Origin of the sequence: Sulfurimonas sp. (assembly GCF_019429335.1) — a bacterium.
Classification (GTDB): Bacteria; Campylobacterota; Campylobacteria; order Campylobacterales; family Sulfurimonadaceae; genus Sulfurimonas.
Genome location: NZ_JAHYJB010000006.1, coordinates 57,381 through 98,797, shown reverse-complemented (window position 1 = coordinate 98,797; position 41,417 = coordinate 57,381). Strand labels below are relative to the sequence as shown.

Annotated in this window: 37 protein-coding genes; 25 read left to right on the top strand and 12 right to left on the bottom strand. The window is 38.9% G+C overall.

Features of this window, described 5'->3' with window-relative positions; genetic code table 11:
* The first annotated feature begins 307 nt into the window (after window positions 1-307).
* The 16 genes from K0A91_RS04175 to K0A91_RS04105 all read left to right on the top strand — a co-directional run bounded on the left by K0A91_RS04175 (window position 308) and on the right by K0A91_RS04105 (window position 17,451).
* The gene (locus tag K0A91_RS04175; protein ID WP_295008453.1) at window positions 308-769 is read left to right on the top strand and encodes an Rrf2 family transcriptional regulator; all 462 of its coding nucleotides are present in this window, start codon (window positions 308-310) and stop codon (window positions 767-769) included.
* 175 nt (window positions 770-944) lie between these two features.
* Window positions 945-2,000 carry a sulfate ABC transporter substrate-binding protein gene (locus K0A91_RS04170; protein ID WP_295008451.1) on the top strand — a complete coding sequence of 352 codons (1,056 nt, stop codon included), beginning with the start codon at window positions 945-947 and terminating at the stop codon, window positions 1,998-2,000.
* Window positions 2,001-2,024: 24 nt separating this feature from the next.
* Window positions 2,025-3,485, top strand: a complete 1,461-nt coding sequence (locus tag K0A91_RS04165) for an OprD family outer membrane porin (protein ID WP_295008449.1) — start codon at window positions 2,025-2,027, stop codon at window positions 3,483-3,485.
* 235 nt (window positions 3,486-3,720) lie between these two features.
* Window positions 3,721-4,575: a sulfate ABC transporter permease subunit CysT gene (gene cysT, locus K0A91_RS04160; RefSeq protein WP_295008448.1), complete on the top strand. Its 855-nt coding sequence runs from the start codon at window positions 3,721-3,723 to the stop codon at window positions 4,573-4,575.
* Entirely contained in the window at window positions 4,572-5,432 is an 861-nt protein-coding gene (cysW, locus tag K0A91_RS04155) for a sulfate ABC transporter permease subunit CysW (protein ID WP_295008446.1), read from the top strand. Before cysT ends, cysW begins: the two co-directional genes overlap by 4 nt.
* Window positions 5,433-5,447: 15 nt before the next feature.
* Window positions 5,448-6,509: a sulfate ABC transporter ATP-binding protein gene (locus K0A91_RS04150; RefSeq protein WP_295008444.1), complete on the top strand. Its 1,062-nt coding sequence runs from the start codon at window positions 5,448-5,450 to the stop codon at window positions 6,507-6,509.
* A gap of 190 nt (window positions 6,510-6,699) precedes the next feature.
* Complete coding sequence (locus K0A91_RS11000) at window positions 6,700-7,128, top strand: HipA domain-containing protein (RefSeq protein ID WP_366511621.1); 429 nt, start codon at window positions 6,700-6,702, stop codon at window positions 7,126-7,128.
* Window positions 7,013-7,264 carry a hypothetical protein gene (locus K0A91_RS04145; protein ID WP_295008442.1) on the top strand — a complete coding sequence of 84 codons (252 nt, stop codon included), beginning with the start codon at window positions 7,013-7,015 and terminating at the stop codon, window positions 7,262-7,264. Before K0A91_RS11000 ends, K0A91_RS04145 begins: the two co-directional genes overlap by 116 nt.
* Window positions 7,200-7,487, top strand: coding sequence for a helix-turn-helix transcriptional regulator (locus K0A91_RS04140; RefSeq protein WP_295008440.1), 288 nt, complete (start codon window positions 7,200-7,202; stop codon window positions 7,485-7,487). The genes K0A91_RS04145 and K0A91_RS04140 overlap by 65 nt, the downstream gene beginning before the upstream one ends.
* 31 nt (window positions 7,488-7,518) lie before the next feature.
* Window positions 7,519-9,087, top strand: coding sequence for an autoinducer-2 kinase (gene lsrK, locus K0A91_RS04135; RefSeq protein ID WP_295008438.1), 1,569 nt, complete (start codon window positions 7,519-7,521; stop codon window positions 9,085-9,087).
* A gap of 93 nt (window positions 9,088-9,180) precedes the next feature.
* A complete protein-coding gene (gene metK / locus K0A91_RS04130) occupies window positions 9,181-10,380 on the top strand; it encodes a methionine adenosyltransferase (protein WP_295008436.1) in 1,200 nt (399 codons plus the stop codon).
* Window positions 10,381-10,383: 3 nt separating this feature from the next.
* Complete coding sequence (gene mqnE / locus K0A91_RS04125) at window positions 10,384-11,436, top strand: aminofutalosine synthase MqnE (protein ID WP_295008461.1); 1,053 nt, start codon at window positions 10,384-10,386, stop codon at window positions 11,434-11,436.
* Between the two features lie 13 nt (window positions 11,437-11,449).
* The gene (locus tag K0A91_RS04120) at window positions 11,450-13,579 is read left to right on the top strand and encodes an STT3 domain-containing protein (protein ID WP_295008434.1); all 2,130 of its coding nucleotides are present in this window, start codon (window positions 11,450-11,452) and stop codon (window positions 13,577-13,579) included.
* Window positions 13,580-13,639: 60 nt separating this feature from the next.
* Window positions 13,640-14,479, top strand: a complete 840-nt coding sequence (galU, locus tag K0A91_RS04115; RefSeq protein WP_295008433.1) for a UTP--glucose-1-phosphate uridylyltransferase GalU — start codon at window positions 13,640-13,642, stop codon at window positions 14,477-14,479.
* Window position 14,480: 1 nt separating this feature from the next.
* Window positions 14,481-15,692, top strand: coding sequence for a glucose-6-phosphate isomerase (locus K0A91_RS04110; protein WP_295008431.1), 1,212 nt, complete (start codon window positions 14,481-14,483; stop codon window positions 15,690-15,692).
* A 25-nt stretch (window positions 15,693-15,717) separates the two neighbouring features.
* Complete coding sequence (locus K0A91_RS04105) at window positions 15,718-17,451, top strand: nucleoside-diphosphate sugar epimerase/dehydratase (RefSeq protein WP_295008429.1); 1,734 nt, start codon at window positions 15,718-15,720, stop codon at window positions 17,449-17,451.
* Between the two features lie 12 nt (window positions 17,452-17,463).
* Here K0A91_RS04105 and K0A91_RS04100 read toward each other — a convergent pair whose 3' ends face one another.
* The 12 genes from K0A91_RS04100 to K0A91_RS04045 all read right to left on the bottom strand — a co-directional run bounded on the left by K0A91_RS04100 (window position 17,464) and on the right by K0A91_RS04045 (window position 29,605).
* Entirely contained in the window at window positions 17,464-18,639 is a 1,176-nt protein-coding gene (locus K0A91_RS04100) for a glutathionylspermidine synthase family protein (RefSeq protein WP_295008427.1), read from the bottom strand.
* A gap of 5 nt (window positions 18,640-18,644) precedes the next feature.
* Window positions 18,645-19,217 carry a hypothetical protein gene (locus K0A91_RS04095; RefSeq protein ID WP_295008425.1) on the bottom strand — a complete coding sequence of 191 codons (573 nt, stop codon included), beginning with the start codon at window positions 19,215-19,217 and terminating at the stop codon, window positions 18,645-18,647.
* Window positions 19,214-19,657, bottom strand: a complete 444-nt coding sequence (locus tag K0A91_RS04090; protein WP_295008423.1) for a hypothetical protein — start codon at window positions 19,655-19,657, stop codon at window positions 19,214-19,216. Before K0A91_RS04090 ends, K0A91_RS04095 begins: the two co-directional genes overlap by 4 nt.
* Window positions 19,654-20,127: a Sua5/YciO/YrdC/YwlC family protein gene (locus K0A91_RS04085; protein WP_295008421.1), complete on the bottom strand. Its 474-nt coding sequence runs from the start codon at window positions 20,125-20,127 to the stop codon at window positions 19,654-19,656. The genes K0A91_RS04090 and K0A91_RS04085 overlap by 4 nt, the downstream gene beginning before the upstream one ends.
* The gene (gene carB / locus K0A91_RS04080; RefSeq protein WP_295008419.1) at window positions 20,088-23,363 is read right to left on the bottom strand and encodes a carbamoyl-phosphate synthase large subunit; all 3,276 of its coding nucleotides are present in this window, start codon (window positions 23,361-23,363) and stop codon (window positions 20,088-20,090) included. The genes K0A91_RS04085 and carB overlap by 40 nt, the downstream gene beginning before the upstream one ends.
* 71 nt (window positions 23,364-23,434) lie before the next feature.
* Entirely contained in the window at window positions 23,435-24,196 is a 762-nt protein-coding gene (gene mreC, locus K0A91_RS04075) for a rod shape-determining protein MreC (RefSeq protein ID WP_295008417.1), read from the bottom strand.
* Entirely contained in the window at window positions 24,189-25,226 is a 1,038-nt protein-coding gene (locus tag K0A91_RS04070; protein WP_295008415.1) for a rod shape-determining protein, read from the bottom strand. The genes mreC and K0A91_RS04070 overlap by 8 nt, the downstream gene beginning before the upstream one ends.
* A 9-nt stretch (window positions 25,227-25,235) precedes the next feature.
* A complete protein-coding gene (gene clpX, locus K0A91_RS04065) occupies window positions 25,236-26,480 on the bottom strand; it encodes an ATP-dependent Clp protease ATP-binding subunit ClpX (protein WP_295008413.1) in 1,245 nt (414 codons plus the stop codon).
* A gap of 102 nt (window positions 26,481-26,582) precedes the next feature.
* Window positions 26,583-27,404 (bottom strand): acyl-ACP--UDP-N-acetylglucosamine O-acyltransferase, encoded by an 822-nt coding sequence (lpxA, locus tag K0A91_RS04060; RefSeq protein WP_295008411.1) that lies wholly within the window; start codon window positions 27,402-27,404, stop codon window positions 26,583-26,585.
* Entirely contained in the window at window positions 27,401-27,847 is a 447-nt protein-coding gene (gene fabZ, locus K0A91_RS04055; protein WP_295008459.1) for a 3-hydroxyacyl-ACP dehydratase FabZ, read from the bottom strand. Before fabZ ends, lpxA begins: the two co-directional genes overlap by 4 nt.
* A gap of 54 nt (window positions 27,848-27,901) precedes the next feature.
* Window positions 27,902-28,984, bottom strand: a complete 1,083-nt coding sequence (locus K0A91_RS04050; RefSeq protein WP_295008409.1) for an epoxyqueuosine reductase QueH — start codon at window positions 28,982-28,984, stop codon at window positions 27,902-27,904.
* Between the two features lie 120 nt (window positions 28,985-29,104).
* On the bottom strand, window positions 29,105-29,605 hold the full coding sequence (locus tag K0A91_RS04045) for a peptidylprolyl isomerase (protein ID WP_295008407.1): 501 nt from the start codon (window positions 29,603-29,605) through the stop codon (window positions 29,105-29,107).
* A gap of 95 nt (window positions 29,606-29,700) precedes the next feature.
* On the opposite strand from K0A91_RS04045, the gene K0A91_RS04040 reads away from it, so the two are divergent.
* The 9 genes from K0A91_RS04040 to pyrF all read left to right on the top strand — a co-directional run bounded on the left by K0A91_RS04040 (window position 29,701) and on the right by pyrF (window position 41,195).
* A complete protein-coding gene (locus K0A91_RS04040) occupies window positions 29,701-30,918 on the top strand; it encodes a HAMP domain-containing sensor histidine kinase (RefSeq protein ID WP_295008405.1) in 1,218 nt (405 codons plus the stop codon).
* On the top strand, window positions 30,918-31,574 hold the full coding sequence (locus K0A91_RS04035) for a response regulator transcription factor (RefSeq protein WP_295008403.1): 657 nt from the start codon (window positions 30,918-30,920) through the stop codon (window positions 31,572-31,574). Before K0A91_RS04040 ends, K0A91_RS04035 begins: the two co-directional genes overlap by 1 nt.
* 864 nt (window positions 31,575-32,438) lie before the next feature.
* Window positions 32,439-33,791, top strand: coding sequence for an OprD family outer membrane porin (locus tag K0A91_RS04030; protein WP_295008401.1), 1,353 nt, complete (start codon window positions 32,439-32,441; stop codon window positions 33,789-33,791).
* Between the two features lie 10 nt (window positions 33,792-33,801).
* Window positions 33,802-34,116 carry a DUF485 domain-containing protein gene (locus K0A91_RS04025; RefSeq protein WP_295008399.1) on the top strand — a complete coding sequence of 105 codons (315 nt, stop codon included), beginning with the start codon at window positions 33,802-33,804 and terminating at the stop codon, window positions 34,114-34,116.
* Window positions 34,117-35,781, top strand: a complete 1,665-nt coding sequence (locus K0A91_RS04020; protein ID WP_295008397.1) for a cation acetate symporter — start codon at window positions 34,117-34,119, stop codon at window positions 35,779-35,781.
* 259 nt (window positions 35,782-36,040) lie between these two features.
* Window positions 36,041-37,855, top strand: a complete 1,815-nt coding sequence (locus K0A91_RS04015; protein ID WP_295008395.1) for a putative nucleotidyltransferase substrate binding domain-containing protein — start codon at window positions 36,041-36,043, stop codon at window positions 37,853-37,855.
* A gap of 2 nt (window positions 37,856-37,857) precedes the next feature.
* The gene (locus K0A91_RS04010) at window positions 37,858-38,472 is read left to right on the top strand and encodes a 3'-5' exonuclease (protein ID WP_295008393.1); all 615 of its coding nucleotides are present in this window, start codon (window positions 37,858-37,860) and stop codon (window positions 38,470-38,472) included.
* Entirely contained in the window at window positions 38,473-40,425 is a 1,953-nt protein-coding gene (gene acs, locus K0A91_RS04005) for an acetate--CoA ligase (protein WP_295008392.1), read from the top strand.
* An 86-nt stretch (window positions 40,426-40,511) separates the two neighbouring features.
* Window positions 40,512-41,195, top strand: a complete 684-nt coding sequence (pyrF, locus tag K0A91_RS04000) for an orotidine-5'-phosphate decarboxylase (RefSeq protein WP_295008390.1) — start codon at window positions 40,512-40,514, stop codon at window positions 41,193-41,195.
* Window positions 41,196-41,417 lie beyond the last annotated feature (222 nt).

Sequence of the window (41,417 nt, the reverse complement as noted above, 5' to 3'; positions counted from 1 at the left end):
CGTCTGTTAGTCCTGCTTGCTGTAGACACAAACGCAAAATGGCTTGATAGAAAATATGTATCTTGGGAAGATTTGGAACAGTTAAATGAAGTTGATGATGAATTTACAGAAAATTTTTGACGCTATCAAAATGGCAGATTGGCTCATAGAATATAACACTGAAATACCACACCATAGTTTACAAATGAAAACTCCTATACAATATCTAATCGAAACTAATCCTCAGTGCCAAATGTTATGGACTAATACAAATCCTTGACAAAAAAATATTTTTCCAGTATTATTTCACCAATCAAGTAGGTGTTAAATGAAAGTATCTAAAAAAACAGATTATGCGTTAAGAGCATTGTTTGCAATTGCACAGTTAAAAGGTGAGTCAATCTCTACAAAAAATCTTTCTGAATGCACAGATGTTCCAAGAAGATTTTTAGAAAACATTATGCTTGAGATGAATAATGCAGGTTGGGTTAAAAGCACTTCTGGCAGATATGGTGGATATACATTAGCAAAAGATGCAAATGATATTACTTTAGGTGAAGTTATAAGACATTTTGAGAGTATGCTTGCCATGATTTCTTGTGTAAGTGTATCAAACTATGAGCCATGTAGCCAAGAGAGTAAATGTTATTTTAGAAGAGTGTTTTTAAATATTAGAAATTTAACTGCTCAGATTTTAGATAAGATGAGTATTGCAGCTTGTTTAAACCAAGTTCCAATTAAAAAAGATGATATTTATAGTGAAAAATTTATTGGTGGTTTAGGAATATAAACCACCAATTTTTTTTACTATTTTAATATTCACCTAGTTAGTGTAGTTTATATAAAAAGGATACAAATTGATGTACTACATGTGTAAAAAATTAGCAAAATCAAAGTAGTTGGTGAGATTTTTTTAAATCTTTAATATTCACACATTTAGTGTATTTTAAATTAAAAGAGAAGAAATGAAAAATATAATTAAAAAAACAAAATTGGTTTTATTGGGTGGTTTAGTTGCAACAACTTTAAATCTTTATGCAAAAGATAAAGTTGAAATTTTAAATGTATCTTATGATCCTACAAGAGAGCTATACTCTGATTACAATAAAGAGTTCGCAAAATATTGGGAAGAAAAAACAGGACAAAAAGTTGTTATAAAACAGTCCCATGGAGGGGCTGGAAAACAGGCGCGTGCCGTAATTGATGGACTGAAAGCAGATGTTGTTACTTTAGCACTTGCTTATGATATTGATGTAATAAGTCAAAAAAGAAAACTTTTCCCAAGTGACTGGCAAAAAAGATTAGAGAATAACTCATCTCCTTATACTTCTACTATTGTATTTTTAGTGCGAAAAGGAAATCCAAAAGGTGTTAAAGACTGGAATGATTTAGTAAAAGAGGGAATTGAAGTTATTACTCCAAACCCTAAAACTTCAGGAGGTGCAAGATGGAACTATTTAGCGGCTTATGCTTATGCAATTAAACAAGAATTAGGTAATTTAACAAACATAGATAGAAATTCAGAGGTATTTAAGATAGCAGATGCAAAAGCACTTGATTTTGTAAAAAAAGTATATAAAAATGTTCCCGTTCTTGACTCAGGTGCAAGAGGTTCAACAAATACTTTTGTACAAAGAAAAATTGGTGATGTTTTGCTTGCTTGGGAAAATGAAGCATTTTTAGCAATAAATGAGTTGGGTGTAGGTGAGTTTGAAATTGTTGTTCCAACAGTATCAATTTTAGCAGAACCACCTGTAACTGTTGTAGATAAAAATGCAAAAAAACATGGAACTTACGAAGTTTCTAAAGCATATTTAGATTATTTATATTCACCAGTTGGTCAAAAATTAGCAGCTAAACATTACTATAGACCATATAAACCAGAGTTAGCTGATAAAGAAGATTTAGAAAGATTCCCAAAGCTTGATTTAGTAAAAATTAATGATCTGTTTGTTGACTGGAAAACAGCTCAAAAAACACACTTTGATGATGCTGGAACATTTGACGCAATTTACAAATAGTAGATTAAATTAAAAGGAAAATTTATGAAAATTAACACAAAATTCAGCACTGCGGCAGTTGTTGTATTGCTCGCTGCATCTGCACTGAACGCGGATGAGAGTCTCTCAAAGCATACTCTAAAATCGAACTATCAAGTGAACTACAATATAAAACCAAAATCCGTAGATAATTTAGCGGATATGTTTCAAGAAGGGATATTGTACGGCAGACTTCGTTCAAACACTTTTCTTTACGACTGGGAAAAAGAGACAGCTTCTCAAAATTCTCATATTATAACGGCTATAGGTGGCTCTCTTATCTACAGAACAGCGACTCTGGGCGGCGTGGATTTTACTGCAGGTCTTTACTACTCAAAAGCCTTTTTTGATGAGGATGATGATCCAGTAGCTAGATTAAAACCGGGCAGAGATCTGCTTAGCCGATACGATTTTGCTACAAGCGGCGATAAGTCCATGACACTCTTAGGTCAAGCTTTCATAAGTTATAAAGGTCTAAGTAAAACAGATATCCGCTTAGGTCGTCAGCTTGTAGAGACTTTTTATACTAAATCTAGTGATACCAAGATGATTCCGAACACTTTTGAGGGTATAGTAATTGACAATAAAACTCTTTCTCAGACAAGCTTAAAGATTGCCTACTTGACAAAGCAGAAGCAAAGAGACCACACCTCTTCACACTCCGTTTTGATGTATGATGACTCAGATACGGCTAACCAATCTATATGGAACGCTAACGATGATTCGGCTATGCACAAAGGGTTGTTATATACGGCTCTAAAGGCTGCAGGTAAAGATACCGACGCACCTCTAATAACAGGAGATATTCAAAACAAATCCGTAGAGAACCTCACTATAAATGCCTCTTTTTATAATGTACCGGAACTTTTAAGCCAAGCAATGGGAGAGCTTAACTACAAAATGAAATTTGACGGCTTTACGCTTACGCCAGGCGTGCGCTACATTCAGCAGTTTGACGACAAAGCAGGTGAAATCGGAGGGGCTTCTCTTAGGGGGAAGGTTGCTTCAAACACAGGCTACAAAGAGATTGATTCACTTGACTCAAAGATGATTGCTGCGCGTTTGGTCGGGAATTATGAGAATTTTAAACTTAATCTGGGCTATTCGCAAGTCTTTGACGAAGCTGACCTTGTCACCCCTTGGCAAGGTTTCCCAACGGCAGGCTATACACGTTCCATGGCAAGACTTAACTGGATAGCAAACACAAAAAGCTACCGCGCAGAGCTGATGATTAACGGCAATCAAGCGGGAGCCTATAAAGATATAGTTACTCAGCTTTCCATTCTTCATGCGGATGCGGATGAATCAAAAGGAGAGTTTGATGAAAACTTCTATTACGTGGGATTTATTCAAAACATTCCCTCTTTTATTGATCTGCAATGGCGTATAAGACTAGGATATACGGATACAAAAAAAGTCGATAGCGACAGTGTTGATGGTCGTTTTGAAGTAAACTATCTATTTTAAAAAAAAATGTTATTTTACCTAAAGTCATAAACTGTGACAGTTATAGGATTTGAAGTTAGTACTTCAATTTTAAAAGAGTAATACTTCTTTGATTTAAAGTCAAAAAAAACTTTAAAAAAGAGGTGTTACTCATAAAAGAAATTATATGAGGAAATAATGTGAGTAATAATTCAGTTTTAGATTTAGTCGGAAATACGCCTTTAATTAAATGTAGATTATATGGAGAATTTCTAAAATGAGATTAAATTTCGGAATATTAAAAAGACAAAAATCCCCAATACCAGGATTTGGTCTTACGATGGGATATACTATTTTTTATCTTAGTATCATAGTTATGATTCCTTTGATTGCCCTTTTTACTGAAGCTTTTAGCATGGGATGGCAAGCTTTCGTTGATGCTTCAACAAATGATAGAGTAATCGCAAGTTATAAACTAACATTTTTAACTTCTTTGATTGCTGCACTTGTGAATACTTTTTTTGGGCTAATAGTTGCTTGGTGTTTGGTTAGATATGAGTTTTTTGGAAAAAGAGTTTTTGATGCAATCGTTGATTTGCCTTTTGCTTTGCCAACGGCAGTTTCTGGAATTGCACTTACTACACTTTATTCATCGCAAGGTTGGTTTGGACAATACTTAGAACCACTTGGAATAAAAGTTGTGTTTACTCCTATTGGAATTACTATCGCTTTGATTTTTATAGGACTTCCGTTTGTAGTGCGAACAATTCAGCCAGCACTTGAAGAGATACAAATAGAACAAGAAGAAGCTAGTACCTCTTTGGGAGCTTCAAGATGGCAAACATTTTATAAAGTGATACTTCCTACAATTTTTCCAGCACTTTTAACTGGATTTGCACTTTCATTTGCAAGAGCTTTGGGTGAATATGGTTCGGTTGTTTTTATTGCTGGAAATATGCCTTTTAAAACTGAGATTAGTACACTTTTGATTATTACAAAGCTTGAACAGTATGATTTTGCAGGTGCAACTGCAATTGCTGTTGTAATGCTTGTAATCTCATTTGTAATGTTGTTATTAATCAATATACTTCAAAGATGGAGTTCAAGAAGAAGAGGAATGGAGGCTATATGAAAACACGAAGTAATTCACAAACATCGCTAGATGAATCAAAAGCGGTTCAATATCTATTAATTACAACAGCGGTTTTATTTTTAGGAATAATGTTGGTTGTGCCTTTAATTACGATTTTTGTTGAGGCTTTTAGAAAAGGCGCAGAAGCATATTTTACAAGTTTTAATGATGAATATGTTTTACAAGCTATAAAACTTACATTTATAACAGCTGCAATAGCAGTTCCTTTAAATCTAGTTTTCGGGGTATGTGCATCTTGGGCAATAGCAAAATACTCTTTTTTTGGAAAAAGTTTTTTAATAACTTTGATTGATTTACCTTTTGCTGTAAGTCCAGTCATTTCAGGGTTTGTTTATATTTTATTATTTGGGGCACAAGGTTGGTTTGGTTCTTGGTTAATTGAAAATGATGTTCAGATTATCTTTGCAGTTCCCGGAATCGTGTTAGCAACTATATTTGTAACATTTCCATTTGTGGCAAGGGAGTTAATTCCTTTAATGCAAGAACAAGGAAACGATGAAGAACAAGCTGCGCTTTTACTTGGAGCTAATGGTTTTCAAACATTTTGGAAAGTAACCTTACCTAATATAAAATGGGGTTTACTTTATGGAGTAATTTTATGTAATGCAAGAGCAATGGGAGAGTTTGGAGCAGTTTCAGTGGTTTCGGGTCATATTCAAGGAGTTACAAATACTATGCCTTTACAAGTTGAGATTTTATATAACGAATATAACTTTGTAGCAGCATTTGCAGTTTCTACGCTTTTGGCAATACTTGCGCTTTTAACTTTGGTTCTAAAATATATTTTAGAGTGGAAAGTAGCAAGAGAATTAAAAAAATTAAAAAATGAAGAATAGACGAGGAATAATAAAATGAAAATTGAAGTAAAAAATCTAACAAAATATTTTGGAAAATTTGTAGCCCTAGATAATATAAATTTAGAAATAATCGAGGGTGAACTTTTAGCACTTTTAGGACCATCAGGAAGTGGAAAAACTACACTTTTAAGAATGATTGCAGGACTTGAAACAGTAGATGATACGGACAAAGGTGAGATTTTATTTAATAATATTGATGTTTCAAAAAAAGATATAGGTGATAGAGATATTGGATTTGTATTTCAACATTATGCGCTTTTTAAACATATGACTGTTTTTGAAAATATTGCTTTTGGATTAAGAGTAAAACCTAAAAAAGAGAGATTATCAAATGAGCAGATAAATAAAAAAGTTACAAAACTTTTAGAACTTATCCAACTTGATGGATTTGCAAACAGATTCCCTTGGCAATTATCAGGGGGTCAAAGACAAAGGGTTGCATTAGCTAGAGCATTAGCAGTTCAACCAAAAGTATTATTACTTGATGAGCCTTTTGGAGCATTAGATGCAAAGGTTAGAGCAGATTTGAGAAGATGGTTAAAAGAGCTTCAAGAAGAGTTGGGAATTACAACTGTTTTAGTAACCCATGACCAAGAAGAAGCACTTGAAGTTGCTGATAGAATTGTAGTTATTAGTAAAGGAAAAATTGAACAGATAGGAACTCCTGAAGAGGTATTTCATAATCCTGCAAATGAGTTTGTAATTAATTTTTTAGGAAATGTAAATCTATTTCACGGACGAGAAGAAGATGGAAGATTAGACATTGATTCATCTTTAGAAAATGAAGATAATAATTCAAAATTCTTAATCAGGCCGCATGAACTAGAGATAGTTTCAGTAAATAATAAAGATGCAATTTTACAAGCAAAAATCAGATATATCCAACTTGCAGGTTCGCAAGTAAAAATAGAATTAACCCATTTAGAAAATGAAACAAGAACCGTTTTAGTTGAGATTTCTCACTATGAATTTAGAGAGAAAAATATTCAAAAAGGTGATATAGTTGGAATTCGTCCGAGGGCTTTAAGAACCTTTGAAAATGGTGCGGGGATTTAAAGAAAAATGCTTTATTTAAAATTCAACAAGCCTATTTAGCATACTTTAAAAGCTTACAATAGTTTTTAAGTGCTAAATTTTAACTAAAATCTTTCAATTTGTAAAAAAGATAACATCACTTTATATTTAAATACAATTACAGTAGAATGATAACCAATATTATCAAATTGAGACAAGATGAAAAAAATAGATGCGATGTTTGATGAAAAAAAAGTCGGCGAGCTTTTTTAAGAGCAGGATAAAAATAGCTATGGATTTAACTATACCGCAAACTATAAACCGATTTCTCTTATCATGCCATATCGGGTGTTCAGCCAAAATCTTTATGAAGGCGCTTTATAAAACAATAGTGATGAACTATTTACTAAAAAATGGAGATGCGCATTTAAAGAACTTTGGTATTTTGTACGACAAAGAGTTGAAAAATAACTACTTTGCACCTGCTTATGATATTGTCAATACCATAGTCTATTTTAACAAAGATAGACCGGCTCTTAGTATGTTTGGAAAAAAAGCTCTGGTTTGGGAAAAAAGAGCTTGTAAAGTTTGGTATCGAGTGCTGTTACCTTTCACAAAACGAAGCGACAAGGCTTTATGTTGTTTGTCAAAATGCACTTAAAAAGAGTATCGAAGAGCTTGAGAGTTATGTTGGAACCCATGGCTCCTTTGAAGAGATTGGTTCAAAAATGATTGCTATGTGGAAATTATCACAAGACGAAAAAACATACAAGGAAATGGCACCTGAAACTAAGTGAAGTAGGTAAAAAGCTAAAAGAGCTTAGAAAAGATAAAAAAATGACACAAGAGCAACTTGCCGCTCAAGCTGGTATAAGCCGCATTACACTTGGAAAAATTGAACGAGGAGAGTTTGGCACAGTATCTGTAAAAACTCTTGATACACTGCTTTTTAATCTCGGGTTTGAGATAGAGTTTGAAAATTTCAATGGATTTGGACTGCCTGTTTTGGGTGAAATATAATGAAATTTACAAATATTAATAGGAGAAAAATATGAAATACTTAATGGCAATAGACGCAGGCACGGGGAGTGTTAGAGCAGTTATCTTTGACATGTTGGGCAATCAGATAAGTGTTGCTCAAGAGGAGTGGACGCACCTAGAAGAAGATGGCGTGCCAAACTCCATGAGCTTTGATTTTGATGCAAACTGGCTCCTTGCATGTAGATGTATAAAAGAGTCGCTCAAAACGGCAAATCTAAGCGGCGAGGATATAGCCGCTCTTAGTGCAACGAGTATGCGTGAGGGGATAGTGCTTTACGATAAAGAGGGCAGAGAGCTTTGGGCTGTGGCAAATGTCGATGCGAGGGCTGGCGAGGAAGTACGCTTTTTAAAAGAGAACTTTAAAGGCATAGAAGAGGAGTTTTACAAAGAGTCGGGACAGACTTTCGCACTTGGGGCAATTCCGCGAATTTTATGGTTAAAAAACAATAGAGCGGAAATTTATGAGAGAGTTGCAAAAATCTCTATGATTGGGGATTGGATATTGGCTCGTCTTAGCGGAGTTATCGCTACTGACCCGAGTAACGGCGGGACAACAGGGATATTTTCTCTAAAAAACCGTGACTGGGCAAGCGAGATGGCTGCAAAAGTAGGACTGAGGGATGATATTTTTCCCGAAGTTTTGGAAGTCGGAACTCTTATGGGGTGTGTCAGCAAGAACGCCTCTGTTGTCACGGGGTTGTCAACAAAGACAAAAGTAGTCATGGGTGGAGGCGATGTTCAGCTAGGTTCGGCAGGTTTGGGTATTGTTGAGGTTGGACAGGTGGCAATTCTTGGCGGCTCTTTTTGGCAGCAGGTTGTAAACATAGACAAACACACGCCTCCGCCGCTTGATATGAATATAAGGGTAAATCCGCATGTCATCCCAAACCAATCTCAAGCAGAAGGTATAACCTTTTTCAGCGGACTTGTTATGCGCTGGTTTAGAGACGCTTTTTGCGATATGGAGAAGCTTGAAGCAAAAGAGCAGGGAGTGGATGTGTATGCGCTTATGGAAGCAAAAGCCTCAAAAGTTCCAGTCGGTTCTTACGGTATTTTACCGATATTTTCAGACAGCATGAAGTACGGTAAATGGTACCATGCGGCTCCTAGTTTTTTAAATCTTAGTATAAATCCTGATATTTGCAACCGTGCTTCGATGTTTAGAAGTCTGCAGGAAAATGCTGCGATAGTCTCAGGTATAAACCTTGATAAAATAAGAGATTTTACGGGCGTAAAAATTGAGACAATAGTTTTTGCGGGAGGTGCGAGCAAAGGCAGACTATGGCCTCAAATTGTTGCAGACGTGACTGGATGCGTAATTAAAATCCCCAAAGTTACAGAAGCAACAGCACTCGGCGCTGCAATGGCGGCAGGTGTAGGCGCGGGAGTTTATGAAAGTATATCTGAAGCGGCAAAAAAACTGGTGGTTTGGGAGAGAGTTTATGAGCCGAATTTTGAGAACAAAAAAGTATATAATGAGATAAAAATCAGGTTTCAAAAGGCTTACGAAGTACAATTAAAGTTAGTAGATGATAATATTACGACTTCGATGTGGAAAGCGCCCGGTTTAGTGCTCTAAAAAGAGTAAAAGCCAAAATCAAAGGGTACTTTTCAAACTAGTTTGCGAGGCGAGAGTCTTGCGGGCTGATAATAACTCAAGGAAAAAAAATAGATGTATCTTTTTACAAGTGAAGTAGTTAGTCCGGGACATCCGGATAAGTGCGCTGATATTATAGCGGACAGTATAGTTGATAAACTAATAATAGGGGATCCAAAATCAAGAGTTGCATCAGAGGTTTTTGTTGCAGGAAAACATATAGTAATCGGCGGTGAAGTTACATCAAAAACCAGAGTTACTACTGAAGATTACAGAAAAATCGTTCACGACACTCTTGTAAATATAGGCTACGACGGAAATCCTTACTTTACAAATGAGGAGTGTCTCCACCCTGAAGAGGTAGAGCTTCAAGTTCTTTTAAATTCACAGTCTCCGGATATAAACCAAGGTGTTGACCAAGAAGACGGCGAGACGGGTGCCGGTGATCAGGGAATTATGTTTGGTTACGCAGATATCGAGACAAAAAACTATATGCCGAGTGCCATCACTTACGCAAGAGTTTTGATGGAGAAAGTTTATAACTTTGCTAAAGCAAACCCGTCTAAACTAGGAGTTGATATCAAGACTCAGGTTACTATGGATTACGGCAAAAAAGAGAATTTTGAGAAGTGCCAACCGCAAAAAATCCACACTATTGTCGTCTCTGCTCCATGTGTAAACACAATGGATATCAATACGGTCAGAGAACTTATCGGTGAGTTGATAGACGATGCTGGACTTCCTGCGGAGCTATATAACAAAAATGAGTGTATCATTCATATAAACCCGACAGGCAAATATGTATCTCACTCATCACTTCATGATTCAGGCTTAACGGGCAGAAAACTTATAGTTGACAGCTTTGGCGGTTATGCACCAATCGGGGGCGGAGCGCAGAGTTCAAAAGATTATACGAAAGTTGACAGAAGTGGACTTTATGCGGCACGTTACATTGCAAAACATATCGTAGCGGCTGGACTTGCAAAAAAAGCGCTTGTTCAGATATCTTACGCAATCGGCGTTGCTAAGCCTACTTCGGTTACGGTCGATACCTACGGAACAGTTATTGACGGCTTGGATGATGACAAACTCTCAGAGTTTGTACTAAGCAACTTCCCTCTGACTCCAAACTGGATTACACGAAAATTCAATCTGGATTTTCCATCAAAAGAGACATTTTTGTATGCAGATGTTGCAGCTCGCGGGCAGGTTGGTCAGAGCGACTACCCTTGGGAGCAGTTGGATGAGCTTGAGAAGTTTGAGGCTTTAAAATAAGTGATGAATTTAAAAGAGAAGATTTTAGCAGGTCATAGAGTGAGCTTCGATGAGGCACTCTCTCTCTATGATATGGACTTTTTTGAGCTTGGCGAATTAGCAGATGCAATTCGCAAAAAGAAGCATGGCAAAAAAACATACTACAATATAAACCGCCATATAAATCCCACCAATGTCTGCGCCGATGTCTGCAAGTTTTGTGCATACTCCGCAACTAGAAAAAACCCCAACCAGTACACTATGACGCATGACGAGATTTTAAATATCGTAAAAGATATAGATTCTCGCGGGGCAAAAGAGGTTCATATCGTCTCGGCGCACAATCCAAACACAGGGCTTGAGTGGTATTTGGATATTTTTAAAAAGATAAAAACAACCTACCCCCGCCTGCATGTAAAGGCTTTGACTGCCGCAGAGGTTGATTTTCTCTCTCGTCATTATGGGAAAACTTATGATGAGATTCTTGATTTGATGGTTGCGTACGGGGTAGATTCTATGCCCGGAGGCGGTGCTGAGATATTTGACGAGAAAATTAGAGACTATATCTGCAAAGGTAAAGTCACGTCGTCACAATGGTTGGAAATACATGAGAAATGGCACTCTAGGGGTAAAAAGAGCAACGTTACCATGCTTTTTGGACATGTCGAAAGCCGTGCAAACCGCATAGACCACATGATAAGAATAAGAGAGCTTCAAGACAAGACGGGCGGTTTTAACTGCTTTATACCGCTTGTGTATCAGACTCAAAATAACTACTTAAATATAAAAGAGCCTATAACGGCAAATGAGATTTTAAAAACTATGGCGGTTAGTCGCATAGTTTTGGATAATGTGCCGCATCTAAAAGCTTACTGGGTGACTTCAACTGTAAATTTGGCTCTTGTCGCACAGGAGTTTGGCGCAAACGACCTAGACGGAACTATAGAAAAAGAGTCTATAAACTCAGCAGCCGGTGCAAAGAGTGCAAACGGAGTAAAGCTTGAAGATTTTACTGCACTCATAAAAAACAGCGGATTTATTCCAGTTGAGAGAGACAGCCTCTATAACGAGATATAACTAAGGAAAAGGCATGGGTACATTAACAAGAGAGACAAAAGTTACACTGCTCTACATTGCGATAGCATTTCTTTTCTCGGTTGCTGTTCGTATGATTTGGTTTTATCAGTTTGCTGATTATGAGCTCTTTAAGTTTAACTCTCAGTTTATGATAAACACGAATGACGGCTACTACTGGGCGGAGGGGGCAAGGGATATACTTAGCGGTTTAAGTCAAGAGAATGACCTATCTCCGATAACTACCGCAGCCTCGCAGCTAACGGCTTTTTTTGCATTTATCCTGCCTCTTTCTTTTGAGAGCATCATCCTTTTTATGCCGGTTGTTTTGGGCTCGCTTGTGGTTGTGCCAATAATGCTTATTGCTAAAAGTCTGGACAATCTGGAACTAGGTCTGGTTGCAGCGCTTTTGGCAAGTATCGGTTGGAGTTACTATAACCGCACAATGATCGGTTACTATGACACCGACATGTTAAATATTGTACTTCCCATGTTTCTTCTCTGGTCTATTATCTGGGCGATTAAAACAAACGAGGATAAGTATCTTCTTATTACGGCACTGGATATTTTGATATACAGATGGTGGTATCCTCAAAGTTATTCGCTAGAGTTCTCATTTTTTGGACTAATTTTGCTTTATGTTTTGATATGGGATAGAAAAAATATCTACAACTATAAACTTTTGGCAATTATGATGTTTGCGATGATTGGTCTTGAGGGATACATAAGAGCCGTTTTGGTTTTGGGTGTTTTTTATATCTACAAGCAAAAACAGTTTGATAAATATGTCTACTATGTTTTAGCTCTATCGATAGCTCTCTTCTTTGCATCAGGCGGGTTTAATCCCATCTGGAGCCAGCTAAAGGGTTATGTTTTTAAAGATGCGGTAACAGTGGGCAAAGAGGGGTTAAATCTTCACTTCTACTCAGTTATGCAGACAATAAGAGAGGCAGGTCATATTCCTTTTGAGATGTTTGCAAATAGAATCAGCGGGCATGTTGTTACATTTGTTGTCTCAGTCGGAGGATTTATCTATTTGGCGTACAGACACAAAATCATGCTTTTTGGACTTCCTCTTATCGGTCTTGGATTTTTGGCATATGTCGGAGGGCTTCGCTTTACCATTTATGCAGTTCCGGTTTTAGCCTTTGGAGTTGCTTTTTTAATTACAGAGATAGCTAGATATATGCCGACCATTAGGCTTAAATTTCTTACAATAACTGCTTTGACTCTTGCAATTTTATATCCAAACATAGCACATGTTCAGGATTACAAAGTGCCTACCGTATTTAATGCAGACGAGGTTAAAGTTTTAGACAAACTAAAAGATATAGCACAGAGAGAGGATTATGTAGCAGCGTGGTGGGATTATGGCTATCCCATTAGGTACTACAGCGATGTTAAAACACTGATTGACGGCGGAAAACATAGCGGAGCCGTAAATTTCCCCGTAAGCTTTATTCTGACGCATCCTCAAGAAGCAGCGGCAAAGATGGCAAGACTTGATGTGGAGTATACGGAGAAGACCTTTAAATTTATAGAAGAGAACAGAGAGTTAATCAGAGATAAAAACTTGACTATATTCTCAAACATAGAGCAGATGACAAAAGATAACGGCTTTAATGACACAAACGATTTTCTGCTCTCACTTGAGAGTGATATGGAGCTTCCCAAAAAGACAAGAGATATCTACTTTTATCTGCCATACAGAATGATAGAAATCTATCCGACCGTTGAGATGTTCTCAAATATAAATCTAATGAACGCAGAGATGAAAAAACGTTCACTCTTTTATGTGACTAAGATGTTTAAGCAGGAGCAAAATATTGTAAATCTCGGACAGGGAATTTTGTTTGATATACAAAGTGCAACAATAACAATAAACAATCAAAAAGTGCCCATAAAGAGATTTGTCCAGACATCATACGACAAGAGTATGAAGTTTTCAAAAAATATACAGATAGCAAACGCTTCCGCCAGCGTAAATATTATATACATGTCAAGTTATAATACTTTTTTAGTCGTTGATGAAAAAACATATCACTCGCTCTATATTCAGCTTATGGTTTTAGAAGAGTATGACAGAGCTCTTTTTGAAGAGGTTATCATGACTCCTCAGGCAAAAGTGTACAGGTTGAGAGTTTAACTTTTTTTATGATGTGATTAGATAGAATTTAAAAAAATTATAATTTATTAGGATTCGAAGATGCAAAGAGATATTACAAAAATTAGAAAGTGCCTTTTTCCGGCTGCTGGATATGGAACCAGGTTTCTTCCCGCTACAAAAGCAATACCAAAAGAGATGCTTCCCGTACTTACAAAACCGCTGTTGCAGTATGGCGTAGAAGAGGCACTAGGTGCAGGTGTGGAGAATATGGCGATTGTTACAGGTCGTGGTAAACGCGCTATTGAAGACCACTTTGATATCTCATACGAGCTTGAACATCAGATAAAAGGCACATCCAAAGAGCACTATCTTACAGAGATACGCAATGTTATTACAAAATGCAGTTTCTCCTATACAAGGCAGATAGAGATGAAAGGTTTGGGTCATGCTATTCTTTGTGGAGAACCTTTAATCGGAAATGAGCCTTTTGCCGTAATACTGGCGGATGATTTATGCGATAATGACGGCGATTCTGTTTTGTTGCAGATGGTAAAACTGTATGAGAAGTATCGCTGTTCAATCGTAGCAGTTGAAGAGATACCGCCTCACGACAGCAACAAGTATGGCGTAATAGCGGGCAATGTGGAAGAAGAGGGCGTAATCAGAGTTACAGACATGGTAGAAAAACCGGATCCAAAAGATGCACCCTCAAATCTTGCAATCATCGGAAGATATATACTTACAACCGATATTTTTGACATCTTAAGAGAGACAAAACCTGGAAAAGGCGGAGAAATTCAGATAACAGATGCGCTTTTGGCACAGGCAAAAGAGGGAAGAGTTATTGCCTATAAGTTCAAGGGAAGAAGATTTGACTGCGGAAGCGTAGACGGTTTTGTAGAGGCTACAAACTATTTTTACAACAAAAGGAGAGCATAAAATGAACTATCAGCATAATTTTAATACGACCATATCGGATAAGGATGTTTTTAGCGAAATAGTCAGAGAGAAGGAGGATGTAGGCTACTACAATCTTGTTCATCAAGATAGTTCCGTCTTTAAAGAGTATGCTTCTGGTGTTAAGCAAAAAAACATTGTTGTCATAGGCATAGGCGGCAGCACATTGGGAACATACGCCATATATAAATTTTTAAAATATTCAAAAAATCTAACTAAAAAACTCCATTTTTTAGAAACCACCGACCCGGTAGATATAAAATCAAAAATAAAGAACATCGATTTGGGTGACACGCTTTTTATAGTTATATCAAAATCAGGTACAACTATTGAGACAGTCTCTATTTTTAAATATATCAACTCTCTTATAAAGTGCGACAGCTCCAATACTCTGGTCGTTACCGAGAGCGACTCAAAACTAAATGAGTACGCAAAAGCAAACGGGATAAGAAATTTTGAGATACCAAAAAACGTAGGCGGAAGATTTTCCGTCTTTAGTGCAGTAGGACTCTTGCCGCTGGCAATTGTAGGAATAGATATAGACGAACTTCTGGACGGTGCAAAAGAGGTTTATGACTCGTTTTTTCAAAAAGGTCAAACCTATAAGAGAGTGCTTAAAAAGGCTAGATTTTTCGTAGAATACAAAAACAGTTTTAATATAAACGTAGTTTTTTCATACTCTTCAAGATTAGAGGGATTTAACAAGTGGTATATACAGCTGTGGGGAGAGAGTCTGGGCAAAGTTGATATAAACAGCACAAGGCAGGGGCTCACTCCCATAGGAATTATCGGACCGATTGATCAGCACTCCTTTTTACAGCTTATCGTAGAGGGAAGAAGAGACAAAACTGTAACTGTTATAAAGGTTGATGACTTTGACAACGATTTGAAAATCCCGCATGTTAAACTAAAGGGGCTTGAGGAGTTGGACTACATTGATGGAATAGAGTTCTCTTCTCTCATAAACCAGCAAGCTGATGCCACGATAGAGTCTATCAATAATCTTAACGATATTCCATGCGACGTTATTACGATTGACACTATAGATGAGAGAAGCTGTGCGAGTCTGATGTATGAGTATGAACTCTTAACTTCGACTTGTGCCAAGTTTATGTATATTAATGCTTATGATCAGCCCGGTGTAGAGGCTGGAAAAGTTATTTTAAAACAGAAGCTAAAAACGTTAGAGAAGTAAAAATTATAAAAAATAGAGAGAGATAATGGGTATAGATAAAAGAGTATTGAATTTCTTGGTGATTATAGTTATCTCTTTTGCCACATTTTGGTGGACGTTTTTTATTTTTCACATGCCGTTTGACTTAATGCTGGTTCTTAGCGTAATTCTAATTCGTATGATTTCATCTTTTGTGATTTTTAGCGACTACTCTTTGTCATGGTCTAAAGCATCCCAAAAAACATTTCTAATAAAAAGCTTTGTTTACATCGCTGCATTTCTTTTCTATTTGCCTATATTTTACGGCAAAGTAAGATTTGCATTTTTGGTCTCAGAGCTCTTTTTGTACCTCTTTGCAATAAATTTTTTAATGTACATGTACTATTATATTATGAATAGAAGCTGCGTTGCAAAAACAAAATCGGTAGTAATATATGGAGCAGGCAGAGCGGGGATAAAATTGGAGTCGGAGTTTGCAGACAGCCAATACAGGGTCAAATATTTTATAGATGACGACAAAGTAATACAGAACCGCTCGATTGATTCCATACAGGTAATTTCAAAGCATAAACTAAAAGAGAAAATCGGCGAGGGAAATAAATTTGATTTGCTTGTTATTGCTATGCCCTCAGCCCACAAAGAGAGAGTAAAAGAGATATACTACAACCTCTCAATATATTTCAAACATATTCAGATACTTCCATCTATAGATGAGATTTTAGAGAGCAGAGATTTTGCCGCACAGTTAAAAAATATATCTGTAGAAGACCTTCTTGCTCGCCATCCAAAAGATTTGGACAAAAAGAGAATATCATCCTTTGTAAAAGAGAAAATTATCTTAATTACCGGTGCAGGCGGAAGCATAGGAAGCGAGATAAGCAGGCAGTGCGAGAGATACGGCGCCAAAAAACTTATACTTTTAGACCATAGCGAATATAACCTTTACGCCATCGCCTCGGAGATACAAAACACAGAGACCGCACTTGTTATGCAAAGCGTAGTCAACAGAGAGTTTTTGGATGAGACATTTAAAAAGTACAGACCGCAAATTGTCATACATGCGGCAGCCTATAAACATGTTCCGCTTGTTGAGTCAAATATAGACGAAGCTATTTTAAATAATGTAGTGGGTACTAAGAATGTTATAGATATCTCAATCAAATACGGTGTTAAGAAGTTTGTGATGATATCCACAGATAAGGCTGTAAGACCTACTAATGTCATGGGAACAACTAAACGCATCTGCGAGCTTTATGCGCAGAATTCAAACGGAAACGGTACGGAAATAGTTGCGGTGAGATTTGGAAATGTACTTGGGAGTAGCGGAAGCGTAATACCTAAGTTTAGATCTCAGATAGAAAACGGGCAAAATATTACTGTAACGCATCCTGACATTACGAGATATTTTATGCTTATTCCAGAAGCTTGCGAGCTTGTTCTTCAGGCCGGTGCCATAGGAGAGGGCGGAGAGCTCTTTATACTTGATATGGGCGAGCCAATAAAAATAGTAGATTTGGCTCATAAGATGATAGAGCTAAGCGGAAGAAAAGATATAAGTATAGAATTTACAGGACTTCGCCCAGGTGAGAAACTCTACGAAGAGCTACTTATAGATGAGAGTGACGCAAAGACGCCTTATGACTCGATTACAGTTGCAAATTCTACAAAATATGACATAGAGAAGTTAAATCAGGATATAGAAGAGCTTTTAACATGTAAAGATAAACTGGCAAAACTAAAGGAGATAGTTCCTGAGTTTAATCACCAGAAAAATTTATAGCCAAAGCATTGGCTAGGAGATATGGTGCCCCACGAACTTGCTCATATTGTTCATAATCTCTTTGCCTTTTCTAAAGCCGACTCCGCAAGCCTCATAGGCGAAGAAAACACCTGCCTGATATTTAAAGCCGTCCTCGTCCATATTTAGTTCTACGTACTCCTGATAAACTTTTTTATGGTTGCCGTATGGACCATCCTGCTCGCTCAGCACTGCTCCATTTGCGTCAACTATTTTTATGTTTGCTCCCTCTCTTCCGAAGAGACTTTTTTCTACATGTTTGATTCCAGCAAGAGGCTCAAAAGATGTTTTTAAAAGATAAGGCGAATCAGGGAAGAGGTCATAGAGTATCTTTAGCATCCCTTTTGATTGAAAAAGAAGAGTGTATGCCGGATTTAAGATAATCGCATTTTGATTTTGCATAATGCTTGTAAGTATGGTGGCAAGTTCCGGCTCATCCGTTGCTATATCTTCCCAAGGGTAGAGTTTAAACCAGTATTCGTACCTGTTGTCATCTCTGTCATATATACCGCTCTCATCAAACCTTACATCTCCAAGATACTCAAAGCCTGTGTTAAAACCCGCATCCGTAGCAATCTGCTGGAGCAGCCTTGTAGTCGCTTCCTCTTCGTCGTTTCCTTGAGCAGAGGAGAAGAGTATTTTCCATCCGTCATATCTCTCATCAAAGAGTTCAGTATCATCAAAGAGGGTAATCAGACGTCTGAAATTCTGTTTTATAGATTCGTAAACATTGTTAAACTGCTTCTCTTCATCCATATTGTTGCTCTTTAGAAGCGCCCATTGAAGCAGTGCTGTTTCAAACAAAGATGTAGGTGTATCGGCATTAAACTCCAATAGTTTGATTGGTTTGCCATCCATCCCGCCTGCAAAATCAAATCTGCCGTAGATATGCCAGTGGACATCATTTTCCCAGCTCTTTTTTATTGCATCGATAAGATTAAAAGGAATTCCAAGTTCAAAAAAAAGATTGTTCTCAATTACATACTCGGCAGCTTCTGTGTACATGTCGTAGATTTTGTTTGCAGCCTCATAGTATTCCTCTGCTTCACTCTCGCCTATCTTTACGATACTATCGTTGATATATTTGCTGCTGTCGCTGTCTGTGTGCCAAGTAAATCCCAGCTCTTCAAGCCGCTCATCTTTTAGAGGGTTTATTTTAGTTAGTTTCATTAATGTCAACTTCCGTATGTGGATTTGGTTGAAGATGATGCAGTGCTTGTGCCGCCAAAGAAGCTTTTTTTAGTAGAGGTGCCGCTTCTTGCCGCTTGTCCTGCCGCTGAACGGCTGTAGGCACTTTTGTTTACGGCAGATGATTTTGAAGCAAAATTTTTATTGTTCATCAAAGCATTACCTATCATATTTCCCAAAAGAGAGCCTGCAGCGACAGCTAAAATAGTGCCAGCCAGCCCCATTCCAGCACTTGAATCGCCGCTTGAGAGTGTCTCTGAGGTGCCATCTTGAGTTTTTAGATACTCCTGTTGGGCCACCGCCCTCATCTCATCTTCGCTCATAAATCGTTCTATTCTGTTTCCGTTTTCATCAATTTCACGAATTATAGCCCTGCTTGGTCCCTCTGTAGGCATCTCTTCAACTACAATATATTTTCCGTTTGCCTGCTGCTCAATTACTAAAAATTTGTTTTGCTGCTCTTGCTGCCGTGAAGATTCGCATCCGCTAAGAACACTCATCATAACGATGCCTGCACTACCGAGTGCTATGCCGTTTGTAATTGAGTAGATATGCTTCATTTAATTAAATCCTTTTTCTCTAGTACTACTGTTTTTTTGAAATTATAGTCATAAAAGGTAATCGTTTGTCTGCCGTCGTAAATAATATCACCTACATAGAGATATCTTTGAGTTTTAATGGTCGTATTTTTTGTCATAAACATACTCTCGCCAACACTTCGCCCGATACCCTCCGTAAGTGTTGATAGTGCAGCCACAGAGAGTATTGCAACGGTGACTAGGCTTATTTTGTAATTTTTTAGATATACGACTAAAAATCCTAAAACTATTGAGAGCCCAAAGAAAAGATATCCATTTTGATTGTCCGCAAATAGTATGTTGTAGTATAGGTCAACCTTGTAAAAATCTATATAGTTTAGCAAAATTCCTAAAAAAAGAAAAAAATCCAGTATAAAAGTAATAAACATACCAGTCAATAGCGCTTGTATAGCCTTGTTCATCTTAGCCTTCTTTGTTTTTTAGAGTTTATTTTTATAATAACCGACGAGCTACTTTCAAACAAGCCGTCTTTGTCTTCTATTATTATATCTGCTTTTGATTCACAAAAATCTCTGCTGAATTTTTCTCCGCTTTGGTTTGCCGATGTTGAGTAAAACCAAGAAAAGTCTCTTAATATTTGCGAGTTTAGGTCTGATTCTGCAACCCTGAATGAAAAGTCGTTGATTATAAATGTTGTTTTTTTAGAGCGGCGAACCATATTTTTTCTGTTTTTTTCTACTCTTTTTCCGTCACTTAAAAAGCTTCTGAAATCTTTGTAAACTTTTATAAAAGGCTTTGTCTTGGGACGGGATTTTACGGAGTAGAGTTTTTGCGAGTCGTGTGACAAGAAACCGACAGTAGTGTCGGTCTGAGCGACTATTACGCTCATCTCTAAGCTAGAAAATCTTGCAGAGCTTTTACGTTTGACCATGAATCATCTTTCATTTCATCAAGGGCAAGAATAAGCGCTCTTGCTGCACTAAGCGTAGTAAAGTAAGGGATATTTTTCTTAAGAACTTCATGACGAATAACTACCGCATCCTTTTTTGATGTGTTGTTGTCAGAGGTGTTAATCGCCATATGGATAGCATCATTTTTCATACTGTCTTCAATATTTGGACGACCCTCGGAAATTTTTAAAACCACCTCACATGGAACTCCCGCTGCTTCTATGACAGACTGAGTGCCTTTTGTCGCAACAAGTTTAAAGCCGTGTCTATGAAGGCCACTTGCAATCTCAGGAGCATATTTTTTGTCCGTATCTACAAAAGAGAGAAAACATGTTCCGCTAGTTACTATTTTGTTTCCTGCAGCAATTTGGGCTTTTGCAAAACTGATGCCGAAGTTTGAGCTAATCCCCATAACCTCACCGGTCGACTTCATCTCAGGCCCTAGAACCAAATCTGCACCGTATAGTTTATGAAACGGGAAGACAGCCTCTTTAACAGAGATATGTCCTTTTAGACGAGGTTTTAATAGACCATTCTCTTCCATGACAATGTTGTACTTGTCGTAGTACTCAAGCGCGCTTCTAAGAGTCTCTCCTACCATTACGCGTGTTGCAACTTTAGCAAGCGGCATGCCTGTAGCTTTGCTTACAAAAGGAACAGTTCTAGAAGCTCTAGGATTTACTTCGATAAGGTAAATCTCATCCTGATAAATTGCATACTGAACGTTCATAAGTCCTTGTACTCCAAGGCCAAGCGCAATTGTTTTTGTCTGCTGCTCAACTTTGTCAATCATCTCTTTTGATAAGTTAACTGCAGGAAGCGAACATGCACTGTCTCCTGAGTGGATTCCAGCCTCTTCAATGTGCTGCATTACTGAGCCGATATAGACATCTTTACCGTCACAAATTGCATCGACATCAAGCTCGATAGCCTGATCTAAGAACTTGTCTACCAGAACAGGCGCATCGTTGCTCACAAGCACTGCTAAATCCATATAGTGACGAAGTTCATCTTGCGAGTAAACGATTCTCATGCCTCGTCCGCCAAGAACAAAAGATGGGCGAACTAAAACAGGAAAGCCTAATCTCTGGGCAATATCATGTGCCTCTTCTTTGGTTCTTGCCAATCCGTTTGCAGGCTGCTTCAGTCCATGACTGTTTACAAAGTTTGAAAACAGCTCTCTATCCTCCGCCAAGTCAATCACATGCGAAGGCGTTCCTGCAATATTTGCTCCTATGTTTGTAAGAGCATTTGCAAGTTTTAGAGGAGTTTGTCCGCCGAAGTGAACTATAACGCCGTCTGGTTTTTCGTTCTCTATAACTTCTCTTACATGTTCAAAATCTATCGGCTCGAAATATAGTACATCAGAGGTGTCGTAGTCTGTTGAAACGGTCTCTGGGTTACAGTTGTACATAATCGTCTCAATACCCATCTCTTTAAGTGCAAATGCAGCGTGAACACAGCAGTAGTCAAACTCGATGCCCTGACCGATTCTGTTTGGTCCGCCACCAAGAATAAGAACTTTTTTACCCCTAGGGCACGCACTCTTGTCACTGACTCTGTTTTTTACATTCGGAAGTCTTGTTATATTTGTTGTAGAGTATAGGTATGGAGTAAGTGCTTCAAACTCTGCAGCACATGTATCTACTTCGTTGTACTCAAGATTTACATGTAGGGATTTTTTAGCTCTGTAAACATCATCTTCGCTTACTTTTTTATTTGAGTTTTTAGTTATCAGCTGCGCAATTCTCTTGTCTGAAAAACCGTCAACTTTTACACTTCTCATAAACTCTTTATCAGATAAAATTTTATCCGTTATAATGCTCTCTGTTTTTATCATCTCTTCTAATTGGTATAAAAACCATGGATCTATCTGACATGTATCAAACATCTCCTCCACGCTCATGCCGCGACGAAACCCTTCTGCAACATAAAGAACCCTATCTGCATTTGGACGGCGAATCTCATGTTTTACAAAATCAAAATCCGCATCAATTGGGTCAAATCCACATAAGCCGGTTTCAAGCGAGCATAACGCCTTTTGCATGGACTCTTTAAAAGTGCGCCCAATAGCCATTGCTTCGCCGACACTTTTCATACTTGTACCGAGGGTGTTTTGAGCTTCAGGAAATTTTTCAAATGTAAAACGAGGAATTTTAGTAACAACATAGTCGATTACCGGTTCAAAAGATGCAGGCGTTCCTGTGATGTCGTTTGTAATCTCGTCAAGCGTAAAGCCAACAGCCAAAAGAGTAGCTACTTTGGCGATAGGGTAACCGGTCGCCTTGCTTGCAAGAGCAGATGAACGAGAAACACGGGGATTCATCTCGATAACTATCATGCGTCCTGTTTTTGGGTCAATTGAGAACTGAACGTTGCTTCCGCCTGTGTCAACGCCTATCTCTCTTAGGATATCAAAAGATGCGTTACGCATTCTTTGATACTCTTTGTCTGTAAGAGTTAGTGCCGGAGCGACTGTAATGGAGTCTCCCGTATGAACTCCCATCGGGTCGAAATTTTCGATAGAACAGACAATGATACAGTTGTCTGATTTGTCACGGATAACTTCCATCTCGTACTCTTTCCAGCCGAGCATAGATTCCATAATTTCAATTTCATTTACAGGAGAAGCCGAGAGCCCCTCCTTAGCTAATTCTTTAAACTCTTCCATATTGTAAGCTACACCCGAGCCACCGCCTGCAAGCGTAAAAGAAGCTCTGCTGATTACGGGAAAACCAATCTCAAGAGCCACTTCAATTGCTTCTTCAACAGTGTGAGCATTGCGGCTTTTTGGTAAATCCATACCAATTTTTACCATAGCCTCTGTAAAGGCTGAACGGTCTTCACCTTTGTGAATTGCCTCAGGAGTTGCTCCTAAAAATTGAATGCCCTCAAGCATCCCTTTTTCATGCATTTTAGTGGCTACGTTTAATGCGGTCTGTCCGCCCATGGTCGGAAGAATAGCATCAACTTTCTCTTCCTTGATAATTCTAGCAATTACATCCTCTTTTATCGGTTCAATATATGTTCTGTCGGCAAATTCAGGGTCTGTCATAATGGTTGCAGGGTTAGAATTTATAAGAACTACACGGTATCCAAGCTCTTTTAGCGTTTTAACAGCCTGAGTTCCTGAGTAGTCAAACTCGCAGGCTTGCCCAATGATTATCGGACCTGAGCCGATAAGTAAAATAGTGTGAATGTCAGTGCGTTTTGGCATAGTTTACCTTTAATAGTTGTACATAAAAAAATTTGTTTATTATAGGTAAAAAGCACTTAAGATTTGATGAGTTATCTGACTTTTTTTATCATATAAAAATAGTTTGGATTATTGGCTTTATAGAAAGGTTCTACTACTGCGGTTTGGTAGCCTTGCGATTTTGTAACAGATATTACGGTTCCGACTTTAAGCCCTTTAAAAAATATCTCATCCAAGCCTGAAGTCACTACTTCATCTCCATCTTCAATTGAAAACCAAGCTGGGATGAATTTTACAATTAGATGGTTGGAGTTGTTTCCGTGAACTATCCCAGGTGCACTCTCTTTACCGACATAAACAGCGTACGAACTCTTTGTATCGCTGTTTAATAGTCCCAGCGGTCTGCCGTTTTGCGAAATAACAATGCCTGCGACAAGCTCGTTGTGTGTTAGTCCGTAAACGCGTGAAGAGTTATAGTCGTTAATCTCAAGCCAAACTCTGTTTAAATCTCCGAATTTTTGGTATGAGATTGTTCTTACCAGCTCAACATTTGGGTCTGTTTTGAGAGTTGAATGGCTTAGTGCAAAGAGGTCGTTTATCTCAGATGAGAGCTGCCTCATAACCAAATGATTGTTCTCATACTGCTGAAGCCTATCCTCAAGCTGCGCAATATGCCTAGCTTGGAAAAGGTGTCTATCAATCTTGCTTTGAATAAATTCCGTAGCTGTGCGATAGTTGGATTTTATGCTGTTTAAAACAGAGATAAAAGGGGACTGAATGATATCAGTATAGTATAGTGCACCCATAAGGAGCGCAATAAATATCGAAAAAAAGCTAAGTAGCCCTTTACTCATTTTCGAATAGTTCTTGTAGTAAATCTATCTCTTCAAGTGCCCGGCCTGTTCCGCGAGCAACTGCAAGAAGCGGCTCATCTGCAACATATACAGGGATTTTTACAATATCTGCAAGATATTTGTCAAGCTGACGGATAAGGGCTCCTCCGCCTGTTAGGATAATACCGTGATTTACAATGTCACCTGCCAAATCGGGAGGCATCTGCTCTAGCACATCGCGGAGAGCCTCTCCAATCTCTTTGAGAGGATCTCTCATTGCTTCTCTAGCATCTTCACTTGTCAGCTCAACAGAACTTAAAAGACCCTCTACCTGATCTCTTCCTGTTATAACCATTCTCAACTCTTCATCAAGCGTTACAGCTGTTCCGATATTTATCTTAATCTCTTCGGCAACTCTCTCGCCGATAAGAAGGTTGTATTTTTTTCTAATATAGTTGACGATTGCCTGATCTATCTTATCTCCCGCAGTACGGATTGATTTTGAAAGAACAAGACCTCCAAGTGAGACAACGCCTATCTCTGTTGTTCCGCCGCCGATGTCCACAACTAGGTTTCCTTGCGGTTCACGGATATCTATTCCTGCTCCTATTGCTGCTGCCATAGGCTCTTCAATAAGGAAAACTTCTCTAGCACCTGCACTTAGTGCTGATTCGCGAACCGCTTTTCTCTCAACTTGCGTCAGACCGTAAGGAACACAGATGATAATTCTAGGGCTTATAAGAGAGCTTCTTCCGTGAGCCTTTTCGATGAATTTTCTAATCATCTTCTCAGTCATGTCAAAATCTGCAATAACGCCGTCGCGCATTGGACGGATTGCCTTTATGTTGCCGGGAGTTTTACCTACCATCTCTTTTGCTTCATGTCCGACCGCGAGAACTCTCTGATGACCAAATTTGCCTGTTTTAACTGCAACAACAGAGGGCTCATTTATAATAATACCTCTGCCTTTGGCAATAACAATAGTGTTTGCTGTTCCTAAATCTATAGATAAATCATTTGAAAAAAGACCGATTAGTTTGTTAAATATCATTCTGCTACCTTAGGCTGTCTGTTTTGTGTGTTTTTTGATATAGACCGGAGCTTCTCCGTCATCTATTACTGCTTTTGTTACTAAGACTTCATATCCGCTGTATTCCGGAAGTTCATACATGATATCTATCATATTCTCTTCCAAAATTGCGCGAAGTCCGCGAGCGCCCGTTTTTCTTTTGATAGATTTTGCCGCAATTGCTCTTAGCGCATCCTCTTCAAAGTTAAGCGCAACATTATCGATTGAAAATAGTTTTTTATACTGCTTGATTATCGAGTTTTTCGGCTCTGTTAAAATGCGAACCATATCATCTTCTGTAATCTCATTTAGTGAAGCGATAATAGGAAGACGACCTACAAGCTCAGGAATAAGCCCATAGTTGACCAAATCGTCAGGCTCGACCATGCCATAGCTCATCTTTTGCTCTTTTTTGCTCTTTTTTTCATGTCCAAAGCCTAAAACATTCTCGCCCTGTTTTCTCTTTAGTATCTCATCTAGACCGTCAAAAGCTCCGCCGCAGATAAATAGAATTCCTGTGGTATCGATTGCAATAAACTCTTGATTTGGATGTTTACGTCCGCCTTTTGGCGGTATATTTACTACAGCACCCTCGATAATCTTAAGAAGTGCCTGCTGAACACCCTCTCCTGATACGTCGCGAGTGATAGAGCGGTTTTCGCTCATGCGTGAAATTTTATCTATCTCGTCTATAAAGACTATTCCTCTTTGTGCTTTTTGCACATCTCCCTCTGCGGCTTGAAGAAGCTTTGTTAAAATATTTTCAACATCCTCTCCGACGTAGCCCGCTTCGGTGAGGCTAGTAGCATCAGCGATGGCGATAGGAACGTTTAGAACTCTTGCTATTGTTTGAGCCATAAGCGTTTTTCCGCTTCCAGTCGGACCTATGAGCAATACGTTTGATTTTGCAATCTCAGTGTCGTCATCTTCTACGTTTTGAGTTTTGAAAATTCTTTTGTAGTGGTTATAAACAGCAACACTGAGAAGTCTTCTTGCACGCTCTTGTCCGATGATGTAATCGGCTAAAAAAGTGTTCAGCTCTTTTGGTGTCATCAGTTTTGCTACAGCATCAACAAGTTCACCGTTTTGTGAAGAGTCGGAAGCTTTGTCATCACCAAACATAATCTTATATGCAGAGATAACACAGTTTTTACAGATATATACACCGTTTCCGGCAATTAGCGGATTTGCGTCACTCTCATTCGCATCGCAAAAACTACATGTTCTAAAAATCATACATTTTTCCTCTTACTAATTATTACGGCACCGGAAGTAATTCCGTTACCTACGTTAACACTCGGTTCACTTGTGCAGAGAGCCCAAAGCACTTGTGCTTTTTTAGTCATCAGTTTTCTTTCTTTCATAAGGAATTCCTCGTTTTGTTTTTAGAACAAAATTGCAAAGAGATTGAACTCTCAAGCTCGAAGTTTTTTCTAAAAGTTCGTTTGCAACATCTTTGAGCGATTTGCCCGCTTCAAAAAGTTCTTTGTAAGCAGACTTTATCTCGTCTATCTCTTCGCGTTTTATGTTTCTTCTAAGACCTGTTAGATTTAGGCCTCTAAGCGTTGCGCGATTTCCCTCTGCCATACAAAATGGAGGAACATCCTGAGCCAGCGCAGATGCGCCTGCAATCATCGCATACTCGCCGATATGGACAAATTGGTGTATTGGTGTCATTCCGCCGATTACCGCATAGTCGCCCATTTCAACATGCCCCGCAAGCGTTGCGGCATTTGCCAAAATACAGTGATTTCCGATTATTACGTCATGCCCGATATGGACATATCCCATAAAAAGGTTGTGCGAACCGACAATCGTTTTTCCGCCGCCGCCCTTTGTTCCAGGGTTAAAAAGCGTAAACTCTCTTATTTTATTATTGTCACCGATTATCAGCTCAACATCCTCACCCGCAAATTTCAAATCCTGCGGAGGAGAGCCGATTACGGCATGAGAAAAAATATGATTGTTTTTGCCTATCGTCGTTTTTCCATAAATACAGCTGTTTTGGTCTATTTTTGTTCCGTCTCCGATGGTAGCATCTGCGGAGATAAAACAGTATGCGCCAATCTCGACATTTTTGCCTATAACTGCGCCATCTTCAATGATTGCTAATGGAGAAATTTTATTTAATGATTTATCTTTTTTCACGTGTTTTTTCACTTGTCAACTATCATAGCTTTTAGTTCAGCTTCAGAGACTAAAACATCATCGACATACGCTTTGCCGTCAAGTACCCATATTTGACCCTTGTTTTTGATAACGCTGATGCGGTACTCAAGTCTGTCACCGGGTTTTACGGGAGCGCGGAATTTTGCTCTATCGATACTCATAAAATATACAACTTTGTTTGCTGCTTCTTCCTTTGTCATACTGCCCATGCTTTTAAATGCCAATATTCCGCCGGCTTGAGCCATTCCCTCTAAAATCATAACGCCGGGATAGATTGGATGGCCGGGAAAGTGGCCTTGGAAAACGTTATCGCCTATAGTTACATTTTTAAACCCGATAAGAGAGCTGTTCTCCTTGATTTCGGTAACTCTGTCTAAAAGTAAAAAGGGGTAACGGTGAGGTATAATTTTTTGAATTTCCATGACATCCATAATCATCAGCAAAACCTTTGTAATTTAATAAATTTGGCTATTCTACCAAAAAAAATATTATAGAATGATTAGTTTTTCTCTGACATCTTCATAAATTTTTGCATCAAGTTCTACGGTGAGCTTAGTTTGGGGGATTTCATCAATGATAATAATCGGACTCAAATCATAGTTTGAAGATGTTAAGAAAGTTCTAAACTTCAGCTCCTCACCAAAACTCGGAGGGTTGAATATAAGCTCTTTTAGAGTTTCGTAATTAAAGTTACATGTAGAATTAAAAAAATCAAGAGTCACAAACTTTATCTCTTCGCGATTGAAATAGCCTATGTTTTTGTTTATAAACTCTACTTTGCCTTGAGTTTTTTTTCTGGGAAGTGTAGAGTAGAAGAGTGCATAAGATGGGATAACCTCTTCTTTGCCTGAAGTTACTTTGAGGTTGAATTGGCGGTAGTTTAAAAACTTCTCTCTCGTGATTTTATATGCAATATTTTTCTCTTCGAGCTCGTTGCGATAACTGTACATCTCGATTCTCTCTTCGATGGAAGCGGGGAGAATTTTATTTGAGATAGGAGAGAACATCTCATCCATCAGACGCTCCTGCTGCTCGCGCTGCATGGTAAGTCCGTAGATGCAGCCGCAGTAGTCTTGACGGTATAGCTGCTCCTCTTTTGTCACGCGGCTCTGCTCCTGCGTTCCGCCGTTTGTTCGGTAATCATATGCAATAAACTCAACGCCATGTTTTTGGAAAAACATATCGCCGCTGCGTTTAAGTTGTTCCTGTGATTTGAGCGGACTGACAAGCAGAGTGGTAGTCATACTTTTTTCTCCAAGCTCAAGAGCTTTTTTTGCACTTACTTCAAAACGCTTGTCAAAGCAAACTTCGCATCTTTTGCCCTTTTCAGGCTCATTTTCCAACCCTTTTACCGCCTCAATCCAAGCAAGAAAATCATACTCTCCCTCAAGCAGTTCAATGCCGAGTTTTTTGCATGAGCGTTTTACATCAAGAAGGCGAAGCCGGTATTCGGAGTAGGGGTGGATGTTTGGGTCGTAGAAGAAGCCTGTGAGCTTCTCCTGTGGGTAATCATGCTGCAATTTTTCTAAGAAAAAGTGTGAATCAACACTACAGCAGATATGTACTAACATTTATTTAATTCTCGAAAAACAAGTTTTTTCTAAAGAAACTTTGTTTTGCAGCTTTAGGGTGTAGCAAGAGACATTTGTCCCTGCCGCTAAAATGGGCTTTACTCACTTTAGTCTCTACCATTAGTGGTTCTCAAAAATCTCAATAGAGTTAATCGCGTCTTGACCTTTGATAGCATCAAGAACAGCAAAACTCTCAGCGTCATCTTTTTGGATAGTTCCAAAAACAGTGTGTACGCCGTCTAAGTGAGGAGTAGCAACAAAAGTGATGAAAAATTGGCTTCCGCCTGTGTTTGGTCCGGCGTGAGCCATTGAGAGAGCTCCCCTTGCGTGTTTTGTGACATTTGTTTTTGTCTCGCATGGAATAGCCCAGTCAGGTCCGCCTGTTCCAGTTCCGTGCGGACAGCCACCTTGAGCCATAAAACCTGGGATTACGCGGTGAAAGCTAAGGTTGTTGTAGAAGCCTGACTCTGCAAGGTGTGCAAAGTTCGCAACTGTGTTTGGAGCCTCCTCAGGAAGCAGTTTTACCCAGATATCGCCTTTGCTTGTTGAAATTTTTGCCCACTGAAGTTTGTTCAGTTCATCGGTGCTTAACTCGTACTTTTTTAATTTTTTTCCAAACATTTTCTACCCTTGTATTTTAAAAATTTTCGTTATTGTAGTGAAATATTTTAAACAGATGTTTTTATAAAAAAATAAATCCGTGTATAATCTCAGGTATGAAAATTAAATCACTATTTCAAAACATGACAATAAAGCAGGCAGATATTTTTACCATTATGGTTATATTTCTGCTTACCATGATTTTCGTCGGTCTTCTTGTTGAAGAGACGCACAAAGATTATGAAAAAGAGCTCAAGCAGAGCTTTCTTCTTAAAGGAGATAGCGTCTTAGATAACGATTTGCTTGAGCAAAATCGCAAAAAACTAAAAACGCTTCTTATTAAAACTGTCCTTGCAATCGTAACGCTCTCTTTTATCCTCTTTGCCATATTTTTGGGGATAAATAACCTTTTCAATAGATTTTTGCAAAGAGATACAGAGACCTTTTTGGATTTTTTTAAAAAAGCAGTCAATCGGGATGAGACAATAGATCCCAAGAGCATCTTTTTTCAAGATTTTAAAGAGATGGTGGGCTATGCAAACGATATGGTTGCAAAGATTAATGAGCAGAAAAAGAGCCTCAAAGAGCTAAATCTTGGGCTTGAAGAGAGAGTAAAGGATAAAACTGCCGCACTGTTAGAGATAAATGAGAACCTACAGAAGCAGAAGAGTTTTTCTCAGGATTTACTAAAGGCGCAAAAGGAGTTCTTGCGTTATACGGTTCATGAGACAAATACCCCTCTTAGCGTAATACTTACGAGCATCGAGCTATATCTGATGAAGCATCCAAAAGACAGAGACCTCTCTAAGATAGAGGCTGCCGCAAAAAATATCTTTAGCATATATGATGACTTGAGCTATCTGGTTAAAAAAGATCATATAGTGTATAAAAAAACGGTAGTAAATCTAAATAATTTTCTAAACAGCAGGATAGATTTTTTCAGAGAAGTTGCCGAATTTTCGCTTATAAGGTTTGAGTACACTCCGCCAAAAGAGGAGATACATGTACATTTTAACGAGACAAAACTCCAGCGCATTATAGACAATACTCTCACAAATGCTATCAAATATACGCTGCCAAATGAAAATGTGCATGTTGGTTTGTCAAAAGCAGGTTCTCATGCAAAGTTTTGCGTCAGCAGCAAATCAAAAATCATACAAGATACGGACAGAGTTTTTGAAGCTTACTACAGAGAAGAGCAGAGCAGGGACGGCTTTGGACTTGGGCTTAGACTAGTTAAGAGTATATGCGAAGAGGAGGGTGTTGAAGTAGATGTCGTCTCTGATGATTCGCTCACGACATTCAGCTATAAGTTCAAATCGATGGGGGATTGATGAAGATACTGCTTTTAGAAGATGAGGTGATGTTAAATGAGTCAATCTGCGAATATTTAGAGTCGGAGGGACATCAGATTGAGAGTTTTTTTAACGGGCTTGACGCGCTCAGTGCCATAAAAGAGAACTCTTACGATTTACTTATTTTAGATATTACTGTTCCCGGACTTGACGGACTCTCATTTTTAGAAAAAATACATGACTTAAAGATACATGTGCCTGTTGTATATATAAGCGCATTGGTGGATATTGAGGATATCTCAAGGGCGTATGACTTGGGATGTTATGACTACCTAAAGAAGCCTTTTCACCTAAAAGAGCTCTCTCTCAGGGTGGATAGAATTAAACTCTCCAGCAGTATGCCAAGAGTTCATCTCAGACTTTCCAAAAACTACAGCTACGACCAAGAACACAGCACTCTGCTATTTAGCAACGAGCCTCAGGTTTTGACAAAAAGACAGTCTCAAATCATAGACCTGCTCTCAAGAAACAGAGGAATGGTCGTTGATTTTGAGCAGTTTCAGACATACGTGTGGAGTGAGCAGATGGTGGACAATGCCACTATCAGAGCGGAGATAAACAGACTCAAAAAGAGCCTAAAAGAGGACTTTGTTATCAATGTGCGCGGTATGGGGTATATGGTAGATAAGCCATAAAACTTTTTTCGTATTTTACTCCTCGTTCCCACGCTCTCCGCGGGAACGCATATAGGGCTAAAGAGACAAAAGCATACACTCTCATGCTGAAACATTGGAGTGAGAAAGATGAATTTCTCTTGCTCTCTTTCTAGTTATATATTAATAAGCTCAGAAGTTATGATAGAACCTGCAATAACAAGTAAAGAAAGTTTTAACACAGCTAGACCTATAAGTATTTGTGATGTTGTTTTATTCATCTTGCATCCTTTTATTTTTTGATACTAGAAGTATATAGGGAGTTTGTCAAGATGACATTTGCAACTGCTTTACACTTTCTTTACATATAGGCTCTTTATTGTTCCTGCACAGAAGCATTGGAGCTAGATTTGACATGTCCGCATTTTCACGCTGGAGTATGGTAATGAGAGAGACTCCGGCGTAAGAACAAGATTGTGGATAGTCGGTTTGTCGCAAAGCTTAATTATCCTCTTTTGGAGTCGATTCCTGAATCGTTTTGTAAAAATACCCAAGTCCGACAAACATGGCTGTCGCACCCACGAGAAGATAAAATGCCCAGAGCATATTTGAGACATCTTTAAGCGCAATTTTAAATATCTTATAGCCGACCTCTTTTCTATAATTTTTATCTTACATGTTAAAAATATTATAGTACAAACCGATTGGTGACATTGGTTAAAAAATATGGCGCACTATTTTCTTAAGTAAAACTTAATAATAGGATTCATGATGTACGGCATGTTACATTTATACCCAAATCTATAAATTCATATAAACCAATTGCCATCTTTTTTATCAATGCTACGTTCATGCTATTTTCCTATTTTAGGATTGCGGTGTCTAATATATAAAAAAGGTAAAATGATGAAAAAATATATCGTGCTTAGCGCAGTGGCAGTGAGTTTTCTTGCAACAGCTTCTTTGAATGCAGCAGATGATTTAAATAGTATGTTTTCTGAGGGAAAAGCAAACGGACAACTCCGTATGTTTTATATAGATAGAGAATATCAGGGTAGTGCCGGAACTAAAACGCACAGAGGTGCAACTGCAATAGGCGGACACTTAAGGTATGAAACTGCAGAGCTTGGCGGAGTTAGTTTAGGCGCCGCATTTTACACTACAAATAAACTAGATTCTCGCAATACCATGGATGCTACGCTTTTTGGAAAAGATAACGACAACTACTCAATTCTAGGTGAAGCTTACCTGCAATATAAAAGCGGAAACACAACATTTAAAGGCGGTCGTCAAAAACTTGCTACTCCAATGCTTGCAGATGATGATGCCAGAATGATTCCAAACCTTTTTGAGGCGTATCTGCTTACTAACAAAGATATCGCAAACACAACTATAACGCTTGGACATGTAACAAAATTTGCACAAGGAACTTTCGGCAGAGCTTATAGTGCAACATCAACAGCAACGAATGCAAATAAGTTATTATCTGCAACAGCAGGTTACTCATATGTTGATAGTCTCAATCAAGTGGGAAGTTTTGAAAATGTCGGAACATACGCTTTTGGTGAAAAAACAGATGGTATTACAATGGCTTCGGCTACATATACGGGGATTGAAAATCTTAAGCTTCAGCTTTGGGACTACTATGCGCATGATATTATGAATATCATCTACGGTGAAGCAAACTACTCATGGAAATGTCTCCTAACTGATGCGCTTAAGCCATACGCCGGTGTGCAAATCATCAAAGAGGACTCTGTTGGAGATGAGTTCGGCGGCAAGATAGACAGCACATATGCTGCGGCAAAAATTGGTGTGAAAGTGCAAAATTTTGACCTCTCGTTTGCATACTCTAAAATTGGCGAAAACAGTGCAGCAGAGGCAGTTGATGGCGGTGTTGCAAATGCAATTATTTCTCCATGGGGTGGAATGCCTGCATATACGCAGGGGATGGTAACGCGCCACATGTTTATGGCAGGAACAGAGGCGGCAAAAGCAGCTGCGTCATACAACTTTAAAGAGATGGGTGCCAATCTTACAACAGTTGCATATTATACAGAGTTTGACATGGACGCAAGCAGCGGATACGGCGTAGAGAGAACGGCAAGTGAAGCTGGGTTTGATGCTATTTACAATCCAGAGGTTGTTAAAAACCTGCAACTTCGTCTTCGTGGAAATTTTCCAAGAGGCTTTGCCGAGAGTGCAGCGGGTAAAACAGGCTGGAATGAGTACAGATTTATCGCAAACTATAATTTTTAAGGAGAATTAGATGCAAAAAGATATCGTAGAAGTGGTCAAAAATGACCCAAATTATAAAGAGTTAGTGGCAAAGAGAAGCTCTTTTGCCATTACTCTATCCATCATCATACTAGTAGTCTATTTTGGATTTATTATGATGATAGCTTATTTTCCAGAGGTTTTAGGAGCTCCGTTATCGGATGGTTCCGTAACAACAGTAGGAATTCCCGTCGGTATGGGAGTTATCTTTTTTGCTTTTATCATAACTGGAATTTATACCAAAAGAGCAAACGGCGAATTTGATGATTTGAACAATAAAATCAAAGATAAAGTGAAGGGAATGTAGATGATAAATAGAATATTTTTATTTTTAATACTAGGAACAATAGCGGTATTTGCGTCAAATGCGGCTACAAGTGAGGCGGCAAAAGAGCTTAATCTCTCTGCGATAGTTATGTTTCTTATCTTTGTCGGTGCTACTTTAGGTATAACATACTGGGCGGCAAAACGTACAAAGAGCGCGAAAGATTTCTACACGGCAGGTGGAGGAATTACAGGCTTTCAAAACGGTATGGCGATTGCGGGCGACTACATGTCGGCAGCATCTTTTCTTGGTATATCAGGACTTGTTTATGCAAGCGGATATGACGGTCTTATCTACTCAATCGGATTTCTAGTCGGTTGGCCAGTAATTTTGTTTATGATTGCTGAGCCGCTTAGAAACTTAGGAAAATATACATTCGCAGATGTTGCATCGTATAGACTTCGCCAAACTCCTGTGCGAATACTCGCCGCATTTGGTTCTATTATAACGGTTGTTCTTTATCTTATTGCGCAAATGGTCGGCTCTGGAAAACTTATCCAGCTTCTTTTTGGTCTTAACTATGAAATTGCTGTTTTTATCGTCGGTATTTTGATGATTCTTTATGTTACATTCGGCGGTATGCTTGCAACAACTTGGGTGCAGATCATCAAGGCGTTCTTGCTTCTCTCGGGCGCGACATTTATGTCTATCGCGGTTATGGCACATTATGATTTCAACTTCGGCAAACTTTTTGCACATGCGGTTGAGCTTAAAGATGTCTCCATTATGGCTCCGGGAAATCTTGTAAGCGACCCTGTTTCGGCTATTTCACTAGCAGTTGCACTCATCTTTGGTGTTGCGGGATTGCCTCATATTCTTATGAGATTTTTTACGGTAAGCGATGCAAAAGAGGCGAGAAAATCTGTATTTTACGCGACAGGATTTATCGGTTATTTCTACATCTTGACATTTATCATCGGTTTTGGTGCTATAGTTATGGTGCTTGGCAAACCTGAATATTTAGACCTTGCAAAACAGGCAATCAGCGGCGGACAGCCGATACTTGGCGGAAACAACATGGCGGCAATTCACCTAAGCCACGCGGTAGGCGGCGACTTCTTCTTGGGCTTTATCTCGGCAGTTGCGTTTGCTACGATTTTGGCGGTTGTTTCAGGTCTTACACTTGCGGGTGCTTCGGCGATTAGCCATGACCTCTACTCTTCTGTTATCAAAAAAGGGCAGGTTGACTCAATTACTGAGATGAAGGTCTCAAAAATGGCAACAGTTGCTCTTGGTATCATCGCTATCCTTTTAGGTATCGCATTTGAGAGCCAAAATATCGCCTTTGTTGTGGGTCTTGCGTTTGCTATCGCAGCATCCGCAAACTTCCCAATCCTTTTCCTTTCAATGTACTGGAGAGGCTTGACAACTCGCGGTGCGGTTATCGGCGGAAGCATGGGACTTGCAACTGCGGTTGTTCTGCTTATTCTTGGACCTGCGGTTTGGGTTGATGTACTTGGAAATGCAAAAGCAATTTTCCCATACAAATATCCGGCACTCTTCTCTATGACGGTGGCTTTTTTGGCGACCTACTTCTTCTCTGTTACTGATAAGTCAGACAGCGCAAAAGAGGAGAAAGAGAAGTTTGAAGCGCAGTTTATCAGAGCGCAAACGGGTATTGGCGCAGAGGGCGCATCTAGCCATTAGCATCTTAAATCTCGAAAAACCTGTTTTTCATAGCTTTTAGGTATGCTAACCAATGGCATACTCCATTATAAGGGGGTTGCAAGGGACAATTTGTCCCTGCCACTAAAACGGACACGTTCGTTTTAGTGATTAACATCAAATGAAACGAACGATTTTGCAGTGGAAGTGCCAAATCTTGCTACTCAAGATTTGGGGCACCCACCGTGAAGCCTAAGAGAGTTAGCATTAGCTTAGTAGAGAGTGTTGTAAAGGATATTTTGTGAGCATACAAGATCAAAGAAAACTTATCGAAGCCATTCACCCGTTTGGGCTTTTGAGCAAGCAGAGAATGGATGCTCTTATGCAAAAAATAGATATTGCTTACTATCCAAGCAAAACGCTTCTCATCTCTGGCTCAATCTCCTCAATCGCATTTTATATCATCATAAAAGGCTCAGTTACGGAGTACATAGATGATGAAGTTCACAATGTTTATGGTGCGGGCGACAGTTTTGACGCGGATGCGCTTATCTATGGAAACACAAAAGCTAAGTTCATAGTCGAAGAGGATTTAATCTGCTATGAGATAAAAAAAGATGATTTTCTTGACTTAATGCAGGACAAACATGTTCAAAGCTACTTTTTGCAGGACTTTATAACACGACATAAACAGTTAAAAGATTACGATGCACAGAGCGAACTCTCCCCTTTTCTTATCTCAAAAGTCTCAGATATTTTTTTACATGTAGCTTGTGTAGTAGAAGCGAACGAGAGCATACATAGCGCACTTGAGAGGCAAGAGGAGCTTGGAGCAAAGGTCATAATCGTAAAAGAGGAAAACGGCTACTCTATAGTTACGGACACTGATTTGAGAAAAAAAGTTCTTCTTGGAGATAATAACCTCGGCAAAGATATATCAACAATCGCCACAAAGGGAGTTATAGCGGTAGAGATAAACGACTTCTTGTTTAATGCGCTTTTACTGATGACGCACAACTCTATCAAGAGGGTGGTTGTAAAGGACGGTACAGAAATTGTAGGTGTTTTGGAACAGCTCGACCTGCTTAGCTACTTTGCAAGCCACTCTCATCTAGTGGCCGTTCAGATTGACAAAGCTCAGAAAATGGATGATTTAAAGGCTATTGGACATGATTTTAAAAACCTTATAATCACACTCAGAGCAAAGGGCGTCAAGGTCAGATATATCACAAAGCTTATAGCCGCTCTTAATGAGAAGGTGTATAAAAAACTCTTTGAGATGAGTGTTCCTTTAGAGCTTAGAGACAAGTGCGCACTTATCGTTATGGGAAGCGAAGGCAGAGAAGAGCAGATGATAAGAAGCGATCAGGATAATGCGCTTATCATAAAAGATGGTGTCGAGGTAGAGCTTTTTCGTGAGCCGATGATGAGGCTTAATGGTTATCTTCTTGAGCTTGGATTTCCAAAATGCGCAGGCAATGTTATGGTAAGCAATGAGTTTTGGCGCAGAAACACAAGTTCATATAAGACGCTTATAGGCAAGTGGACATACAACATGAGCGATGAGAGTGTGAGAAATCTTAGTATATTTTTAGACGCAAAGTGTATTGCAGGGGATTGTGCTCTTCTTTATGAGCTAAAAAACTATCTTCATACCGTTTTTCACGCAAGGGACGATGTTTTGGCACATGTTGCAAAAGCGGTTTTAAACTTTGAAACGCCGCTCTCTTTGTTCTCGGGCTTTGTTATAGAAAAAGAGCGTAACGATAAACTTGATTTGAAAAAAGGGGGTATCTTTGCACTTGTTCACGGCATTAGAACACTTAGTCTGCAGTATGAGATAAAAGCGACAAACACGATTGAGAGAATAAAAGAGCTAAACAACATCGGAGTAATAGACAAAACATTTGCAACTGAGCTTATAGAGAGTTTTGACACCCTAAACGCAATCAGACTAAAAGCTACGCTTGAGGCAAAAAGTGTAGATGAAGGCAACTCTATAAATCCGAGAAATTTGGAAAAAAACCAGAGAGATTTGCTAAAAGACAGTTTCAAGGTCATAAACAAGTTTAAAAAATTTATGAGTTTTCATTTTCATCTGAATATGGTGGTTTGAACATGTTTGATTTTTTCTCTAAGTTAAAGGTCAATGCTAACCGCAAAAATCTCAAAAACAGAAATTTTGAGTTTCTCTTTGAAGAGGATTTAAGCGGGGAGTATGTTGTTTTTGATACGGAGACAACGGGCTTAAACCCTAAAGAGGATGAGATACTATCTATCGGAGCCGTAAAAATAAAAGATAACAAAATTTTAACATCGCAGACATTTGAGGTTTTTTTGAAAAACTCAAAAGAGATAAATTCTAAAAGCATCAAAATCCACGGGATTCGCCCGTTTGATTTAAGAGATGCAAAAACAACAAAGGAGGGAATTGTAGAGTTTTTAAATTTTGTGGGTTCAAGACCACTTGTAGGTTATTATCTGGAGTTTGACGTGAGTATGATAAACAAATACATGAAGCCGCTTCTTGGAATAACGCTTCCAAACAGGATGATTGAAGTATCTGAAATTTACTTTGATAAAACGATTTCACTGATTCCGCAAGGAAATATTGATTTACGATTTGATACAATCTTGAAAAACTGCTCTATCCCTAATATGGGAGTGCACAATGCTGTCAATGATGCAATCATGACGGCTATGATATACTTAAAATTAACAAAAGGAAAGTAGATGATAAAAGAGATTTTTAAGCCAAACCCAGAGTTTGCAAAAGACGCAAGAATAAAAAATATGTGTGAGTATCAGGAGTTGCAAGATTTTGCGATGAGAGATTATGAGGGGTTTTGGGGAAGTTACGCAAAAGAGAAGCTTGAGTGGATAGAGCCTTTTACAAAGGTATTGGATGAGAGTGATTTTCCGTTTGTGAAGTGGTTTGAGGGCGGAAAACTGAATGTTTCTACGCAGTGTATAGACCGCCATCTGGATAGTCGTAAAAACAAAGCGGCTATTTTATTTGAGGGCGACAGAGGCGACAAGCAGACTATCACCTATCTTGATTTGTATAACAATGTAAACCGCTTTGCAAACCTGCTTAAAAATGAGTTTGGTGTAAAAAAAGGCGACAGAGTTGTAATCTATATGCCGATGATTCCAGAGGCTGCTTATGCGATGCTTGCATGTGCCCGTATTGGAGCAATCCACTCTATCGTGTTTGGCGGCTTTTCGGCAGAGGCTCTAAGAGACAGAATCCATGATGCTAATGCAAAAGTGGTTATTACGGCTGATGGAGCATACAGAAAAGACAAGCCTTACATATTAAAACCTGTAGTAGATGAGGCCGTAAAAGGCGAGACGCCGGTAGAGAGAGTTTTGGTAGTTGAGAGAAACAACGAGAAGATAGAGTGGCATGAGGGAAGAGATTTTTCTTATAACGCGCTAATAAAAAATCAGTCAAATCAGTGTGATGCGGAGCCTATGGATGCAGAAGACCCTCTTTTCCTGCTCTACACTTCAGGAAGTACAGGCAAGCCAAAAGGCGTTCAGCACAATCAGGCTGGATATATTCTTTGGGCTCAGATGACGATGGAGTGGGTGTTTGACGTAAAAGAGAATGACACTTACTGGTGTACGGCAGACATCGGCTGGATTACGGGGCATACTTACATAGTTTACGGACCGCTGGCAATGGGTGCGACAACAGTTATGTTTGAGGGCGTTCCCACTTATCCTGATGCGGGACGTGCATGGAAAATGGTTCAAGATTACAAGATAAACCAGTTCTACACGGCTCCGACTGCTATACGTGTGCTTCATAAAATGGGAGAACATGAGCCTCTAAAATATGACCTCTCAAGCCTGAAAGTTTTAGGAACGGTTGGGGAGCCAATTGATCCTGCTGCATGGAAATGGTACTATGAAGAGGTAGGCGGGGGCAGATGTCCTATCGTGGATACTTACTGGCAGACGGAGACGGGAGGTCATGTTATCTCTCCTCTTCCTGGAGCTACACCTATCAAACCGGGATGCGCGACTCTGCCTCTTCCGGGAATTATTGCGGAGATAGTAGATAAAGACGGCAATAAAAAAGAGCTTCATGAGACGGGCTTTATGTGTATTACACGTCCTTGGCCTTCTATGATAAGAGGAATTTGGGGAGATAAAGAGAGATTTGTAAAATCTTACTTCGGAGATGTTAAACAAAACGGCAGAGGAGTTTACTTTACGGGTGACGGTGCCAATTATGATGAGGACGGATACATAACGATTACGGGACGTACTGATGACGTTATTAACGTCTCAGGACACAGAATGGGTACGGCTGAGGTTGAAGCCGCACTTGCTAAAGAGGATGAAGTAGCAGAAGTAGCGGTTGTAGGAAAACCCCATCCGCTAAAAGGTGAGGGGATTTTCGCGTATGTTGTCATGAAACATTCACTTAAAGATAGCCGTTTTGATAGCTATGAAGCGATAGAAAAAGAGCTAAACGAGATGATAAAAAAAGAGATTGGAAATATTGCTCTTTGTGATGATATTGTTTTTGTCCCGGGACTTCCTAAAACACGCTCAGGCAAGATTATGAGAAGAATCCTTCGCTCAATCGCAAAAGGCGAGGAGATTACGCAGGATATCTCAACCCTTGAAGACCCAAGCATTGTTGCGACTATTAAGAATTTGGTAAAATAGTTTTAAAATTGACATGTATAATTTAAAAGTCAGGTTATGCATGTCAAAAATGTTATAATTGCATCAATTAAAAATAAAGAGCAGTTATGGAACTTTGTGTAGCCCTCGATTTACCCACAAAAGAAGAAAATTTAGAACTTATTCATAAGATAAAAGAGTACGACGTCTGGCTTAAGGTCGGACTTCGCAGTTATATCCGCGACGGTGAAGAGTTTTTAAAAGATATTAAAAAGATAAATCCAGATTTCAAGATATTTTTAGACCTTAAGCTTTATGACATTCCAAACACTATGGCTGATGCCGCAGAGTCTATTATGGGGCTTGGCGTTGATATGTTCAATGTTCACGCAAGTGCAGGAAAACGAGCTATGCAAGAGGTTATGGATAGGCTGAAAAAGTATGAAAACCGTCCTATAGTTTTGGCTGTTACCGCGCTTACCTCTTTTAATGAAGATGAGTTTGCCACGGTGTATGAGGGCTCAATAGCTCAAAAAGCAGACCAGTTTGCAAAGGATGCGTATGAGAGCGGACTTGACGGGGTTGTCTGCTCTGCTTATGAGAGCGAATCAATCAAGAAGATTGCGAACGAAAATTTTATGACACTAACTCCGGGAATCCGCCCGTTTGGAGAAGATGCGGGAGACCAGCAGAGAGTTGCCGATGTCGCCTACGCAAAGAGTGCACATGTAGATTTTATAGTAGTAGGTCGCCCTATTTATAAGGCGCAAAACCCAGCTTTAGTTGTTAAAAAGATTTTAGAGGAGATTTGACTCTCCCTCTTTGTTTATAAATATTTTATAATTGCATAATCTTCACAATTCTCATAGCCGGACGCTAAAAACTCTTTTGAGTTTCACGGTTGCTGATTTGGGTAGAAATTAACTCCGAGCAGTTGTTCATCTTGTGAAAGTTTTTTAGTCTCCTCAAGTCTCCGAGAGTAATCAGCAAATTAGAGTTTTAAGCTACATATTATTTATATATGACTATAATTG

Bases quoted from the DNA above. Each gene is read 5' to 3' on its own strand.
- acs (WP_295008392.1), top strand. From the start codon at position 38,473: ATGATAAAAGAGATTTTTAAGCCAAACCCAGAGTTTGCAAAAGACGCA.
- metK (WP_295008436.1), top strand. From the start codon at position 9,181: ATGTATCTTTTTACAAGTGAAGTAGTTAGTCCGGGACATCCGGATAAG.
- mreC (WP_295008417.1), bottom strand. From the start codon at position 24,196: ATGAGTAAAGGGCTACTTAGCTTTTTTTCGATATTTATTGCGCTCCTT.
- K0A91_RS04100 (WP_295008427.1), bottom strand. From the start codon at position 18,639: ATGAAACTAACTAAAATAAACCCTCTAAAAGATGAGCGGCTTGAAGAG.
- K0A91_RS04045 (WP_295008407.1), bottom strand. From the start codon at position 29,605: ATGTTTGGAAAAAAATTAAAAAAGTACGAGTTAAGCACCGATGAACTG.
- K0A91_RS04035 (WP_295008403.1), top strand. From the start codon at position 30,918: ATGAAGATACTGCTTTTAGAAGATGAGGTGATGTTAAATGAGTCAATC.
- K0A91_RS04040 (WP_295008405.1), top strand. From the start codon at position 29,701: ATGAAAATTAAATCACTATTTCAAAACATGACAATAAAGCAGGCAGAT.
- K0A91_RS04175 (WP_295008453.1), top strand. From the start codon at position 308: ATGAAAGTATCTAAAAAAACAGATTATGCGTTAAGAGCATTGTTTGCA.
- carB (WP_295008419.1), bottom strand. From the start codon at position 23,363: ATGCCAAAACGCACTGACATTCACACTATTTTACTTATCGGCTCAGGT.
- cysT (WP_295008448.1), top strand. From the start codon at position 3,721: ATGAGATTAAATTTCGGAATATTAAAAAGACAAAAATCCCCAATACCA.
- K0A91_RS04105 (WP_295008429.1), top strand. From the start codon at position 15,718: ATGGGTATAGATAAAAGAGTATTGAATTTCTTGGTGATTATAGTTATC.
- clpX (WP_295008413.1), bottom strand. From the start codon at position 26,480: ATGATTTTTAGAACATGTAGTTTTTGCGATGCGAATGAGAGTGACGCA.
- K0A91_RS04110 (WP_295008431.1), top strand. From the start codon at position 14,481: ATGAACTATCAGCATAATTTTAATACGACCATATCGGATAAGGATGTT.
- K0A91_RS04170 (WP_295008451.1), top strand. From the start codon at position 945: ATGAAAAATATAATTAAAAAAACAAAATTGGTTTTATTGGGTGGTTTA.
- K0A91_RS04095 (WP_295008425.1), bottom strand. From the start codon at position 19,217: ATGAAGCATATCTACTCAATTACAAACGGCATAGCACTCGGTAGTGCA.
- cysW (WP_295008446.1), top strand. From the start codon at position 4,572: ATGAAAACACGAAGTAATTCACAAACATCGCTAGATGAATCAAAAGCG.
- K0A91_RS04150 (WP_295008444.1), top strand. From the start codon at position 5,448: ATGAAAATTGAAGTAAAAAATCTAACAAAATATTTTGGAAAATTTGTA.
- K0A91_RS04090 (WP_295008423.1), bottom strand. From the start codon at position 19,657: ATGAACAAGGCTATACAAGCGCTATTGACTGGTATGTTTATTACTTTT.
- lsrK (WP_295008438.1), top strand. From the start codon at position 7,519: ATGAAATACTTAATGGCAATAGACGCAGGCACGGGGAGTGTTAGAGCA.
- K0A91_RS04085 (WP_295008421.1), bottom strand. From the start codon at position 20,127: ATGGTCAAACGTAAAAGCTCTGCAAGATTTTCTAGCTTAGAGATGAGC.
- K0A91_RS04030 (WP_295008401.1), top strand. From the start codon at position 32,439: ATGAAAAAATATATCGTGCTTAGCGCAGTGGCAGTGAGTTTTCTTGCA.
- K0A91_RS04025 (WP_295008399.1), top strand. From the start codon at position 33,802: ATGCAAAAAGATATCGTAGAAGTGGTCAAAAATGACCCAAATTATAAA.
- K0A91_RS04010 (WP_295008393.1), top strand. From the start codon at position 37,858: ATGTTTGATTTTTTCTCTAAGTTAAAGGTCAATGCTAACCGCAAAAAT.
- K0A91_RS04165 (WP_295008449.1), top strand. From the start codon at position 2,025: ATGAAAATTAACACAAAATTCAGCACTGCGGCAGTTGTTGTATTGCTC.
- pyrF (WP_295008390.1), top strand. From the start codon at position 40,512: ATGGAACTTTGTGTAGCCCTCGATTTACCCACAAAAGAAGAAAATTTA.
- K0A91_RS04070 (WP_295008415.1), bottom strand. From the start codon at position 25,226: ATGATATTTAACAAACTAATCGGTCTTTTTTCAAATGATTTATCTATA.
- K0A91_RS11000 (WP_366511621.1), top strand. From the start codon at position 6,700: ATGCGATGTTTGATGAAAAAAAAGTCGGCGAGCTTTTTTAAGAGCAGG.
- galU (WP_295008433.1), top strand. From the start codon at position 13,640: ATGCAAAGAGATATTACAAAAATTAGAAAGTGCCTTTTTCCGGCTGCT.
- K0A91_RS04120 (WP_295008434.1), top strand. From the start codon at position 11,450: ATGGGTACATTAACAAGAGAGACAAAAGTTACACTGCTCTACATTGCG.
- K0A91_RS04020 (WP_295008397.1), top strand. From the start codon at position 34,117: ATGATAAATAGAATATTTTTATTTTTAATACTAGGAACAATAGCGGTA.
- mqnE (WP_295008461.1), top strand. From the start codon at position 10,384: ATGAATTTAAAAGAGAAGATTTTAGCAGGTCATAGAGTGAGCTTCGAT.
- K0A91_RS04050 (WP_295008409.1), bottom strand. From the start codon at position 28,984: ATGTTAGTACATATCTGCTGTAGTGTTGATTCACACTTTTTCTTAGAA.